The sequence below is a fragment of the Janthinobacterium sp. J1-1 genome (assembly GCF_030944405.1).
Taxonomy (GTDB): domain Bacteria; phylum Pseudomonadota; class Gammaproteobacteria; order Burkholderiales; family Burkholderiaceae_D; genus Janthinobacterium.
Window position 1 is genome coordinate 1,598,791 of sequence record NZ_CP132339.1, and the last position, 54,956, is coordinate 1,653,746.

Here is a 54,956-nt window from a genome sequence, read left to right on the forward strand (position 1 = left end):
GTTGATGATGTCCGGAAAGCTCAGATGCAGGTAATGCAGCGGCCGGCCAAACACGCGCAGCACGCTGCAGGCAAACGAACACACGCTGACACCCGAAAACACGCGGATGGTCAGCTTGTCACCCTCGTCGAGCACGATGGCCTTGCCGTTTTCCTGCGGTGTCTTGACGATCAGGTATTCATCGCGCAGATAGCCGATCAAGGTGGAAAAATGCCGCACCGGCTTGATGCCGCGATGCGTGATGAACTGGATGCGGCCACCGACCTGCAGGTTCATCGCATCGAATTCGAATTGTTCGAGCTTGGCTTCCATCGCGGTCTCCTTGTCTGTCATGCGCGCGCTTTCCTCATGATGATGTGATCGCAGTATGCATGAAGCTTGCGGAAAAAGCATAGCTGTCAAAAAACGCCGGCGACCTGGCACTCATGTTTTACAATCGCGTCATCTTGTTTATCATGAAAGACATCATGGCGCGCAGCTATTTCTGGACCATGTTATGCCTGATCCTGCATCAGATCGACGCCGCCTACTGGCGTGAATGGGAAATGTTTTATTTGCCGGGCGGCGTGCAGGGCTTCCTGGCATTCAACCTGGCGGCCATCGCCGTGGTGCTGGCCGGCTACCGGCAGGTGCTGCTGGCCTTGCCGCGTGCGCGCCTGTACGCCGGCATCTGTGGCGCGCTGGGAGTGGCTACCTTTTTGATCCACGCCGGCTTTGCGCTGGCGGGGCGGGAACAGTTTCATTTGCCGCTGTCGGTGGCGGTCATCGCGCTGTGCCTGGGGTGTGGTGCGTGGCTGCTCAATGAGCTGCGTTTACAAAGCGGCCGTCCAGTCGCCTGACTTGCCGCCATGCTTTTCCAGCACCCTTACATTGGTCATCACCATGCCGCGGTCGACCGCCTTGCACATGTCGTAGATGGTCAGCAAACCGATCTGTACTGATGTGAGGGCTTCCATTTCCACACCGGTTTTTCCTGTCGTGTCGACCTGGGCGCGGCAGTGGACGCTGCTGGCGGCTTCGTCAATTTCGAAGTCGACCGTCACGCGCGTGATCGCCAAAGGGTGGCATAGCGGAATCAGGTCGCTGGTGCGCTTGGCGCCCATGATGGCGGCGATGCGGGCGATGCCCAGCACGTCGCCCTTCTTGGCGTTGCCTTTGACAATGATGGTCAGGGTGGCTGGCTGCATGCGGATGGTGCCGGCCGCCACGGCGCTGCGGCGCGTGTCCCCCTTGTTTCCCACGTCGACCATATGGGCTTGGCCGGTGGCGTCGAAGTGGGTCAGTGCGCCGGCGGGCGCGTCTTGCTCTGGTGTGGTCATGGTGTCTGGTCGATTTCTGGCGGTTGTTCTTGCCATCATTATAGGGCGGGGCGCACGCGTGGAAAATGACGCCGCTTACAGGTTATGATAGCAGCCGTGAAATCCAAACTTATTTCCCCCATGATCTCCTTGCGCGCCAGTGCGCTGGCGTTGCTGCTGGCCGCGCCATGGACGCTGGCGCAGGAGCCCAAGCCTGGCGTGTATGGCGCCGCCGCCGCCACGCCAAACAAGCCCGAGAGCAAGTGGACGCCGCTGCCGGTGGCGCCCGCGCCGAATTTGCCCAATCTGGGCGACGCGTCGCGCCAGGATTTGTCGCCGGCGATGGAGCGCAAGGTTGGCGAAGAGATCATTCGCAGCATCCGCGGCGACCGCGATTATCTCGATGATGCGCCCTTGCTGGAATACATGAATACCTTCGGCAATGCGCTGGTGGCGGCGCGGCCCAGCGTGCGCGGCGAAACCAGCTACGACTATTTCTTTTTTGTCGTGCGCGATCCGCAACTCAATGCGTTTGCCTTGCCGGGCGGCTTTATCGGCGTGCATTCGGCCTTGTTGCTGGCGGCGCAGACCGAGGCGGAACTCGCTTCCGTGCTGTCGCACGAGATCGGCCATGTGGCGCAGCGCCATATCGCGCGCATGCTGGGCCAGCAGCGCCAGGACGCCTTGATGCCGCTGGCGGCGATTCTGCTGGCTGCGCTGGCGTCGCGCGCCGGGGGCGACGTGGCGATGGGCGTGTTTGCCGCCGGCCAGGGCCTGGCGATCCAGCGCCAGCTCAATTTTGGCCGCGACGCCGAGCGCGAGGCCGACCGCATCGGTTTCCAGATCATGGGCGAAGCCGGTTTCGACACCACCGGCATGGTGGCCTTCTTTGGCCGCATGCAGGCGGCCAGCCGTTCGTACAGCGATCTGATGCCGGCCTATCTGCAAACCCACCCTTTGACCACCGACCGCATCGCCGACATCCAGGCGCGCATCCGCGAGCAGCCGTACAAACAGCGGGCCGACAGCCTGAACTTCCACCTGGCGCGCGCGCGTGCCCGCGTGCTGCAGGATGAAAGCATGCAGGGTTTGCTGAACGCCAAAGCAACCTTCAGGACCCAGCTGGAACAGCAAAGCCGTTTCCAGGTGACGGCGGCCCACTATGGCCTGGCGTTTGTCGCCATCAAGCAGGGCAAGACGCTTGAGGCGCAGGCCGAACTCGATGCGGCCAACGCGGCCTTGCACAAGCCGGCCGGGCCGAACGTGCTGACGTCGGGCGGCACGCAGGGCCCCAATTCGCTGCTGGCGGCACTGGCGCTGGAAGTGCTGCTGATGCCGGCGCAAAAGCCGGAAGTGGCGCCCCTGGCGGTGAAGGCGGCCGATGCGGCGCGCCACCAGTTTCCGCTGTCGCGCGGGATTGCCTATCAGTATGCGGAAGCGCTGATCGCCGACAAGCAGCTCGACCAGGCGACCATCTACCTGCGCGACCAGGTGCAGCTCTACAAGGAAGAGCCGGAACTGTACGACTTGCTGGCCAAAGCTTATTCGACCCAGGGCAAGATGGCCTTGCAGCATATCGCGCTGGCCGAATCGTATGTGCTGCAGGGCGCCACCATGGCCGCGCTGGACCAGCTGACGATCGCCCGCAAGTCGACCGACGCCACCTTTTATGACCAGGCCGTGATCGACGCGCGCGAACGCGAGCTGCAGAAGAAGCGGCGCGAACAGCTGGAAGCGGAGAAGTCCTGATCAGGCCGGCTGCGGTACTCTCTGGTAACCGAAGTGCTGTGGCACTTCGGCGTACGCCAGCGGCCGCACCGGGATCGCCTGGCCGCCATGCAGCAAGGTCAAGGCGCCGGCGCCACTGTCCAGCCATGCCAGCAAGGCTTCGTCGCTGACTGCCTTGCCGTCGAGGCGCAACTGTCCCACCACCTGCGCCATGTCGCGGTCGTCGAGTTGCGCGACGATCTCGCCGTGTTGCAGGATCAGCGTACCGTTGTCGCATAGAAACGCCGCATCGATGGCCGGCAAGGGTGCGCCCGTCTGCAGCACAAAGCCGTGCTGCGGGTCGCTGCGCGCGATAAACGGCGTCGCTTCCAGGTTCAGGTAGACGCGCTGCGGGCCGTTCTGGAAAAACCAGCAGCCGCGTTCATCGTGATCATAGTTACGGTTGATAAAGCCGATCAGGGCCGCATGGGCCAGTTTGTCGCCGGGCAGCTGCAATTGCTGCGCGCGCTCGTCGCGCATGCGCCAGTGGCCGCGCGCGTCCAGCCCCAGCCAGCCGTAGCAATGCGGTACGTTCGGCCATTTGGCCAGCGCCTGTTTGACGAGTTCATCCATGTTCAGCAACTTCCTTGAGAGCGGTGATGGCGCCAGCCTGACAGCTTTGCGCCAACGGTGGCGCCGCGCTGCCCTGTTCGAAGAACTGCAGCAAGCGTCGCGGCAGCCAGTCCAGGCTGCTATTGCTGAAGCCGACATGGCCGCCGTGGCGCGGATAATCCAGGGTCACGGCCGGCGAGGCCAGGCGCGGCAGATATTGCCCCGGTAAAAACGGATCATTCTGCGCGTTCAGCACCAAAGTCGGCACGGTGATGTCCTGCAACACATGCCTGGCGCTGGCGCGGTGCCAGTAGTCGTCGGCGTCGCGGTAGCCGTGCAGCGGGGCCGTCACCACATTGTCGAAGGCGTGCAGGTCGCGCGCGGCCAGCATGGCTTCGCGCTCGAACAGGCCGGGAAACTGCTCCAGCTTGGCCAGGCACTTCGGTTTCAGGGTGTTCAGGAACATGCGGGTATACAAACGGTTGGCGCCCGAGGACAGGGCCTTGCCGCCTTGCGCCAGGTCCAGCGGCGCCGAGACGGCGGCGGCCGCGTCGACGAAATCGGCGCCATGCTGCGACTGCCCCAGCCAGCACAGCAGGGCGTTGCCGCCCAGCGAGACGCCGGCCGCGTAAAATTTGCCTGTCGCGCGGGCATGCAAACGGCGCAGCACCCAGTCCACTTCCTCGGCGTCGCCCGAATGATAGAAGCGGGGCGCCTGGTTGGCCTCGCCCGAGCAGCCGCGAAAATGCGGCACCGCGCCCGACCAGCCGCGCGCCGCCACTTGCGCCATCAGGGCGCGCGCGTAATGGCTGTTCGATGAACCCTCCAGCCCGTGGAACAGCACCACGAAGGGCAGGCCCGGCTGGCCGTCGACCAGGTCGACATCGACGAAATCGCCGTCGGGCGCCTGCCAGCGTTCACGCCGGAACGCCACCGCCGGCTTGGCCAGGCAGGTGGCCGGCACGATGGTTTGCAGATGGCCGCCAGGCAACCAGAAAGGCGCGCGGTAGTTCATCGACGGTTAATGCAGGATCTGCGCTCCGGCCGCGTCCGATGGTGCGCCGCCGGGGGCGATCGAGACATGGTGCAGCACGATGCGCCAGCCACGCGGGGTTTTCACGTAGACATTGGTGGCCAGCAAATGCGCGGGCGTGCCTTCGCTGGCGGTGCCGCCCTCGACCACCGTGTGGACCGAGCTCATCAGGTTATGCGTTTCATGCAGCTGGGTCGGCCGGATATGCAGGCCGCCCCCGGCAAGCACGGCTTCCCACGAGGCGCGGATGGCGGCATGGCCGATCAGGCGCGCGCCGCCCGGGTGGATGCAGACGATTTCCTCATCGTCGGCCCACAGCGCCATCAGCGCATCGAGGTCGGCGCGGTTGAGGGCATCATAGAAAGCCGCTTCGACTTCGGCGGCGCTGCCATTCAATTCCTTCACACTTTTCATGACGACTCCGGTCTGGGCGGCTGGGCGGATTAGTGGTGGCCGGCGCTGGCGCCTGGCTTCAGGGTGTAGGCGGTGCCGCAGTAGGGGCACTTGGCCACGCCGTGGCTATCAAACTCCAGGAACACGCGCGGATGCGACGACCACAGCGGCATGGCCGGGTTAGGGCAGTGGGCTGGCAGGTCTTTACCGTCGAGTTCGACCGCTGGCTGGGTGGTGTTTGTCATCTTGTCATGCTCCGTGAGGCTAAGGTATAAGTTATGGTGAAAATGAAGGTGCGATACAACTGCGGCGAAAGCACGATTTTAACGGATTCGCGCAGGCAGTAAAATTCATCCGTAGAATGGCGGCTTGATCCGCTAGGGCAAGCCGCCGTTTTCACCCGAAAAGCGCGCGTGCATGCCGCCACCATGAACCCTGATACCGTCTTTTCATCGCCGCGCGCGATGCCCTTGGCCTGCACCATCGTTGTGCGAATACTACACTTTGCCGGCCGGAGCGCCGTTTGAGCACCACCGTGCAACGCCAGTCGTTCCGCGAAGGCCTGCTGCTGGGCGCACCCACCTTGATCGGCATCGCCGCCTGGGGCATGGTGGTCGGCATCGCCATGGTGAAAAGCGGCCTGACGGTCACGCAGGCCAGCGTGATGACCCTGCTGGTGTTTGCCGGTTCTGCCCAGCTGGCGTCCTTGCCGCTGCTGGCCGCGCACGCGCCGATCTGGGTGATTTTTGCCACCGCGCTGGTGGTCAACCTGCGTTTCGTGATCTTTTCGGCCCTGCTGGCGCCCCATTTTGCCCACCTGCCGTGGCGCCAGCGTCTTGCGCTCGGCTATATTTCGGGCGATATCGCGGTCGGCCTGTTCCTGCAGCGCTACCCGCTGGAAACGCCCGATCCGGGCAAGGTGCCGTTTTTGAAAGGCCTGATCTACCCGAACTGGACGGCCTGGCAGGTGGGCTCGCTGGCCGGCATTTTCCTCGGCGCCGCGGTGCCGGCCGAATGGGGCCTGGGCTTTGCCGGGACCCTGGCCATCATCTGCGTGACAGTGCCGCTGGTGCCGGGCCGCGCGGCCCTGTGCGGCGTGCTGGTGTCGGGCGCGGTGGCGGTGGCTGCCTTCCGCCTGCCGTACAAGCTGGGCTTGCTGGTAGCGGTGCTGGCCGGCATGGTCACCGCCATGGCGGTGGAAGAACTGACGGAAAAATGGACGAAAAAACATGGCTGACGCAATCAACCTGGACAGTTTTGACGTATGGGCCACCATCGTGGTGCTGGTGCTGGCCACGGCCGCCACCCGCAGCACCTTCTGGCTGGTGGGCCATCACATCACGATTCCGCGCCGCGTGAACGAGATGCTGCGCTTTGCGCCGGCCTGCGCGCTGGCGGCGATTATCGCGCCCGACCTGCTGATGGATGGCGCCCAGGTACAGCTCGACCTGTTCAATTTGAAACTGCTGTCCGGTATTGCCGCGACGATTTTTTATTTGATACGGCGCAATATGCTGCAAACCATCGTGTTCGGCATGCTGGTTTTCACCGGATTGCGCTTGTTGCATGTTTTTCAGTAAAGCGGGACAAATCAGCGAATTGCGCTGGTGCTTGCGGTAAAATAGCGCACTTCCTTCCACTCGTCATCTGGATCGCCATGTCAGCTGTTCTCAACTTCATCCGTCTGCAAGATTTGATCGACCAAAACGCCCTGCAAGGCAAGCGCGTATTCATCCGCGCCGACCTGAACGTGCCGCAAGATGACAGTGGCAAGATCACTGAAGACACCCGCATCCGCGCCTCGGTGCCGGCGATCCGCGCCGCACTGGCCGCTGGCGCCGCCGTCATGGTGACCTCGCACCTGGGCCGTCCGACCGAAGGCGAATTCAAGCCGGCCGACAGCCTGGCGCCGGTCGCGGTCCGTTTGTCGGAACTGCTGGGCCAGGCAGTGGAATTGAAACAGGACTGGATCGACGGCGCCGGCCTGGAATCCCTGGCCGCCGGCCAGGTGGTGCTGCTGGAAAACGTGCGCGTCAACAAGGGCGAAAAGAAAAACAGCGATGAACTGGCGCAAAAAATGGCCAAGCTGTGCGATATCTATGTCAACGACGCCTTCGGCACCGCCCACCGCGCCGAAGCCTCCACCCACGGCATCGCCAAGTTCGCCCCGGTCGCCTGCGCCGGCCCGCTGCTGGCCGCCGAACTGGACGCGCTGGGCAAGGCGCTGCATGCGCCGGCCAGGCCGCTGCTGGCCATCGTTGCCGGTTCCAAAGTGTCGAGCAAGCTGACCATCCTCAAGGCCTTGTCCGACAAGGTCGATAACCTGATCGTCGGGGGCGGCATCGCCAACACCTTCATGAAGGCGGTCGGCTTGAATGTAGGCAAGTCGCTGGTGGAAGCGGAACTGGTCGATGAAGCCAAGGCCATCATCGAGATCATGGCCCAGCGCGGCGCGCAAGTGCCGATTCCGGTCGACGTGGTATGCGCCAAGGAATTCTCGCCAACCGCGACGGCCACCGTCAAGGACGTGGCCGATGTGGCGGACGACGACATGATTCTCGATATCGGCCCGAAAACAGCGGCCCTGCTGGCCGAACAGATTGGCGCTGCCGGCACCATCGTCTGGAACGGTCCGGTCGGTGTATTCGAATTCGATCAGTTCGGCCATGGCACGAAAACGCTGGCGCTGGCCATTGCCGAGTCGAAAGCGTTCTCGATCGCCGGTGGTGGCGACACCCTGGCGGCGATTGCAAAATATGACATTACCGATAAAATCAGCTATATCTCGACCGGCGGCGGCGCCTTCCTGGAATTCCTGGAAGGCAAGACTTTGCCAGCAGTCGAAGTATTGGTCCAGCGCGCCGGCTAAGACAGGGCCGCTGTAAAGTAAGTACGCACCAAGCGCAGCCTGACCGCTGCGCTTTTACCTTGCCGGGGCGCAGTTTTTTAGCCTCGATATGTTCCAACCTCTTGCTCACGCACAAGGAATCCTATGCCACGCGGTACAAAAATCGTAGCAACCATCGGCCCCGCCTCCACCGACCTGGCCATTCTGGTCAAGATGATACGGGCGGGCGTCGACGTGGTGCGTTTGAATTTTTCCCATGGCAAGGCACAAGACCATATCGACCGCGCGGCGCTGGTGCGCCAGGCGGCGGCAGAATGCGGCCGCGAAGTGGCCATCATGGCCGACATGCAGGGTCCGAAGATCCGCGTCGGCAAGTTTGAAAACAGCCGTATCCAGCTGGAACCGGGCGACAAGTTCATCCTGGATGCCAAGTGGGGCGAGAATGGCGAGCTGGGCAATCAGGAACGGGTCGGCCTCGACTACAAGGCCCTGCCGCGCGACCTGAACAAGGATGACGTCTTGCTGCTGAACGACGGCCTGATCGTGCTGATCGTCGAGCGCATCGTCGTCAACGAAATCCACACGGTGGTCAAGATCGGTGGCGAACTGTCGAACAACAAGGGCATCAATCGCCAGGGCGGCGGCCTGACGGCGCCGGCGCTGACGGCCAAGGACATGGAAGACATCAAGACGGCGATGAGCTTCCAGGCCGACTACCTGGCCATTTCGTTTCCGAAAAACGCGACCGACATGGAAATGGCGCGCACCCTGGCCAATATCGCCGGCGAGCCCTACCACCACAAGCCGATGATGATCGCCAAGATCGAGCGCGCCGAAGCGATACCGGTGCTGCAGGAAATCCTCGACGCCTCCGACGGCATCATGGTGGCGCGCGGCGACCTGGCCGTGGAGGTGGGCAATGCGGCCGTGCCGGCCCTGCAAAAGCGCATGATCAAGATGGCGCGCGCCTCGAACAAGCTGGCGATCACGGCCACGCAGATGATGGAATCGATGATCGTCAACGCCGTGCCGACCCGCGCCGAAGTGTCCGACGTGGCCAATGCCGTGTTGGACGGCACCGACGCCGTGATGACCTCGGCCGAGACCGCTTCGGGCAAGTACCCGATCGAGACGGTGGAAATGATGGCCGCCATCTGCGTCGAAGCGGAGCAGTCCGAATACAACAAGCTCGATGCGGACTTCCTGAACGTCACGTTTACCCGCATCGACCAGTCGATCGCCTACGGCGCGCTGTTCACGGCCCACCACCTGCGCGTGAAAGCCATCGTGGCGATGACGGAGTCCGGTTCGACCCCGCTGTGGATGAGCCGCCACAGCATCGACACCCCGATTTTTGCCCTGACGCCCAGCGTGACCACGCAGCGCAAGGCCGCCCTGTACCGCAATGTGCGCGCCTACCACCTGCTGCAGAACGGCAGCAGCGCACAAGTGCTGAAACAGGCCGAAGATTTGCTGGTCGCCAATGGCATCGTCAAAAAGGGCGACATGATCGTCGTCACCTGGGGCTCGCCGATGGGGCAGGCCGGCGGCACCAATGCTCTGAAGATCGTACGCGTGGGCGAATACGACTGAAAACGCCTGACATAACCTACTGCGCGTCGCGATTTGCAGCCTGCGATGCTCACTGTACTAAAGTACAGCTGCGCTTCTCGGCCGCAACTCGCTGCCGCTCGCTACGGTTCTGTCAGACGTTTGTGAAAATTAGCAGACGCCGGCGCGGCTCACCCTGCCGCGAAGCGTCGCCACAGTTTCTATTGTTATCTGGAGTATTACCATGTCTCTCGTATCCATGCGTCAATTGCTGGACCACGCCGCCGAAAACGGCTATGGCATCCCGGCCTTCAACGTCAACAACCTGGAGCAAGTGCAGGCCATCATGGCTGCCGCCGACGCGCTGAACTCGCCGGTGATCATGCAGGCGTCCGCTGGCGCGCGCAAGTACGCCGGTGAAGCCTTCCTGCGTCACCTGATCGACGCCGCCATCGAAGCCTATCCGCATATTCCGGTCGTGATGCACCAGGATCACGGCCAGTCGCCGGCGATCTGCATGGCCGCCATCCGTTCCGGCTTCTCGTCGGTGATGATGGACGGTTCGCTCGAAGCGGACGGCAAGTCGGTCGCCTCGTACGAATACAACGTCGAAGTGTCGCGCGAAGTGGTGAAGTTCTCGCACGCCATCGGCGTCACCGTCGAAGCCGAACTGGGCGTGTTGGGTTCGCTGGAAACCATGAAGGGCGACAAGGAAGACGGCCACGGCGCCGAAGGCACGATGACCCGCGAGCAATTGCTGACGGACGTGGCGCAAGCGGCCGACTTCGTGCAGCGCACCCAGTGCGATGCACTGGCGATCGCCATCGGCACCTCGCACGGCGCCTACAAGTTTACCCGCAAGCCGACCGGCGAAATCCTGGCCATCGACCGCATCAAGGAAATCCACGCACGCATCCCGAACACCCACCTGGTGATGCACGGTTCCTCGTCGGTGCCGCAGGAATTGCTTGCCATCATCCGTGAATTCGGCGGCGACATGAAGGAAACCTATGGCGTGCCGGTCGAAGAGATCCAGGAAGGCATCCGTCACGGCGTGCGCAAGATCAATATCGATACCGATATCCGTCTGGCGATGACGGCCGCGATTCGCCAGTTCATGTTCCAGAACCCGTCCAAATTCGACCCGCGCGACTATCTGAAACCAGCCCGCCTGGCTGCCGAGCAGATCGTGCGCGCCCGCTTCCAGCAGTTTGGCTGCGAAGGCCAGGCGTCGAAAATCAAACAGATTCCGCTGGAAAAAATGGCCGAGCGCTACAAGGCCGGCGAACTGTCGCAGATTGTGAAGTAAAATCTTGTCTGGAACGGGCCCGGACACTGATCCTGGCCCGTTGTTCTCGACCGGCGGGCGACTGTCCTGCGCGCCGGTTTCGCTTCATGTTTCGTTTCATCCAACCACTCCCTCCGCTATGAACAGCCTCTATCAGACCTCCATCCATTCCCTGCCACTGCTCGGCCACGGCAAGGTGCGCGACAACTACGCCGTCGGCGACGACAAGATCCTGATCGTCACCACCGACCGCCTGTCGGCCTTCGACGTCGTCATGAACGAGCCGATTCCCGGCAAGGGCAAGGTCCTCAATCAGATGAGCGACTTCTGGTTCGAAAAGCTGGGCCATATCGTGCCGAACCACCTGACGGGCGTGGCGCCTGAATCGGTGGTGGCGCCTGAGGAAGTGGAGCAGGTACAAGGCCGCGCGGTGGTGGCCAAGCGCCTCAAACCGATCATGGTCGAGGCGGTGGTGCGCGGCTATATCATCGGTTCGGGCTGGAAAGATTACCAGGACACGGGCAGCATCTGCGGCATCGAGCTGCCGGCCGGCCTGCAACAGGCTGAAAAACTGCCGGAACCGCTGTTCACGCCGGCCGCCAAGGCCGAGCTGGGCGAGCACGACGAAAACATCAGCTTTGCTGAAATGGAACAGCGCATCGGCGCGGAACTGGCCGCCAAAATGCGCGACGTCAGCATCCAGTTGTACAAGGCGGCCGCCGACTACGCCGCCACGCGCGGCATCATCATTGCCGACACCAAATTTGAATTCGGCCTGGACGACGATGGCGTGATGCATCTGATGGACGAAGTGCTGACGGCCGATTCCTCGCGCTTCTGGCCGGCCGACTCTTACCAGCCCGGCATGTCGCCGCCATCGTTCGACAAGCAGTTCGTGCGCGACTATCTGGAAACATTGAGCTGGGGCAAGACGGCGCCGGCGCCGGCACTCCCGGCCGACGTGATCGACAAGACCCAGGCCAAGTACTTCGAAGCCATCGAGCGCCTGACCGGCGAGAAGCTGAAGGCCTGAGATGACTGATCAACCAACACCACTGGTCGGCGTGATCATGGGCTCGTCCTCGGACTGGGACGTGATGCAGAACGCCGTCGCCATCCTGAAACAGTTCGGCGTGCCGTTCGAGGCGCAGGTCATTTCCGCGCACCGCATGCCCGACGAAATGTATGCGTATGCGAAAAGCGCGCGTGCGCGTGGCTTGCGCGCGATTATCGCCGGCGCCGGCGGCGCGGCCCACCTGCCTGGCATGGTGGCCGCGATGACCATCGTGCCGGTGCTGGGCGTGCCCGTGCCCTCGAAATACCTGCGCGGCGAAGACTCGATGCTGTCGATCCTGCAGATGCCCAAGGGCGTGCCGGTGGCCACCTTCGCCATCGGCGAAGCGGGCGCCGCGAATGCCGCGCTGACGGCGGTGGCGATGATCGCCGCCAATGACGACGCACTGGCCGCGCAGCTGGAAGCCTTCCGTGTCACGCAAACCGACGCCGCCAAGGCGATGACTTTACCGCTGGAATAAATGAGCAATTCTTTCGATCCGCAGTCCTCTCCCTTCCTGCCCACCGCCAACCCGCCCGCCTGGCTGGGCGTGATGGGCGGCGGCCAGCTGGGCCGCATGTTCGCCCAGGCGGCCCAGGGCATGGGCTACCAGGTGGCAGTCCTTGAGCCATCGGACGCCTGTCCTGCGGGCCAGGTCGCGCAGCGCCTGGTCAACGCCGGCTACAGCGATGCCGCCGGCCTGGATGCCTTGGCCGCGCAATGCCTGGCGGTGACCACCGAATTTGAAAACGTGCCGGCCGACAGCCTGTCGCGCCTGGCCGGCAGCGTGTTTGTCGCGCCGAACGCGCATGGCGTGTCGGTGGCGCAGGACCGCATCGCCGAAAAACGTTTCTTTGTCGATTGCGCCGGGAAATCCGGCGTGCTGCCGGCGCCGCACCAGGTGATCGCCAGCGAGGACGATATCGCCGCGATTCCTGACGACTTGCTGCCCGGTATCTTGAAAACCGTGCGCATGGGCTATGACGGCAAGGGGCAAGTCCGCGTGAAGTCGCGCGACGAGGTGCGCGCCGCGTTTGCCGAGATGGGTCAGGTCACCTGCCTGCTGGAAAAAATGCTGCCGCTGGCCTATGAGGTGTCGGTGCTGACGGCGCGCGGCGTCGATGGTGACTCGGTGGTGTATCCGATCGCCGAAAACGTGCACCGCGACGGCATCCTGTTTACCACCACCGTGCCGGGTCCGAACGTCTCAATCGACTGCGCCGCGAAAGCTCAGCGGGCGGCGCAGGCCATGGTGGCCGAGCTCGGTTATGTGGGCGTGCTGTGCATCGAATTTTTCGTGCTGGCCGACGGTTCGCTGGTGGTCAACGAAATGGCGCCACGGCCGCACAATAGCGGCCATTACACGATGGACGCCTGCGTCACCAGCCAGTTCGCGCAGCAGGTGCGGGCGATGGCGCGCTTGCCGCTGGGCGACACACGCCAGCACTCGCCGGCGGTGATGCTCAATATTCTGGGCGACGCCTGGTTCGCAGACGACAGCGATGCCATCCGTGAACCTGCCTGGGACCAGGTGCTGGCGCTGCCGGGCGCCTGCCTGCATCTGTACGGCAAGGACGATCCGCGCCGTGGCCGCAAGATGGGCCATCTGACGCTGGTCGCTGCGACCTTGCCGGAAGCGCAAGCACGCTTGCGCGATGCCTGCCTGATCCTGGGAATTGCGCCGTGAGCGAGCAGCAGTCGATCATGGCCGCCGCTGCCTTGCTGGAAGCGGGCGCGCTGGTGGCCTTTCCCACCGAGACCGTGTATGGCCTGGGCGCGGACGCGGAAAATCCGGCCGCCGTGGCGCGCATCTATCAGGCCAAGGGCCGCCCGTCGGACCACCCGGTGATCGTGCACGTGGCGCCGGGCGCCGACCTGGCGCACTGGTGCGACGACTTGCCGGTGGAAGCGACGCAACTGGTGGCCGCATTCTGGCCGGGGCCCCTGACCCTGATCGTCAAGCGCGCCGCGCAGATTCCCGATGCGGTGTCCGGCGGCCAGGATACGGTCGGTTTGCGCTGTCCTTCGCACCCGGTGGCTATCGCCTTGCTAGCCGCTTTCAAGGGCGGCAACGGTGGTGTGGCGGCGCCGTCGGCGAACAAATTCGGCAATGTCAGCCCAACCACCGCGCAGCATGTGCGCGATGAGTTCGAGGCGGAGCTGACCAGCGGCTTGCTGGGCGCGGTGCTCGACGGCGGCCAGAGCGAAGTGGGCATCGAGTCGACCATCGTCGACCTGTCGCGCCTGGCCACGCATGGTCCGGTGCTGCTGCGTCCCGGCCATATCAGCGGCGAGCAGATCGCGGCGGTGATCGGCCAGCTGCCGGCCCTGCCCGACGCGGCCGCGCCGCGCGCCTCCGGCACGCTCGATTCGCACTATGCGCCACATACTCCTGTTGCGATGCAGCACGGCGACCTGCTGGGCGAAACCCTGAACCAACTGCTCAATGCCGGGCGTCGGGTGGCGCTGATTCATTACTCGGACTTGCCGCCGGCGTCGGCCAGCGTGCGCCTGGAGGCGGACCCCGCTTCCTACGCACACGCGCTGTACGCCTCGCTGCGCACGATGGACCAGGTCGGCGCCGAGCTGATCCTGGTGGAAGCACCGCCCACCGGCCCCGCCTGGCTGGGCGTCAATGACCGCCTGCGCCGCGCCGCATTCGGCTCAACCGGCATCCTGCAGCAATTTCTCAGCGTCTGAAACCAGCCCCGTCAGGGGCTTTTTCTTGATGCAACGCAATACAAATCATTGCCACGAATCAGTACTCTTGCGCCATAATTGGTCGTATCGCCCAGTCTTGCCGGTAGGGAAAGAGGTGTTGTAATTTGGCTGTTTTTTCAAGCGTAATTTCTATACAAGCGTACGGAACGATGGCATATTAGTTGGGTAGCGAATAGCACGCCCGTTCGTTTGTAAACCAAAAAAAGACCATTAGGAGACAAAATGCAATACACCAAATTCGCGCTTGCCGCGCTGACAGCGGCTGTCCTGGCCGGTTGCGGCGGCTCCGGCGGCGGCGACCAGACCCTGAAAGTCAAATACACGGCACAAGTCTCGTTCGGCGACAGCCTGTCCGACGTCGGCTCGTATGCGGTCGGCACGGTCGCTGCCCTGAAAGGCGGCAAATTCACCATCAACGGCGACAATACCGCCATCAATCCCGAACTGACCGGCAAGAACTGGACCGAGCACCTGGCCGCGCAATTCGGCCTGCCGGCACCGTGCGCCGCGCAAACCGGCCTGGACGGCAATGTGGCCCAGGGCTTTTTCGTGCCATCGGTCAAGAAAGCCGGCTGCTTCGGTTATGCCATGGGCGGCTCGCGCGTGACCAACCCGGTCGGCCCGAACAACAAATTGACGGGCAGCGCGCTGGGCGCCCTGACCGTGCCGGTGACCACCCAGATCGCCAACCACCTGGCGGCATCGGGCGGCAAGTTCAGCGGCACCGAAGTGGTGTTCGTGATGGCGGGCGGCAATGACTTGCTGTTCCAGCTGGGCTCCCTGCAAGCGGCCGCCACGGCCGCCGGCACCGCCGCCGGCAGCGCCACGTTTGCCAGCACCCTGATTCCGCTGCTGGCCGCCGGCGCCACCAATCCTGCCACCGCCGGCGCCGCGATTACCGCGGCCGTCCGCACGGCCAGCGCGGCGCCAGGCGCCACCTCGACCACCATCGTGACGGCCGCCGTTGGCGCCGCTGCTGTGCAGCCAGGCAATTCGGCGGTCGCTTCGGCCGCCGTGTATGGCCCGATGGTTGCCACTGCGCAAACCGCCGCCACCGCCGCCGGTGCCAAGGCCGGCGCCGACTACGCCGCCGCCAACGGCCCGGCACTGGTGACCGCCATGGGCACGGCCGGCACGGAACTGGTGGCGCTGGTGAAAGACCAGATCATTGCCAAGGGCGCGACCCACGTGGTCGTCAACAACCTGCCGGACGTGGCCAATACGCCTTCGGGCCTGAGCAAGGATGCCAATACCAAGGCCTTGATCAATGCCATGGTGAGCGCCTTCAATACCCAGATCAGCACCGGCCTGGCCGCCAATGACAAGGTCCTGCTGGTCGACGTGTTTGCCGTCAGCCACGACCAGGCCAGCAACCCTGGTCCGTATGGTTTGACCAACGTCAAGGAGCCTGCCTGCGACCTGACCGCTGCCAAAAATCCGCTGGGCAGCTCGCTGGTGTGTAACGGCAGCAACCTGATCGCCGGCGACGTCAGCCATTACTCCTATGCCGACGATGTGCATCCTTCGCCGTTCAACAACCTGTTGCTGGCGCGTTATGTGGCCAAAGACATGGTAACGCGCGGCTGGCTGTAATCGGGCAGCGCCCCGGCCATGCCGGGGCGCCTGAAGGAATGACTGGATAGTCCACTATCCGCACATGATGAATCAGGAGACAACATGAACAAACGTTTCAATAGCGCGGCGCAGTTGCTGGCGGCCATCGCGGCCATGACGCTGGCGTCGGCGGCCTCCGCGCAAAGCGCCGGTACTTTTACCGCCAAGGTCGGCCTCAACAAGATCACCCCGCATGTCACCAGCGGCGACATGACGGCGCCGGCCTTGCCGAACACCAAGGCCGACGTCGAGTCCGACACCAAGCCGATCCTGACCCTGGCCTATATGGTCACCGACAATATTTCGGCCGAGCTGCACCTGGGCGTGCCGTACAAGCATGACCTGATGGGTGATGGCGCGATCAAGGGCACCGGCAAGCTGGGCACCTCGGAAGTGCTGCCGCCGACCTTTCTGATGCAGTACCGCTTCTTCGAGGCCAACACCATGATCCGTCCTTATGTGGGCGCCGGTCTGACGTATGCCTACTTCCAGAAGGAACGCGGTTCGGGCGCGATGACGGCCCTGCTCGATCCGGGTGGACCTGCATCGACCTACCGCCTGAAAAACAAGCTGGCCGGCAGCATCCAGCTGGGCGCCACCCTGGCGTTTAACGAGCGCTGGTTCGCCGACGTGGGCATCATCAAGACGTATCTGAAAACCACGGCCAAGTTCTCGACCGGCCAGACGCAGAATATCAAGCTGGACCCGACCGCCGTCAGCGTCGGCATCGGCTACAAGTTTTTCTAAGCTAGCTGCAGTCGAAAAAAATCCGCCAGCTGGCGGATTTTTTTTGCGCCTTACTCGGGCAGGGTACTGAACTTGCCGTGATGGAAAATCAGCGGCGGCTGGGCCGTATACGCGCATTGCTCGACTTCGCCGACAAAGATGACATGGTCGCCTTCCGGGTAGCGGCTGCGGTTATGGCATTCGAACCAGGCGGAGGCGCCTTTCAGGATGGGCTGGCCGGTGCGCGACAGTTCGTATTCCACGTCGTCGAAGGGATTCGGCGTACGGCGCGAAAAACGTTGCGCCAGTTCGGCCTGGCCGGCACCGAGCACATTGATCACATAATGCGAGTTGCCGCTGAAGATGGGCATGCTGTTGGCCGCCTCGCCCAGGCTCCACAGCACCAGCGGCGGCGACAGCGACACGGAATTGAAGGAACTGGCCGTCAGTCCGCGAAATGTGCCGTCGGCCAGGCGCGTGGTGATCACCGTCACGCCGGTGGCAAATTGCGACAATGCCTGTCGGAAATGAGGTGTATCGAATGCTTGCGCCGGCGCGCGGGGAGAAAGTGTGTTCATGGGAGACCTGTCTGTTTGCCGACATTATGCCAAAAAATCACCGATACGGCGCAAGCATGGCTGGAAAGGCAAGTTGCACGCTGGCGGCAGGCGGCGCGGGTTTGCGCTACAGTGGTGGAACAAGCAAGATTGTCATGGCGAATAATGAACGACCTGGGAGTACGAGATGAGCGAACAGATGGAGGTGGCGGTACTCGGTGGCGGGTGTTTCTGGTGCCTGGACGCGGTCTACCGCCAGGTGCGCGGCGTGACGGCGGTGGCGTGCGGCTATGCCGGCGGGCACTTGCCGCAGCCCACGCACGAGCAGGTGGCCACGGGCGACACGGGGCACGCGCAGGTGGTGAGGCTGGCATTCGATCCGGCCATCGTCAGCTACCACGACGTGCTGGAAGTGTTTTTCACCAGCCACGATCCGACCACCGTCGACCGGCAGGGCAATGACGTCGGACCGCAGTACCGCTCCGTGATCTTTGCCCAGTCGGCACGGCAGGAAGCGGTGGCGCGCCAGGTGATCGCCGAGATGGCCGGCGTATGGGATGCGCCCATCGTCACGCAAGTACTGCCGGCCGCGCCCTGGTATCAGGCCGAGGACGCGCAGCAGGATTATGTGGCGCGCCACCCATTGCTCAGTTATTGCGCACTGGTGGCGGTGCCCAAGGTCGACCAGTTTCGCGCCATCTACGCCAGCCTGGCCAAATCAGGTTAATGGGCCAGCACGGGCGCCTGTGGCGGCAGCGCGATCGCTTGCGCGTCGTACATGTAGTTGCGCGACCACGGCAGGGTAGTGGAACGCCGGCCCGCCTTGACGCAGACGATCTGGTACAGGCTGATCAAATCTTGCTCGAAAGCATAGCTGCAGCCGGCCAGGTAGACGTGCCAGATGCGAAAACGGCGCTCGCCCGCCAGCGGCCGGATCTGCTCGGCATGCGCTTCGAAGTTTTCCGTCCATAGCGCACACGTGCGCGCATAGTGGCGGCGCAGGTTTTCCACGTCCAGCACTTCCAGCCCGCCTTGCTGCATGGTTTTCAGCACATTGCCGATATGCGCCAGTTCGCCATGCGGAAACACGTATTTTTCGATGAACTCGCCGCCGCCGTACGGCGTTTCGCCATTGTCCGGATCGGTGGAAGTGATGCCATGGTTCATCGCCATGCCTTCCGGCGCCAGCAGTTTGTTAATGATGGAGAAATAATCGGGCAAGTGCTTCAGGCCCACGTGTTCGAACATGCCGACGCTGGTAATGCGGTCGAACTGGCCCGTGACGTCGCGGTAGTCCTGCAGGCGGATTTCGACCAGGTGTTCCAGGCCGGCCTGTGCCACACGCGCGCGCGCCAATTGGTACTGGTTTTCCGACAGGGTCACGCCGACGCAGCGGGCGCCATATTGCTGCGCGGCGCGGATCACCAGCGCACCCCAGCCGCAGCCGATATCGAGCAGGCTCTGGCCCGGCTGCAACTGGATTTTCTTCAGGATATGGTCGATCTTCTTGACTTGCGCCTGCGCCAGGGTTTCATCGCCGTGTTCGAAGTAGGCGCAGGAATACACCAGGGCCGGATCGAGGAACTGCTGGTAGAAGTCGTTCGACACATCGTAGTGATAGCGGATCGCTTCGGCGTCCTTGCTCTTGTCGTGCGTAAAGCTGCGCACGATGCGGGCCAGCTTGCCCTCCGGCTTGAGGGTGTTGCGCGCCAGCGCATTGCAGATGGAAATCATGTCCTGGGCCGTGCCCTTGACCTCGATATTGCCTTCCACATAAGCCGACCCCAGGTTCGCCAGCGAAGGGTTGAGCAGGTAGCGGGCCGAGGCGACCGTGGGCAGGCGGATGGTGACGCGCGGCGCTTCGCTGGACAGGTCGACGTGCTGGCCGTTCCACAGCTCTATGCGCAGCGGCAAGGCAGCCTTGCTGCGCATGCCGTCTATCCAGGACTTGAGTTGGTTTTGAACAAACAAGATAGCCTCCAATGAAGCGGCCGCGTCGGCGGCCGTTAATTGAACAACAATATTATTCAGATCCTACCCCTCATAGCCTACACCCATATTGATGGGTTTGCTCTGCGCCTGCACTACGGTTGCAGACGCTCCATGCTCCAGGCCCCGTCGGTGCCACGGGTAAATACGATGCGGTCGTGGAAGCGCGAGCGGCGGCCCTGCCAGAATTCGATGCGTTCCGGCCGCAGGCGGTAGCCGCCCCAGTGCGCGGGACGCGCCGGCGTGTCACCGGCGACGGCCGCCACGGCGTCAAAATTGGCTTCGAGTTCGGCGCGGCTGCCGATAGTCGCGCTTTGCCGCGAGGCGATGGCCGACAGGCGGCTTTGCAAGGGCCGCACATTGAAGTATTCGTCGCTCTCGGCGGCCGAGGTCTTTACCACCGTGCCTTCGATACGCACTTGCCGTTCCAGTTCGCGCCAGAAAAACAGCAGCGATGCCTGCGGGTTGTGCTCCAGTTGCTGGCCTTTTTCGCTGTTGTAATTCGTGTACCAGGTAAAACCGCGTGCGTCGAATTGCTTGATCAGCACGATGCGCGAGCTGGGCTTGCCTTCAGGGCTGACGGTGGACAAGGTCATGGCGTTCGGTTCACCGACCTGTGCCTTGAGCGCTTCATCGAACCATTTCTGGAATTGCGCCACCGGGTCGGCCAGCACATCGGCTTCGGACAGGCTGGAATGCAGGTAATCGGTGCGCATGGCGGCCAGGGCGGCGGCAGGGTCGGCCGCTGCCGGTGCCTCTTCCGGCGCAATCCCGCGCCGGCGCTGCATGGCCGTACCCAATTGCTCCATCTGCTGCGCGCTGAACAGGCGCTTGGCCATCGGCGCCAGCTGGCTTTCTTCCTTGCTCATGTGCGCGTGATAGGCGTCCACATAGGCGTTTACGCCATCGGTCGACAGCTCGGTGCTGGCGCCGGCGGCAATCGCATCGAGCTGCGGGCGCAGGGTGGACCATGCCTGGTCCATGCGCTGATGGTCGGCCAGGATTTCCGGCACCAGGGTGGCCAGCAGGGCGGCGTCCGCGCCGCTGGCGGTCGCTTGCAGCATCGGCATCAGGTCCTGCTCTTCATCATCGTGATGCAGATGGGCGGCCTTGTTGAAGTATTGCAGCACCGCCTTGGCCGCCTGCTGCGCCGCGATCGTATTGCCTTGCTGGGGCAGGTAGGCCAGCAGGTTTTGCAGGGTCGTCAGTTGCTTGCGGATCTTGTCGTGGCAATGCTTGAGCACGGCAATCGGCTGGTCAAAGCCGGGAACGGAGTCGAACAGCGGGACGGTCATGGTGTGCTTTCCTGTTAATCGATGTTGTGCAGTGTTGGGGCGCGGCGACAGTCGCTGCCTGCCGAACGCTAGTGTCGGTCATTTTAGAATATCCGTCAGCGCCGTGTCCGTTAAAATGGCGCCATGCATACCTCCACCCATGAACTTATTTCCCCGGACTTGACCGAGATCGATTTTGAACGGCGCTTCGGCGGCATCGCCCGCCTGTATGGCGCGCCGGCACTGGCGCGCTTTCGCGCCGCCCATGTGTGTGTGATCGGCGTGGGCGGCGTCGGTTCCTGGATCGTCGAAGCCTTGGCCCGCAGCGCCGTCGGACATTTGACCCTGATCGACCTCGATAACGTGGCCGAGTCGAATATCAACCGCCAGATCCAGGCCATGAGCGACACCATCGGCAAGGCCAAGATCACGGCCCTGGCCGAACGCATCAGCCTGATCAACCCGTTTTGCCAGGTCACGCAAGTCGAAGATTTCATTGCCCCCGATAACCTGGAGCAATTGCTGGGCGGCCAGCATTTCGATTACCTGGTCGACGCCATCGACAATGCCCGCTCGAAGGCGGCGCTGATCGCGTATTGCCGCGGCCGCAACCTGCCGATGCTGACCATCGGCAGCGCCGGCGGGCAGACGGACCCGACCCTGATCGCCGTGCGCGACCTGGCGAAAACGGAACAGGAACCGCTGCTCAAGCGCGTGCGCAAGCATTTGCGCACCGATTACGGTTTTCCCCGCGGCGTGAAAAACAAGTTCAATGTCGACGCCGTGTTTTCGATGGAGCCATTAACGACGCCCGAGACTGGCGACGCCTGCGAGATCAGTGGCGATGGCGCGGCCGCCGGCGTCACCGGCCTGAACTGCGCCGGCTTCGGTTCCAGCGTAGTGGTCACGGCCAGCTTCGGCATGGTGGCCGCCGCGCATGCGCTGAAAAGCCTGCGCCAGCCACAGGCCGACATCTTAGCCCAGCCGCCGGCTGGCCAGGATATGGTAGTCGCCGCTGCTCTTGATTGACTCGACCAGCACCAGTTCGCCGGCCTGCCAGGTGATGGGAGAAAACGGCGCCGATGGGGGCGGGCCCGCCTTGCGCGCCAGGGTCACGTGCGGCGTAAAACGGTCGTGCTCGAAGGCGGGCGCCAGGCCGGCGCAAGCGAGCTCTTGCATCAGCGCGGCGCGCAGCGCCAGCAGTGCCGGCGGCGTCTCGCGCAGCGCGGCCCAGCTCAGCTCGGCTTTGGGAAAATAACTGTAATGGTCGAAACACAAGGTCATGGCGCTGGCCGGTACCTCGTCGAGGATGCTTTGCAGCACCGGTAAATCGTGCGCTTCGCGCTGGCCCAGGAACGCCATGGTCAGGTGCAGCTTGTCGGCGTGCGAGGGCGTGCCGCCGGCGGCCGGCTGCAGCGCGGCGAAGGCGCCACGCGTGGCCGCATCGGGCCACAGGCCATAAAACAGGCGTGGCTGTGGTGACAAGTTTTTCATATCGCTCCCATGGTTTGCTATTATTGTCGCGCATCCTGCCCATCAGCCATGGCAGGGTCTGACTGAAATCTCATTGAAACTCAAGGAAAGTAACCATCATGACGCGTAGCTCCGTATTGTTTGCCCTGATCTGCTCCGTCGCCGCGTCGCTGGCGCAGGCGCAAGTCCCCGCTCCCGTACCGGCGTCGGCCGTATCGATGAGCCCAGGCCCTGCGGCCGACAAGCTGATCATTATCGACAACAAGGTTGGCGCCGGCAAGGAAGCAACGGCCGGCAATACCGTCAGCGTGCATTACACGGGCTGGCTCTACCGTCCGCTGGCGAAAAACTCGCGCGGCAAGCAGTTCGACAGCTCGGTCGGCCGTGGCCCGTTTGACTTCCCGCTGGGCAAGGGCATGGTCATCAAGGGCTGGGACCAGGGCGTGGCCGGCATGAAAGTGGGCGGCAAGCGCACCCTGATCATTCCTGGCGAGTTGGCTTACGGCCCGCGCGGCGCCGGCAATGGCGACATTCCACCGAACTCGGCATTGATCTTCGATGTCGAATTGCTTGATATTAAGTAATTGATTATTTGACAGCAACGCCCTCGCGCGTTGCTGTCAAAGGCGGTAGACTGGGGCTTCCTGCAACCGTGGAGACTCCCCCATGAAGATCGCCAACGACGTCACCGAACTGATCGGCAATACACCGCTGGTGCGCATCAACCGCATCGCCGCCGGCAGTGTGGCCACCATCCTGGCCAAACTCGAATTCTACAATCCCGCCCACAGCGTCAAGGACCGTATCGGCCTGGCCATGGTCGCGGCCGCCGAAAGCGCCGGCCTGATCCATCCCGACACCGTCATCGTCGAGCCCACCAGCGGCAATACCGGCATCGCGCTGGCGATGGTCTGCGCCGCGCGCGGCTACCGCTGCACCCTGGTCATGCCCGACACCATGAGCCGCGAACGGCGCATCCTGCTGCGTGCCTACGGCGCCGAACTGGTATTGACGCCAGGTAGCGAAGGCATGCTGGGCGCCATCCGCAAGGCCGAAGAACTGGTGGCCGCCGATCCGCGCTATCTGATGCTGCAGCAATTCAATAACCCCGCCAATCCCGCCATCCACCGCCAGACCACGGCCGAGGAAATCTGGCGCGATACCGATGGCCAGGTCGATATCGTCATCGCCGGCGTCGGCACCGGCGGCACGATTACCGGCATTGGTGAAGTGCTGAAGGAACGCAAGCCTGGCGTGCAGATCATCGCGGTGGAGCCGGAAGCGTCACCGATGCTGTCGAAAGGCACCAAGGGACCGCACCCGATCCAGGGCATCGGCGCCGGCTTTGTGCCGCAGATACTGAATACCGCCATCTATGACGAAGTCATCTGCGTCAAGAACGACGATGCGTTCGCCACCGCGCGCCTGGCCGCCAGCGATGAAGGCTTGCTGGTCGGTATCTCGTCGGGCGCCGCCCTGTGGGCCGCCTTGCAGGTTGCGCAGCGCCCGGAAAACGCCGACAAGACCATCGTCACCATCATCCCGTCGTTCGGCGAGCGCTATCTGAGCACGGCACTGTATGCGGGGCTGGGCGACTAAGGCTCAGCTATCAACACGCGCAGGTCGACCGCCTCGGCCAGCGCGCGGTTGCCGGCGTCGCCCGGGTGCAGATGGTCGCCCGAGTCGTACACCGGCAGCAGCCGACGCGGATGCGCCGGGTCGCGCAGCAGCGCGTCGCCATCGAGCACGGCGTCAAAGCTGGCGTTGCCGCGTATCCACGCATTGAGCCGCTGGCGCAGCGCTTCTTTTTCTGGTTGGTAATAATCGGCCAGCGGCGTGCCGGGCAGGGCGCCTTCGAAGGGCGTCAAGGTCGCGACGATCACGCGCACGCCACGGCTGCGCGCCTGCGCGGTCAACTGGCGGTAGCCTGCCGTCAATGCTTCCAGCGTCGGCCGCCGGCCATGCGGATCGAAGGCCGTGCCGGGCCAGCTGATGTCATTGATACCCAGAGCAACAATCACCGTGCGCACGCCGGGCTGGCCCAGCACATCGCGTTCAAGCCGCGCCAGCGCATTGCTGCCCATGCCGTCGGCCAGCAGGCGCGCACCGGAGATACCGGCATTGATGACCGCTACGCCATGCGGCGCCAGCCGTTCGGCCAGCACGTCGGGCCAGCGCGTATCGCGCCCCAGGCTGGCGCCGGCGCCATCGGTGATCGAGTCGCCGAGCACCGCCACCGCCTGCGTGGCCGCAGTGGCCTCCACCTGTATGCTGCTCAGCAACAGGCGCGCCGTGGTGGTGATGGACCGTGTTACATCGATCTTGCCGGCGCCACTTTGGTCGCCCGGCGCGATCCAGGCCGTCTCGCGGCCATCCCAGTGAAAGGTGGTGATCGCCGTGTCCTGCGGCAGATGGATGCTGACCGCCAGGCGCGCCAGGTCGGGCACGCCGAGCGTGACCGGGTCGCTGAGCAGCGGCGCACCGGGGGCGATGGTGGCGCCACTGTGCCCGCCAAAGGTGACGGCGCGCAAGCTGCCCGGCACGATGGCGTATCCTTCCGCCGCCAGCGCCAGGGTGGCCGCGCCTATCGTCAACGGCGTGGCGCCATAGGCGTTCGACAGCACGATGCGTACGCGCTGGCCGCCCACGCTGACGCGCGCCACCTGGCGCACGGTCTGGTCGTGCAGGCGGGCCGGTACATTGGCAGGCAGGATGAAGTCGTTGCTCCAGACGGCTTGCGGGCTGGCGCTCCAGCTGGCCAGCCAGGCGGTGTCGGCGCCGGCAGCGGGGGCGGTGGCCAGCAGCAGGGCGGAAAGGGCGGCGTACAGTGTCATGGTGGAAGGCTACCTTGATGGAAAGACTCGATGATGGCCTCACTTCCATTCATGCACTAGACTATGTGAACGAAGAACATTTATGAGTTGAATTCACATGGGAAGACTCGATGTCAACCGTTCGGGCGAGCTGGAAGTATTCGTGCGCGTGATCGAACTGGGCGGTTTCTCGGCGGCCGCGCGCGCCTGCGGCATGACGCCGTCGGCCGTCAGCAAACTGGTGTCGCGCCTGGAGCAGCGCCTGGGCGCGCGCTTGCTGAACCGTTCCACGCGCCAGCTGCAGCTGACGGCCGAAGGCTGCGGCCTGTATGAGCGGGGCGTGCGGGTGCTGGCGGCGCTGGACGAGGCCGAGCGCTGCGCCGGCGTGCAGGACACGCCGCGCGGCCGCGTGCGCATCAATGCCAATGTGCCGTTCGGCCACCATTTTTTGCTGCCGCTGGCGCCGGCGTTTCTGGCGCGCTATCCTGGCGTGACGCTCGACATCGTGCTGACCGATGCCGTGGTCGATATCCTCGAGCAACGCACCGACGTGGCCGTGCGCGCCGGCCCCCTGAAAAGCTCGAACCTGATGGCGCGCAAGCTGGGCCAGACGCCGATGGTGATCGTCGCCTCGCCCGCCTACCTGGCGCGCTGCGGCATGCCGGCCACGCCAGGCGAGCTGGCCGGTCATAACCTGCTCGACGCCAATTACGCGCGCACCAATACCGGCTGGCCGTTGCGCCACGACGGCGGCGAATTCATCGTGCCGGTGCTGGGCAATGTGCAGGCCAGCGATGGCGAGGCCTTGCGCCAGCTGGCGCTGGCCGGCGTCGGCCTGGCGCGCCTGGCGGCCTTCCAGGTGCGCGACGACCTGGCCGCCGGCCGCCTGCGGGCGGTGCTGGAAGCGTGCAATCCCGGTGACAGCGAAGAAGTGCACGCCGTGTATGTGGGGCAAGGCGGCCATGTGCCGCTGCGCGTGCGCGCCGTGCTTGATTTCCTGGCCGAGAATGTCAGCTTGTCGCCCAGATAGCCGCCAGTTGCGTGTTGCTGCGCAGTACAATACGGCACAGGCCGCATTGGTGCGGCCCGTCACCTGTCTTGAATGGAAATATGTTCCTGGTAAAACCTGAACGCCGCCGCCTGTTGCAGCTTGCTGCCACCGTGGTGGTCATTGCGCTGGGCCTGGCCTCGCGCGCCTTTCCCCAATCGCTGCCCGACGCGCTCGGCAAGTATCCGGGCGACGCCCTGTGGGCCATGATGATCGTGTTTGGTCTGGGCATCGTTGCCACCCGCATACGTACCTGGCAGCTGGCGCTGTGGGCCTTGCTGGTCTGCTTTGCGGTCGAGTTCAGCCAGCTCTACCAGGCGCCATGGATCGTCGAGCTGCGCAGCCACACCCTGGGCCACCTGGTGCTCGGTTCCTTCTTCGGCTGGGCTGACCTGATCGCCTACACGGCCGGGGTGGCCGTGGCGGCGATCGTCGATAACGTCGCTTTGTTCAAGCGACGCTAAGCCTTATTTGACGTTCCCTTCCGCGTCGCGCACTTCCACCGGCGCCAGTTTCAGCTTGGACAGTTGCGGCGCTATTTTTGTTTGGTCGCCCACGCCGATCACGATCAGCTTTTCAGGCTGCAGGTATTTCCTTGCCACCTGCTGCACCTGCTTGTCCGTCACGCTGGCAAAGCGCTGCGGCAGCAGGGTGTAGTAGTCCAGTCCCAGGTTGTAGACATAGGTGTTGGCCATGCTGGCGCTGACGCTGGCGTTGGTGTCGAACTGGCCCGGCAGGGACAGCACCTGCGAATTGCGCGCGTTCGACAGCTCCTTGGCGGACAAGGGCTTGGCGATCATGGCGCGCAATTCCTTCACCGTCTCCGACACGGCCGCGCCCGTCACGTCGGTGCGCACGCTGGCGGCGATCGCGAACGGGCCGGGCAGGCTGCGGTACTGGAACTGTGAGCGCACGCCGTAGGTGTATCCCTTTTCTTCACGCAAGTTCGTGTTCAGGCGGCTGGTGAACAAGCCGCCCAGGGCCGCGTTCATCACTTGCAGCGGTGCGTAGTCGGGCGTCTTGCGGTCGACCGCGATGTTCGACAGGCGCAGCGCCGTCTGCGGCGCGCCCGGCTTGTCGACCAGGATCAGCCTGGCCTTGCTGGTGACAGGCTGGGCCGCCACCGATGGCGCCACTTCGCCGGCTTTCCAGGCGCCGAACCTGGCTTCGGCCAGCGCTTTCAGTTCGCTTTCCGTGATATCGCCCGAGACGATCAGCGCCGCATTGTTCGGTACATAATGCTGCTGCCAGAAACGCTGCAGGTCGGCGCGGGTGGTGGCTTTCAGGGCCGCTTCCGTGCCCAGCTGGATATAGCCGTACGGGTGCTTCGGACCGTACAGGGCGGCCGCCTCCACGCGGGCGGCGACAAAGCCGGCGTTTTCGCGCTGCTGCGCCAGGTTGCCGATGCGGCTGGCGCGCTGGCGTTCCACTTCCTCTTGCGGGAACTGCGGGTGCTGCACCACGTCGGCCAGCAGGTCCAGCGCCTGCGGGAAGGTGCTTTTCAAGGACGTCATCTGCGCGAACGAACTGTCGGCGCCGGAACCGGTGCCGAGGAAGGCGCCCAGTTGCGCCACTTCATCGGCGATCTGCGGCGCGCTGCGGGTGGCCGTGCCTTCCTGCAGCAACTGCGCCGTAAAGCTCGACAGGCCGGGCTGGGCCAGCGGATTGGCGCCCGAGCCGCTTTTCACCACCAGCTGGCTGGCGACCAGCGGCACCGCCGGGTTGTAGTTGTGGATCACGGTCAGGCCGTTGGCCAGGGTGAACGATTTGCCTTGCGGCAGCTTGATCGCCGGTGCCGGACCGGCGCCCGGTACCTTGTTGCGCCATGGCTCGTCGGCATTGATGGCCGTGCCGGGCTGGGCCTTGACCTTGCCCGCTGCGGGTGTCGCCACTTCCGGTCCCAGGTCGGGCTTGCCGGGCACGCCATACACCACCACGCGCGCCTGGGTTTTCAGGTAGGTGTCGACCGCGCGCTGCACGCCGGCCACCGTCACTTGCCGGTAGCGTTCGATATCTTTCGCCAGGTAGCCGGGGTCGCCCGTGTACTGGTTGTATTCGTTGAGCAGGTTGGCCACGCCGCGGCCGCCCACTTTTTCCACCTGGCTCAGCATGATGGTCTCGATGCCGTTGCGGGCGCGCTCGATTTCCTTCTCGGTCGGACCTTCCGCGCGCAGCTTTTCCAGTTCCGCGTTCAGCGCCTGCTCGATTTCCTCCGGCTTGTGGCCGGGGCGGGCGGTGGCGTCGATGGTAAACATCGAGGTCAACGCGGCCGAACCCTGGTCGGCGCCCACGTCCTGGGCGATCTGCTTGTCATATACCAGCGATTTATACAGGCGGCTCGATTTGCCGCCGGCCAGGATCTGCGCGGCAATCTTCAGTTCCGCATCGTCTTTCGTGTAAGCCGAAGGCGTCAGCCAGCCGAAATAGACGCGTGGCAATTCGACCCGGTCCTGCACCACCACCCGGCGCTCTTCTGTAATCGCCGGCGTGACCACGTTCGGTTTTTCCACCGCCGGGCCGCTCTTGAAGCTGCCGAAGTATTTGTTGACCAGCTCCTTCGTTTTCGCCTTGTCGATATCGCCGGCGATCACCAGGCTGGCGTTGTTCGGGCCATAGTATTTGGTAAAGAATTCCTTGATGTCGTCCAGCTTGGCGTTCTGGATGTCGGCGTGCGAGCCGATCACGCTGGCGTAGTACGGGTGGTTCTTTGGAAACAGCTGGTGGAACAGCGCTTCCTGCACGATGCCGTACGGGGCGTTTTCCACGCTCTGGCGGCGCTCGTTGCGCACTACGTCCTGCTGGTTGGTCAGCGCCGTCTGGTCCAGCACGTCGAGCAGGTAGCCCATGCGGTCGGAATGGGTCCACAGCGCCAGTTCCAGCTGGTTCGACGGTACCGTGTCGAAATAATTGGTGCGGTCGAAATCGGTGCTGCCGTTCGAATCGGTGGCGCCCGCGCCTTCGAGCAGCTGGTCGGCCAGGCCGCGCGGCACGTGCTTGGTGGCGGCGAACATCATGTGTTCGAACAAATGGGCAAAACCGGTCAGGCCCGGCGCTTCATTGGCCGGTCCCACGTGGTACCAGATATTGACGGCGGTGACGGGCAATTTATGGTCTTCGACCAGGATCACTTCCAGGCCGTTGGGCAGCGTGTATTTTTCGTAGGCAATGTTCGGCACGGCGGTGGCGCCGGTGGGCGCGGCCACGGCGGCTTCGGCCGCGTGGCCGAGCGATAGCGGGGCGCCGTACAGCGACAGCATCAGGGCGGGTATGGCCAGCAGTTTGATCGGTTTCATGCGTGCTTCCAGTTGAGGGTTGTAAGGAATTGTCGGGTCAGCGCCACAGCAGCGCGGCACCACCGAGCACCAGCAGCGACGAGGCCAGCGAGACGATGGCGGCCGCGCCCAGCAGGCGCCATTCGCGCGGCGTCCATCCGCTGGCATGGGGCGCCGGCGCCGGCGCCGGTGCTGCTGGTATCGCAGGCTTGACCAGCGGCGGCAGGCCGCCCGCCGCACAGGCCTGCGCCGCCAGCGCGTCGGTGGCGGCATTGAGTATCGCCAGCTGGCGTTCGATGGTCTCGGCCAGCACCGCTTCGTTCAGTGCGACCAGGGCGAAAATCGGGTCGTCGGTATCGATCTTGATGCCGGTCTTGTCGAACACATGGCTGCGCAGTTTGTGTTGGTCCACTACCATTGCACCTTGTCGAGTTGTTCGAAAATATCGCGGTAGACCACCTTGATGCGCTGTTTTTCCATGATGTTGAACTTGTCGTTCTGCAGCACTTCCTGCATCGTCAGGCGCGCCGTGTTCATCTTTTTCACGTCGGCGCCAAAGGTGTCCGGATTGCGTTGCGACAAGGTGATACTGCCTTTGACACGCGCGCGATGGTCGGCATACGACTGCGATTCCATGAACTGCTTGCCCGACGCCGATTGCAGCAGGCCGAAGTGTTCGTTCTGCCACAGCACCAGCGGCACCTTGGTCGACTGGGCCGTGGCGACAAAGCCGGTGGCCGTGTCGTGCAGGGTGTCGCCGCCGCCGACGATGGTGTGGATATACACCTTGCGGCCCGACTCTTCCAGCAGTGCGAAGCAGTCGTTTTCCAGCAGGTAGCCCATCAGCGGCGAAAAGGTATTGGCGCCGTTGTCGACCACGCAGTTGCCGTCGGCTTCCAGGATGTCGATCATCAGCGCGTCAAAACGCTTCGGATCGATCATGCGTCCTTCCGTCATCACCGGCACATGCTTGACGTTCATCGCCTTGTAGCGCGAAAAGGTGGCGTTTTCCTGGTCGGTGTCATAGCAGCGCAGCGGGGTGTCGTCCTTGCCGCCCATCCATTGCGCCAGCAGGGTCGACACCAGCGTCTTGCCGATGCCGCCTTTGCCCTGCAGGATGAAATGTACCGTGTTTTGCATTGCGACTACTCCAGGTGATTTGGGTCTGTAATAAGTGAAAAGATCAATGGCAGGGCGCCGCGCCGCTGTCGGGCGCCGGCCGGGCGACTGTGCCGTCGTCCGGCACGGCCAGGTATTGCCAGCTGTAGCCGGCCTCGTGCAGGCGCAGCCTGAGCACGCCATGGCTGCTGTTGTCGCGCACTTCGCTGTGCGGCATGAAATAAAAGAAGGGCGTCAGAAAGGCGCCGCCGGTGCCGATCACGAACTGGCGCAGGCCGCGTGCCTGGTCGACGTTGCCGCTGGCGTCCTGCGGCGCGAAGCGCTCGTAATCGTGGTCGTGGCCCGACAGCACCAGTTCGGCGCCCGCCTCGTGCAGCGCCTGCCAGGCCGGTTGCATGGTCTTGGGCGCGCGGTGGCCGCCCGAGCTGTACAAAGGCGCATGCCAGTAGGCCAGGGTGCAGCGCGTGGGGTGGCGGGCCAAGTCGTCCTTCAGCCAGGCCAGCTGCTCGTCCAGCCGCGCGGCCGGCAAATGGCTGTTGAGCGAGATCACATGCCAGCTGCCCAATTGAAAACTGTAATAGTCGGGCCGGCCGAAATAGTCGAAGTAGCCGCTGGCCGCCTTCGAGCCATAGTACTCATGGTTGCCCGGCGTGGGGTAGGTACGTTCCTTGAAGCGGCCCCAGGTAGGGGCATAGCAATCGCGAAATTCCGCCGCCAGGCCCACCGGATAGGTATGGTCGCCCAGGCTCAGCACGGCTGCTTCCGGCTTGCCGGCCAGTTCACCGGCGATCAGTTCGGCCGTCAGCGCCGCGCCCGTGTATTGCCAGCCGCGCTGGCGGCAATCGGCGATATCGCCTGCCGCATAGACGGTGTAGGCCGGGCCGGCCAGGTAGGCGGGCGCCGTGGCGGGGGCGGACGGCGCGCCGGCACAGCCCCATAACAGCAGCAAGGGCAGGCAGGCGGTAAACGGGCAGGACAGCGGGGAAGACAGGGTCATGGACGGAGTGGCGGCTGGCGATTGTTGAGAATAGTTGTTTTTTGTTCCGCAGGCAACCACCCCCGGGCCATGCCGGCAAGCAGCGCGCACTGGCGTTTTTACCACAACCCTTTGCAAAGATACCATGTGCACCAGGAAATCTGGTTATGATAAAGGGGAAGAATACCATTGATACAAAGCAATTTTTGTATGAAAAATCCACCCCAGAGTGTGAAAAGGTTGCCGTGCCGCTATCCAGCCTCGATAAAACCGATATTGACCGTCTCAATTTGCAGGGCCTGTCTTGCGTGGTGGGCAACCGCCGCCAGGCCAGGCGCCTGACGCAACTGGCGCTGGCCGCCGCCGAGCGCCAGCAGTATCCGCGCGGCCATGCGTATGCGGAACTGAATCAGTGCTGGCTGGCCTATTACGGCAGTGAAGCCGAACCGTCCAGCGCCGCGCTGCAGCAGTATTTTCACCAGTGCTATGACCTCGAAGGCAGCATGGAAGTGGCCGCGCTGCAGGGCGCCTACGCCAGCCGGCGCGGGGAATTTGCAGAAGCGGAACAGTTTTTCTTTCTGGCACGCAAGCTCGCCGCGCAGATTCCCGATTCCCTGCATAAATTCATGCTGTATGCGCGCCTGGGCGTCGACGCCCTGAACCGTGGCGACACGCAGGAGGGGCCGCGCAACTTTTTGCTGGCGCTCGATATCGCCGAGCGCTTCGGCACGCCCGCGCACCGCGTTAACAGCCTGTCGAACCTGGCCTCGTCGCAACATGACCTGGGCAATGACGAAGATGCGATTCCCTTGCTGTACGAGGCGCTCGACATCATCGGCACGCAAAAGCTCAAATACCAGCACACCATCGTCTCGGCCAACCTGGCCATGTGTTTGCTGGCCACCGGCAAGCCGGCCGAGGCGCTGGCCCTGGTCGAACCGTTTTATGAGTGGCCCGAAGACGACCTGGCGATCCGCGCCTTTTTGTTTTGCATCGCCGCCCATGCCGCCATTTCGCTGCAGCAACCGGAAACGGCGCTGGAATTATTGCAGCGCGCCGAGCAATACGCGAAGCAGGCGCAGGACCTGGAGGAGCAGATGCATGTGTGGCTGGTGCGCGGCAAGCTCGACTTGCACGCGGGCGACCCGGCCACCGCGCTGGTGTCATTGACGCAGGCACACAGCCTGCTCAGCTGGACACGCAATCCGTTTCACCAGCAGCAGATCCTGCGCGGCCTGTCCGACATCAATGCCCGGCTTGGCAACTGGCAGGACGCGTATGGTTTCCTGCAGCAGTATCACGCCGCCTTCGAAGCGAGCAGCCGTTCCGCGCGGGCCTCGCGCGTGCTGATGCGCAACCTGGAAAAAGAGATGCGCAACCTGAAGGCCGAGCGTGACAAGGCGCTGGAACTGCAGGCCGCGCGCGAATCGGAAAACGTCAAGCTCGAGCATCTGAACCGCGAACTGGCGCACCAGATCATGCATGTCAACTCGCTGCAGGACAGCCTGAAGGAACAGGCCATGCGCGACCACCTGACGGGCTTGTACAACCGGCGCCATTTCGAAAGCTGCCTGAACGCCATCCTGCACGAGGCCAATGGCGATGAACCGGTAGCCATCATCATCATCGACCTCGATTTCTTCAAGCGCATCAACGATACCTACGGCCACAACTTCGGCGACGAAGTGCTGATCCAGTTTGCGCGCCTGGTCGAAGGCCAGTTGCGCGGCAGCGACATGGTGTGCCGCTACGGCGGCGAGGAATTCTGTTTGCTGCTGCGCCAGGCCGACAGCCTGGTGGCGGCGCACAAGGTCGACGATATTGCCGCGCGCTACCGCCAGTTGCTGATCAAGCAGGCGCCGCATAGCTTGTCCGGCTGCACTTTTTCGGCCGGCATCGCCGAATACCCGCTGCACGGCGCCGGCCGCCACGAGTTGCTGCTGCGCGCCGACAGCGCCCTGTACGCGGCCAAGCAGGCCGGCCGCGACCGTTCCATGATCGCCAGGACTACGCCGTAAATTTCAGCAAGCCCCGCAAGGCATGCGCCACCGCCTGCTCGCGCACGGCCTGGCGGTCGCCGGCAAATGCCTGGCGTTCCGTCTGCACGGCGCCGGCGCTGGCCCAGCCGAAACACACCGTGCCCACCGGCTTGCCCGGTACGGCGCCGCCGGGGCCGGCAATGCCGGTGGTGGCCACGGCGACGTGCGCGCCGCTGTGGGCCAGCGCGCCGCGCGCCATGGCGGCGGCGACTTCCTCGCTGACGGCGCCGTGGCCGGCGATCAACTGCGCGGGCACGCCCAGCATCTCGGTCTTGGACAGATTGGTATAGGTGACGAAGCCGCGCTCGAACCAGGCGCTGGAGCCGGCGATGTCAGTGACCGCCTGGGCCACGCCGCCGCCGGTGCACGATTCGGCCGTGGCCAGCAGTTGCCCCTTGGCATGCAGGGCCTGGCCGACGTCGCGGGCCAAGTCAAAAAGATCGTTGTTCATGGGTGTGAAATAAGGTGGGCAGGTGCCGACTGTAGCACAGCGCACTGTGCCGAAAAAGGCGCACGCGCGATATGAAAGTTTCCCCTTTGACAGCGGATATGCGTACACTCATGATCAGGGATGCCGGTCGGCGACTGGCGCGCGATTTACCGCAACCATCTTTTTCTTGGCTGTCATCAACATGATCAGGCTGCGTTCGATTCGTCACAAACTGATGTCGATGGTGCTGCTCGGCACGCTGGTGGCGCTGTTCATTTCCCTCGCGGCCATCCTTGCTTATGAGGTGCACAGCGCACAGCGCAAGCTGTTCGCCGACTACCTGGCCATCGCGCTGGGCGTGACGGTGCTGGCGCTGCTGATGGCCTGGCTGCTGCTGGCCGAGGTCGAGCAGCGCACGCAGGCGCTGGAACGCTCGAATGGCGAACTGGCGCGCGAGGCGGAACAGCGCGCGCAGGCACAGCAGGAGGTAATGCGCCTGAACCAGGAACTCGAGGCGCGCGTGCATGAACGCACGCTGCAGCTGGAGCTGAAGAATGGCGAACTGGCGCTGGCGATGCACGAGGCGCGCAGCGCCAACCAGGCCAAGTCGGCGTTTGTGTCGTCGATGAGCCATGAATTGCGCACGCCGCTCAACGCCATCCTCGGCTTCGCGCAAATCCTCGGTTCCGACCGCCTGCCGTCGACCCTGGAGCAAAAGAAGGAGTTTGCCGGCCATATCCTGAAAGCGGGCCGCCACCTGCTGACACTGATCAATGAAATCCTCGACCTGGCCAAGGTGGAATCGGGCACGCTCAGCCTGTCGCTCGAACCGGTGGCCCTGCGGCCGCTGCTCGAAGAGTGCCGCCACATGACGGCGCCGCTGGCGGCCGGGCGCGGCATCACCATGGCGTTCGCCGACGATTGCCGCCTCAGCGTGCAGGCCGACCGCACGCGCCTGAGACAGATCCTGCTGAACCTGCTGTCGAACGCCATCAAGTACAACCGCGACCAGGGTAGCGTGAGCGTCGATTGCGCGCTGCAGGTGGACGGGCGGGTGCGCATCAGCGTGCGCGATACGGGCATGGGCCTCGACAGCGCCCAGCAGGCGCTGCTGTTCCAGCCGTTCAACCGCCTGGGGCAGGAGGGCGGCGCGCAGGAGGGCAGCGGCATCGGCCTGGTGGTCACCAAGCGCCTGGTGGAACTGATGGACGGCGGCATCGGCGTGGCCAGCCTTCCGGGCGCCGGCAGCACTTTCTGGATCGCGCTGCGCGCCGCCGACGCCGTGCCAGCGCCGGCCGTTGCCGGCCAGCCGTTGAACGAGGTGACCTTGCTGTACGTGGAAGACAACAAGCCGCTCGATGTCGACGCATTCAATCACGCCGTCCACGGCGCGCCGGACCATGTTGCGAGGCAACGCCAGCCGGGAGCGGGCGCATGATCAGCCAGGCCGATATCCATGGCGCGCGCATCCTGATCGTCGACGACCAGGAAGTCAATCTGCGCCTGCTGGAACACCTGCTGGAAAGCGGCGGCTACACCTCGCTCACCAGCACGGCCGATGCGCATGCCGTGGCCGCCTTGCACCAGCGCCACCAGTACGACCTGATCATTCTCGACCTGGTGATGCCGGCCATGAGCGGCTATGCGGTGATGGAGGCGCTGCGCCCGCTGGAACGCGAAGGCTACCTGCCGGTGCTGGTGATCACGGCCGACCCCGGCGCCAGGCTGGCGGCGCTGGAGGCGGGCGCGCGCGACTTCATCAGCACGCCCTTCGATGCGCTCGAAGTGCTGACGCGCATCCGCAACCTGCTTGAAGTACGGTTGCTGCACCGCGCCGCGCGCCATCATGGCGCCCGGCTGGAAAACCTGGCCAGCCAGCGCACGGCCGAGCTGCGGCGTTTTCGCGGCGCGATGGATGCGGCCAGCGACGCCATCTTCCTGGTCGACGTGTTCAGCATGGCGCTGGTCGATGTCAACGATGGCGCCTGCCGCCTGCTGGGCTTTGCGCGCGAAGAACTGCTGGCGCTGGCGCCCGGCGTGCTGCTGCCGGCGCCGCCCTTGCCGCTGTCCGGTTCGCCTGATGCGCCCGCCCAACTGGCGCTGGAGGCCGGCGAATGCGAGCTGCAACGGCGCGATCTGAGCCTGGTGCCAGTCGAATTGAAATGGTACTGGCATGCACAGGCCAGCGACGATGGCGGCGCCGGCGGCGGGCCGCTGCTGATCGCCGTGGCGCGCGATATCAGCGAGCGGCGCCAGGTGCAGGAGCGCCTGAAGCACCTGGCCCATTACGACAGCCTGACGGGCCTGCCGAACCGCGGCCTGTTCTACCAGACCCTGGCGCAGGCGGTCGAGCTGGCGCAGGAAAAATCGTGGCGCATCGTGGTGCTGTTCATCGCGCTGGACCGTTTTAAAAGCATCAACGACACCCTCGGTGCGGCCCTGGGCGACGAATTGCTGCGCCAGTTCAGCAACCGCCTGGTGGCCTGCGTGCGCCTGCGCGACACGGTCGGGCGCCTGGGCAACGATGAGTTCGCGCTGATTCTCACCATGAGCCGCAACCAGCAGGACGCGGTGGCGGTGGCCAACCAGGTGCGCGACACCCTGCGCGCGCCGTTCGACCTGCGCGGCCACGCGGCGACCCTGACGGCCAGCATCGGCATCGCCATGTATCCCGACGACGCGCAGGACCCGGAAACCCTGATCAAATATGCCAACACGGCGATGGGCGGCGCCAAGCAGGCCGGGCGCGATGGCTACCGTTTTTTCACGGCCGGCATGAACGTGCAGGTACTGGCGCGGCTGGACCTGGAACTGGCGCTGCGCCATGCGCTCGAGCACGAGCAGTTCATCCTGCACTACCAGCCCAAGGTCGACCTGCGCACCGGCCGCATCAGCGGCGTGGAAGCCCTGCTGCGCTGGCGCCGTCCCGGCTACGGCCTGGTGGCGCCGGCCGAATTCGTGCCGGTGCTGGAAGACACCGGCCTGATCGGGCGCGTGGGCGCCTGGGTGATCCAGGCCGCCTGCCGCCAGATCGCGCAGTGGCGCGACGAGGGCGTGGGGCCGGTGCGGGTGGCCGTCAATGTGTCGAGCCGCCAGTTTGCCGAAGGCGACCTGGAAGCCGAAGTGACGCGCGCGCTGGCGCGCTACCTGGTGCCGGCCGAGCTGCTGGAACTGGAACTGACGGAAACGGCGCTGATGTCGAATGCCGAACGCACCATCGTCGTGCTGGGCAAGCTCAAGAAGATCGGCGTGAAGGTGGCCATCGACGACTTCGGCACCGGTTATTCCAGCCTGGCCTACCTGCAGCGCTTTCCGATCGACAAGCTGAAAATCGATATCGCGTTTGTGCGCAACATTACCAGCAGCCCCAACGACGCCGCCATCGCGCTGGCCATCATCAGCATGGCGCACAGCCTCAAACTGAGCGTGGTGGCCGAGGGCGTCGAATCGCGCCCGCAACTGGAATACCTGCGGCGCAACCGCTGCGACGAAATCCAGGGCTTTTATTTCAGCCGCGCCCTGCCGGCGCTGGAACTGGGCCAGATCATCGTCGCCGGCGCCGGCCTGCCGCCCGGCCACGACCCGGCCGCGCAACCGGCGCAAACCCTGTTGATCGTCGACCAGGACGTCAATGTGCTGTCGTCGCTGCATCGCCTGTTCCGCCCCGACGGCTATCAGATCCTGACGGCCAGCACCCCTGCCGAAGGCTTTGAGCTGCTGGCCCTGCACCGCGTGCACGTGATCGTCTGCGACCAGCGCATGCCGGGCCTGAGCGGCACCGAATTCCTCAGCAAGGTCAAGGAACTGTATCCGGAAACCATACGCATCATCCTGTCCGGCTACACGGGACTCGAAGCCGTGCTCGACTCCATCAACCGCGGCGCCATCTACCGCTTCTATACCAAGCCGTGGGACGACACCGAGCTGCGCGACAACATCCGGCTGGCGTTCCAGCATTACTGGATGGTCAACCAGCCGGGGGTGGGGCGTTCGCAACTGAGATAAACCAAGTGTGGCCCAGCAGTCGGACTGTTAAAATTGCTGTTTGCTTCCCTCAGTCTATCTGGACGCATAGCCCGGTAAGCCAAGCCTATATGACACTTGTAAAACAACGTAGAAATGCCCAGCAACAGCTATCCCTGTCTGGTTTCGGTGATGCGACGGCGGTATTCCATGATGCTGCCGCACCCCGTAATGCTGATGAACGCGGCGCTATTTTTACGCGGCGGGTGGTCGTCGATTTTATTCTCGATCTGGTCGGTTATACCGCGGATATCGATCTGCACGAAGCTTCGCTGCTGGAGCCATCTTTTGGCGATGGCGATTTTCTTCTGCCGGCGATTGAGCGACTGCTGGCCGCACGTTTGCGAGCCCAACAGTCAGGCGTTCAAATTGGCTCGATTGATCATTGTATCCAGGCGGTCGAGCTGCATGCGGACAGCTATATGCTCACGCGAGACAAGGTGGTCGCCTTGCTGATACGCTCCCATTTTCCATTGGACGAAGCACAGCGTATTGCTCGGGTTTGGCTGGTACAGGGAGATTATTTACTGGCAGATATACCATCAGAGTTTGATTTTATCGTTGGCAACCCACCCTATGTACGGCAGGAGCTTATTCCTGCCCCTTTGCTGGAAGAATACCGCCGCCGCTACACGACACTGTACGACAGGGCTGACTTGTATGTGCCATTCATCGAACGCTCGCTTCACCTGTTGAAAGATCGAGGGCAATTGAGTTTTATCTGCTCGGATCGATGGATGAAGAACAAGTATGGCGGGCCATTGCGAGACCTGGTATCGCAGCAATTCCACCTGGGCGCGTATATCGATATGGTCGATGCCGATGCATTTCATTCAGAGGTGAGTGCCTATCCAGCTATTACAGTCATCTCAAGGAACCGTCCCGGTCCCACTCGTGTCGCCGATCGGCCCCAACTTGATCACGATTATTTGCGAACATTGGCGCTCGCTTTTCATTCTCCAGTACTGGCGGACACACTGATCCGTGAGATTACAGGCATCGTGTCGGGAAGCTCGCCTTGGATACTTGATTTGTCGGCTAAAACTCTTCTCATCAAGCGACTGGAAGCTGACTATCCGATACTTGAAGAGGTTGGTTGCAAGGTAGGAATCGGCGTTGCTACTGGCGCAGACAAGGCATTTATCGGTCAATTTTCTGAATTGGATGTTGAAGAGGATAGAAAGTTGCCTTTGGCAATGGCGAAGGACTTGGCAAGCGGTCATGTGGTCTGGCGCGGCTATGGTGTCATTAATCCGTTTACCGATGAAGGGCCTCTGGTCGACCTCGCCAAGTACCCCAAACTTCGCCGTTATCTTGAAGGCCATCGGCAACAGATCATGGGCAGGCATGTGGCGAAAAAGAATCCCGAAAACTGGTACAGGACCATTGATCGCATCACACCATCGCTGTCTTCGCGCCCCAAACTGTTGATTCCAGATATCCGTGGCGAAGCCCAGGTCGCATTTGAAAGCGGCAATCTTTATCCACATCATAATTTGTACTTTATTGTGTCGGATACCTGGGACCTGAGAGCATTGCAAGCGGTGCTGCTCTCCAGCATCACGCGTCTGTTCATCTCTACTTACTCAACGAAAATGAGGGGTGGGTATCTGCGATTCCAGGCGCAGTATTTGCGCAGGATACGTCTGCCAATATGGGACAGTATCTCGCCTGCCATGAGAGAACGCCTGATCAACGCGGCCTCTGCCTTGGACATAGACGAATGCAATGAAGCGACAGCGGATCTGTACTCTTTAACCCAACAGGAGCGACACGCTCTTGCACATTAATCGAAAGAACCATGGCTCTTGACCTTGCAAATTACCAACAAAAGGCGGCTGAATCCATTATGGCGTTTTGGGGCAATCGGGAGAAGGCCAGGCAAAAGCAAATCGAGGCCGGTATAAAAGATCAGGGCGAACGGGCTGGGGTTACCGGTGGCAAAAATCTTGATGGCTTCGTGTCATTGATCCTGGATTTGGTTGCGGCCAACGGTTTGTCCGATGCGCAAGTTCATCAGCGATCTTCCCTGGTCACGCTCCCCGGCTATTTTCGGCCTACCAAGAAGTGGGATTTGCTGGTTATCCACCATGATCGGCTTGTCGCCGCGATTGAATTAAAGAGTCAAGTCGGCCCTTCATTTGGCAATAATTTTAACAATCGGACTGAAGAAGCGATAGGGACGGCACATGATATCTGGACTGCTTATCGGGAAAATGCGTTTGGCAAGCATCCCAAGCCTTTTGTCGGTTGGCTGATGGTGGTTGAGGATGCGCCCAAATCACGTTCGCCAGTAAGTGACAAATCTCGGCATTTTTCGGTTTTTCCAGAGTTTCTGGGAGCATCATATTTGAAGCGATACGATATCCTGTGCCAACGTCTGGTTCAGGAGCAGCTATACACTGCAGCCTCAGTTATTGCCACTCCAAAAGAGGCGATCAATACAGGTGCGTATGTGGATCTCTCGCAACTGACGAGTTTAAAGAATTTCATTACCTCTTTTGCCGGTCATATTGCAATGGAAGCGGCATCGGCAGCACCATAGAGGGATCCCCGGCATACGATTTCAATCGCTGAAATGATCAAACGAACTGAGCTTCAGATCCAGCGCCGCGCCGCTGGCGTCCACCAGGCGCAAGCCGGGCCCGGCCTCGATGTGGCCCACGCGCGTGGCTGGCGTGCCGCAGGCGATGGCCAGCGCGGCGATGGCGGCGCGCGATGCAATGGGCGCCGTGAAGCACAGCTCGTAATCGTCGCCGCCGGCGGCCGTGTAGCGGCGGCGCAAACCGGTTTCCTGCAGCGCCAGGATGGGGCCGGCGGGCAGGGCGTCGACATCCAGCGTGGCGCCCACCTGCGACGCTTTCAGGATATGGCCAAGATCGCCCACCAGGCCGTCCGAGATATCGATGGCGGCGTGCGCCAGCTGGCCTTCGGCCAGGGCGCGGCCCAGCGCCACGCGCGGCGTGGGCGTGTGCATGCGCACCGCCGCGCTGGCCAGCTGGTCGGCGGACAAGGATTGTTCCATGCGGTAGCCGGCCAGCGCCAGGCGCGCGTCGCCGACGCTGCCGCTGATCCAGATATCGTCGCCAGCCACGGCGCGGCTGCGGCGCAGCGCCTGGCCGGGCGCCAGTTCGCCAAACACGGTGATGCAGATGTTCAAGGGCCCCTTGGTGGTGTCGCCGCCGATCAGTTCGCAATCATGGGCGTCGGCCAGCGCAAACAGGCCTTCGGCAAAGCCGGCCAGCCAGGCGCGGCTCGCTTGCGGCAAGGCCAGCGCCAGGGTAAATGCCACCGGGCGCGCGCCCATGGCGGCCAGGTCCGACAGATTCACCGCCAGGCTTTTATGGCCGAGTTTACGCGGGTCGGCGCCGGCAAAAAAATGCCGGTCTTCCACCAGCATGTCCGAGGAAATCGCGATCTGCTTGCCTGGCGAGGGCGTCAGCAGGGCGCAGTCGTCGCCGATGCCCAAGGTGGCGCGGCCAGGGCGCTGGCGCACGAAATACTGTTTGATCAGGTCGAATTCGGAAAGGTTGTCGGGCTGGGCCATGGTCGATTGCAATAGTGTGCCGGGACTCGATTATAGGCTGGCCTACAATGCCCATCGTTTCCATTTTTTCTGGCGCCAGGATGACCACTCCCGATATCCATGCCGTGTTGCTGTCGTATGTGCGCGATGGCGTGCTGCGCGACCCCGCCGTGATGGGCTTGCGCAGTTTTGCGCGCGAGGAACTCGAAGCGCGCGGTTTTGACGCCTGCGGCAATCCGGCACAGATCTGCCTGTACGAAGAGCAGCGCCGTTTCCGGCGCGCGGGCAGGGCGGTGCAGCTTGCATGCAAGGTGTTTCTCGCGCAGGGCCGCTGGTGCGCGAATGGCCTGGAACTGGGCTATCAGGTCAGGCTGGCGGGCGTGCTGCGCGCCGTGGGCAAGCCAGCCATGCCGGCGTTCAGGGTGCTGCTGCGGCGCGACGCGCACTGTGGCGCGCTGCTGTTCGACAACGGCCTGGTGCTGCGGTTCGCGGCCAATCTGCGCGGCGCGCCACGCCATTATTTCCTGACCCATGTCGAAGGGCATGTGCTGGCGCCGGCCGGCGGCGAATTCGATCTGCGTGCGGCCAGCCAGGCGCCGCTCGACGCCCTGTACCGCACCTGTACACCGGAGCAACTGCGGCGCCTGGCGCACCGCGATCATGCGCCACTGCAAGAGCTGATCCGCCTGCTGTCCTAGGCTTTTGCCTGCACCATTCCCTGCAGCAGCTTGTCCAGCAACTGGCCCAGCTGGGTTTGTTCGCGCGTGGTCAATGCCGCCAGCATGCGCTGCTCGTTGGCCACATGCAGCAGCACCAGCTTGTCGATCAGTTCCTTGCCCTCGCTGGTGAGCGCCACCAGCACGCCGCGCCGGTCGGTCGGGTGTTTCTGCCGTTCGATCAGGCCGGCCGTTTCCAGCCGGTCGATGCGATTCGTCATGCCGCCCGACGACAGCATCGCCGCTTCGTACAGCGCCGTCGGCGTCAACGCATACGGCGCGCCAGAGCGGCGCAGGGTCGCCAGCACATCGAATTCGCCGGGCTGCAGGCCGTGTTCGGCAAACAGGGGATTGAGCCAGTCGCGCGCCATCAGCTGCGCCACCGTGCCCAGTTGCCCCACCACTTGCATGGCGCGGGTATCGAGCTGCGGCAGTTCGCGCTGCCATTGTTCGGCCGCAAATCGGGCGCGCTGGTGTTCCTGCGGAGTGTCCGTCATGCCACCGCCTTTATCTTGACGTCGAGACTGTTTTTAATATTCATGTTAAGATACTTTTCATCGAGTTAGTTTTCTTCAAATATTAAACCATGTGCCTCCCAGCGAGGCAAGGACTATCCATGTCATCGACACGCTACACGCCGCAGCCACCTTCCACGGCTATATTAGTGGCCGCCATCATTTTGCTCGGACTCAATCTGCGCCCCATCCTGGCCGCCATCGGTCCCTTGCTCGGTGTCATCCAGGCCAGCACCGGCATCAGCAGTGCCGATGCCGGCCTGCTGACCACCGTACCCGTGTTTGCGATGGGCGTGTGCGCGCTGGCGGGCGCGCAATTGCAGCGCCGGCTGGGCGTGGTGCGCGGCGTGGGGTTGGGCATCGCCATCATTGCGCTCGCCTGCGCCCTGCGCTGGCCCTTGCACGGCAGCGCCGGCCTGATCGCCACCGCCGCGCTCGGCGGCCTTGGCATCGCGCTGGTGCAAGCCCTGCTGCCAGCCTTTATCAAGCGCCACTTTCCCGAACGCGCCGGCCAGCTGATGGGGTTTTATACCACCGGCATCATGGGCGGCGCGGCGCTGGCCGCCGCCTCGGCCTCGCCGCTGGGGCAAACTCTGGGCTGGCAAATGCTGCTGGCATTGTGGGCGCTGCCGGCGCTGGCCGCGCTGCTGCTGTGGCGCCGCGCGGCGGGCCGCCGCCATGAAGTGCAAGCTGGCGCAGGCGCCAGCTTGCCGGTGGGCAGTGGGCGTGCCTGGCTGCTGATGCTGTTCTTTGGCATCGGCACCGGCGCCTACACCCTGGTGCTGGCCTGGCTGCCGCCGTTTTATACCGAGCTGGGCTGGAGTGCGTCGCACAGCGGCCTGCTGCTGGGCGCCCTGACCCTGGTGGAAGTGCTGGCCGGCCTGGTGGTCTCCAGCATCATCAACCGTTTTACGGACCGCCGTCCGCTGCTGCTGGCGGTGCTGCTGTCCGTGCTGCTGGGCCTGGCTTGCCTGATCGTGGCGCCCACGCTGCTGGCGATCCCCGCCGTGATACTGCTGGGCTGCGGCATCGGCGCGCTGTTTCCGCTGTCCCTGATCGTCAGCATGGACCATGTGACGGAGCCGGCCGGCGCCGGCGCGCTGCTGGGCTTCGTGCAGGGGGGCGGCTATATCGTCGCCAGCGGCATGCCGTTTATTGCCGGCCTGATCCGCCAGCATAGCGCCAGCCTGGCCCAGGCGTGGATGGTGATGGCCGGTGGCGTGGTATTGCTGCTGCTGATCGCGCTGCGCTTTGCGCCGGGTGGCAGGCTGCGCTAAGGTGCGCTAGTGTGCGCAGGCGAGCCCACCTGAGCTGCTATATTTTGCAGCCTGGCCATACCGGGAGTCCATCGCAGATGAATATCGTCGACCATTATCTTGCCGGGCTGCGCCAGGCGCTGCCGCCGATGCCACTGGCGCGGCTGGCCGGGGCGCGCGGTGCCAGCGCGGCGCAGCTGCAAAGCCTGCTGCAGGCGTTTCCGGACTGCCCCGCCAGCTTGCTGGCCTTATTGAGCCAGATCAACGGCACCCACTGGGACGATGATGACGATGGCGGCACGGCCGTGCTGGTGCTGGGCGCCGACGCCGCCATGGGCAGTTACCCTTATTTCCTGCGCTCGGTCGAACAGATACTGGAAGACCGGCAGATGTATCCCGACAGCATTGTCGAGATCCATGGCGACCCGCCGGGCGATGATGATGTCGTGCTCGACAGCCGCATCGATGTGCAGGCCAGCGGCAGAGAACGGCTGTGCTTTGCCCACTGCATGAACAATGGCGGCACCTCGATGCTGTATCTCGATTTTGCTCCTGCAGCCGGTGGCGTGATCGGGCAGCTCATCCGCTTCCTGCACGACCCCGATGAATACCGCGTGATTGCCGCCGGTTTTGATGATTACCTGCAATTGCAGATCCAACAGGAGTATGTCTTTGTCGACCCCGATCAATAAATCCGCCATCCTTGAACGTTATCTGGCTGGCGTGCGCGACGCCTTGCCGCAGGAAAGCCTGGACGAACTGGCGCTGGCCAGTGGCGCCAGCGCACAGCAGCTCGAACAGTTGCGCCAGGCCTACCCGCCATGCCCGGATACCTTGTTGCAGCTGCTGAGTATCTACAACGGCACCTATCATGAGAAATATGCTGGCGGCACGGTGTCGGTGTATCTGCTGGGCTCGGATGCGTACGAGTATCCGTACTATCTGAGCTCGGTCGAGCAGATCCTCGAAGACCAGCAATCGCGCCAGCGCAGTATCGCCGATATCTATGGCCATTACCTCGAGGAAGATCCCTGCATAGTCGACGCGCGCATCGACGTGACCATCAAGCAGGGCCAGCGGCTCTGTTTTTCGCACTGCATGAACAACGGCGGCAGTTCCCTGCTGTATATCGATTTCAACCCGTCTGCTTCAGGCAAAGTGGGGCAGGTGGTGCGCTTCATGCACGACCCCGACAACTACCAGGTCATCGCCGACAGTTTTGACGACTACCTGCAGCTGCTGATTGATGAGGACTATGGTTTTTTGAGCGAAGACAATTTCGAGTAAGGTGATTTTTCATCGTCAAAAATTATCGATATTCAAAAATCGATAGTTTTTGACGCCAATCCGGTTTGCGCCGACCGTGACCTTTACAATGGCGGGTTATGCGCTTTCGTGATATCAGACTATGCTTGCGGAAAATACCTAGCTAATTGAAAGTATCGGTCTGATAAAATCGCGAACACCCCGATCGACCAAACAGGAAGGCAGCACAGCATGGATTCGTCATCTGATAAAAAAGAAGAATTGCGTCAACAATTGCGCCTCGCCGCACTCGAGTATCACGAGTGCCCGCGACCAGGCAAGATCAGCGTGACGCCTACCAAGACACTGACCAACCAGCGCGACCTGGCGCTGGCCTATTCGCCCGGCGTGGCCGCCCCCTGCGAAGAAATCGTCATCGATCCGGCCAACGCCTACAAATACACGGCGCGCGGCAATCTGGTGGCCGTGATCACCAACGGCACGGCCGTGCTGGGCCTGGGCAATATCGGTCCGCTGGCCGCCAAGCCGGTGATGGAAGGCAAGGGCGTGCTGTTCAAGAAGTTCGCCGGCATCGACGTGTTCGACATCGAAATCAACGAGCTGGACCCTGATAAACTGGTCGACATCATCGCGTCGCTGGAACCGACCTTCGGCGGCATCAACCTGGAAGACATCAAGGCGCCCGAGTGCTTCTATATCGAGCGCCAGCTGCGCGAGCGCATGAAGATTCCCGTCTTCCATGACGACCAGCACGGCACCGCCATCATCGTCGGCGCGGCCATCCTGAACGGCATCCAGTATGTCGGCAAGGACATCAAACACTGCAAACTGGTGGTCTCGGGCGCTGGCGCCGCGGCCCTGGCCTGCCTGGACCTGATCGTCGACCTGGGCTTCCCGCTCGAAAACATTTTCGTCACCGACCTGGCCGGCGTGGTCTACAAGGGCCGCACCGAGCTGATGGATCCGGACAAGGAACGTTTCGCGCGCGACACTCCGGCCCGTACCCTGGCCGAAGTGATCCCCGATGCCGACATCTTCCTCGGCCTGTCGGCCGGTGGCGTGCTGAAACAGGACATGGTCAAGACCATGGCCAAGAACCCGCTGATCCTGGCGCTGGCCAACCCGAATCCGGAAATCCTGCCCGACGACGTGAAAGCTGTGCGCGGCGACGCCATCATCTGCACCGGCCGTTCGGATTACCCGAACCAGGTCAACAACGTGCTGTGCTTCCCCTACATTTTCCGTGGCGCCCTCGATTGCGGCGCGACCACCATCACGCGCGAAATGGAAATTGCCGTGGTGCACGCGATCGCCGAACTGGCGCATGCCGAGCAGTCCGACATCGTCGCCACCACCTATGGTTTCACCAGCCTGTCGTTCGGCCCGGAATACCTGATCCCGATGCCGTTCGATCCGCGTTTGCTGATCAAGATCGCGCCGGCGGTGGCCAAGGCGGCCGAAGATTCGGGCGTGGCGACGCGTCCGATCAAGGACCTGCAAGCGTACGCCGACAGCCTGCAGCAATTCGTGTATCGCAGCGGCACCTTCATGAAGCCGCTGTTCCAGGTGGCCAAGAAAACCGCGAACGAACTCAAACGCATCGTCTACGCCGAAGGCGAAGAAGAGCGCGTGTTGCGCGCGGTGCAAGTGGTGGTCGACGAGAAACTGGCGCGTCCGATCCTGGTGGGCCGTCCTGCCGTGCTGGAAACGCGGATCCAGAAGTTCGGCCTGCGGCTGAAGCAAGGCGTCGACTTCGACATCATCAACCCGGACTTCGACGAGCGCTACCGCGATTACTGGACCACGTATTACGAAATGACCAGCCGCAAGGGCGTCACCGAGGAATACGCCAAGCTGGAAATGCGCCGCCGCCATAGCCTGATCGGCTCGATGATGATACACAAGGGTCACGCCGACGGCATGATCTGCGGCACCTTCGGCACCACCCAATTGCACCTGAAATATATCGACCAGGTGCTGGGCAAGCGCGCCGGCAGCAATGTCTACGCCGCCATGAACGTGCTGATCATGCCCGAGCGCCAGCTGGTGATGGTCGACACCCACGTCAATGAAAACCCGGACGCGGATCAGCTGGCCGAGATCACCATCATGGCGGCCGAAGAGATGACGCGTTTCGGCCTGTCGCCGCGCGCGGCCCTGCTGTCGCACTCGAACTTCGGTTCTTCCGACAGCGCCTCGGCGCAGAAGATGCGCGCCGCGCTGGCGATCATCAAGGAACGCGCGCCGGACCTGGAAATCGACGGCGAAATGCACGGCGACACGGCTTTGGACAGCAAGCTGCGTCACAAGCTGATGCCGAACTCGGACCTGAAGCACGACGCCAACCTGCTGGTGATGCCGAATATCGAGTCGGCCAACATCGCCTACAACCTGGTGAAAACCGCCGCCGGCAACGGCATCGCGGTCGGCCCTATCCTGCTCGGCTGCGCCAAGCCGGTGCACATCCTGACGCCATCGGCCACCGTGCGCCGCATCGTCAACATGACGGCGCTGTGCGTGGTCGATGCGGTAGCGCAACGCCTGTAATGTCCTGAGCGGTCCTGCCGCCTGAAAGCCGCCCCATCCGCAAGGAGGGGCGGCTTTTTTACATCGGCGGCATGGTCATGGGCATCGCCGTGGCGGGCGGATAACGGCGCAGGTAATAGTGGCGGTACAGCATGATTTCGCCCCATACCAGCAGCAGCGCCAGCAGCAGGAACAGGCCGATCGTGAGCTTGAGCGAATTGAAATAGGCACTGGCCTGGCGCCCGATGGCGTCGACAAAGACCAGTGGCAGGGATTTGTCGAGCTTGCTTAAGTCACGCAGGTCGGAACCCTTCAACGTTTCGCCCAGTACGCCGACCCTGCTCACCAGTTGCGCCTGCAGTACCTCGGTCAGCAACACGCTGCCACGGCGCAAGGTGAATTCATTGATCCAGCGTGCCTTGCTGCGTTCCCAGTAACCATCCGACACCGGTTTGTAGTACATGCTCTGCACCAGGGGTTCGATCAGGCTGCGCATGCTGACCGGCTGGTCCGGGGCGATCAGCCTGACCCGCTGTTCGAGATAGAGGCGCAGCATCGGCGCATGGGCTTCGAACACCGGCTGCAGATCGCGCACCAGGGCCTGGTTGACCAGGCGATGCACGCTGTGCACGGCGCCAAACGCGCCGCCGAGCAGCGGCAGCGCCACCAGGATCAGCACATAGCTGAGTTTGGCCGCCACATGCCAGGCGGGCGGACGGCGCACCAGCAGGCATTTTTTGGCCAGCTGGTAGCAGATGATCACGGCCACTACAAAGCCGAGCACGCCATACAGCAGCATCCACGGCAGCGCGGTCCACAGCAGTTCGCTACCGAACGGCAACAGGCGGCTGCCCCAGTTGGCCAGTTGTGCATTCATGTGCTTTGCCTTGATGATGAATAATCAGGCAAGTATATCTTTTTCGTAATGCAACATCTGCACGCTTGAAACGCGTGCTGGACGATCAATTAAAGGGGGACAGATCGAGCCAGACGGCATACGACAAACGCTTGCCATTCCACAGGCCGCCGCCGCGGATCACGGCGTCGCACGAGGTCAGCTGGCCGGCCAGGTCCTGGTGGCCCAGGTTGCGGTGCAACTTCAACGCATCGTTGTGCGCCAGGTAGCCCACCAGCAAGCCATCGATGAAGACGGCGATGGCCTTGTCCTGGAACGGGTTGGCGTCGTCGCACACCAGCAGCGCCAGGCATTTTTCATCGGCATTGCCGGGGCCGTGCTCACCGGCCAGCCTGGCGATGGCCGGCTGGTACATCGCATCGTTGTCCACTTCGGAAGCAAAACGGCCGCCATCGGTCCAGTGGTGCGCCGGCGCACCGGACGGTATTGCCGGCACGTACTCGCGGATCGACAGCAGCGCCTTGTTCAGCGGCTTGACGGGCGTGCGGTCGCTGAAGACGTAGTACAGCAGGGCGATGACAGCCGCAATGGCGAGCAGGTAAAGCATGGTATCTCTCTGAATTCTAGGGTGGGGGTGCTGGCGGTGGCACTGCGTTGCCGACACTATAGCAAGCCGACCCCTCGGCCGCCATGCCTGATGTTGCTAGCGCTTGATCGCCATGCCGACCGACTTCGGTGCCGTGTGCCTGAAACCGAACTGCGCGTACAGTTCCTGCGCCTGGCCGTCCGCGATCAGACTGACATAGGCGCTGGCCGGCACCTGCTGCTCGATATAGCGCATGATCTCGCGCATGATCAGCTTGCCCAGGCCACGGCCCTGGTGCGTGGGCAGCACGGCGATATCGACCACCTGGTAAAAACAGCCACCGTCGCCGATGATGCGGCCCATGCCGACGATCTCGTCGCCGTGCAGCACCTGTACTGCAAATAAAGAGTTGGGCAGTCCCCTGGCCGCCGCTTCCGCTGTCTTCGGGCTGAGGCCGGAAACACTGCGCAGATGGCAATAGGTGGCGACATCGGGAATCGCAAGGCGGGTAGTGTAGGGCGTGGACAAGGCAAACTCCTGCAATGAGTAGGGAGAGGCAATTATAAATGCGCCTGTTCGGCAATCGCCAATTGCGCTATGGTGGCGCCATTCCCTTGATGAAAGCACGCCATGTCCGCAGGATTTACCGCCACCGAATTGTCCGTCCTCGAACAGGACGACGCCCTGATCACCACCCTGGCCGCACCGACGGCCAAGGGTGAACCCGTGTACCTGATGTTCCAGCGCGCCGATGAGTACGATGAACAGGACGTGTCGCTCGGCATGGACGAGCCGTATATCGAATACTGCGGCCAGGAATTTTCCTGGTACGGCCATATGCACGCCGTGATCCTGCACGCCAACCGCCTGTCGGTGCAGATGGACGCCGAGGCCGCCATGCAGATGGACGACGACGGCCAGATCGACGTGCGTTTCAATTTGTCTGCCGAGAAATATGCGCGCCTGCAGCAGGCGCTGCGCACCACCTTCGACGGCTGCGAATATTATCGCGAAGAAGCCTGACGCTTCAGTTGCGCACCACTTCGAGCGAACGGAACAAGCGGTGCAGCGGCCCCTGCCGCGCGTTGGACGTTTCCTGCACCGTGGCCATCAGGGCCGCGATAAAGTCGCCGATGCTGCCGTTGACCGGCGTGTTCTTGCGCGTCAGATAGCTGGTGATATTGTCCGGAATCGACTCGCGCAGGGCCAGCGGCACGATGGCGTGCCGTTCGCGCAGCGCTTCGATCAGCGGCCACGGCAGGATAGACAGGATGTCGCTGTCTTCCACCAGGCTGAGCGCCATCATGGCCGAACGCGCGTAATGAATGCGGCCGGCCGGCAGTTGCCCGTCCGCCGCCCGGTAATGCTCGATGAAAAACTCGCGCAGCGGCGCCTTGTACTGATCGATGTCGTGGCTCAGTATCCACGATTGTCCGGCCAGCACCGCCAGTGAACGGGCGCTCTGGCACGGGTGGCCGGCGCGGCACACCACCGCCTGGCCGTAGGCAAACAGGGGACGGCTGGCCAGCTCGCCGGCGCCATCGTCGGCCGGCGCCAGGCCGATCGCCAGGTCGATGCTGCCCTCCCGCAATGCCGCATAGGTGGTGCCCACGGTTTCGTGGAAATGCAGGCTGACGTCGGGCCGCTTCTGCACGAAGCGGCGCATGGTCGGCGCCAGCAGCGTATTGGCGAACCACGGCGTGACACCCACCGATAGCCGGGTTTCCGTATGGCTTTGCAGGCGGTTCAGTTCGCGCATCGCCAGCTCCATTTCACCGACGATCAATCGCGCCCGTACCAGCAGCGCGCGCCCGCCTTCGGTCAGCGCCAGCCCCTGCGATTGGCGCTCGCACAGCCGCATGCCGGCCGTGTTTTCCAGCTCCTGCAAGCCCTTGCTGACGGCCGCCGCCGACACCCCCAGCGCCAGGCCGGCCAGGCGCAGGCTGCCCTGTTCCGCAATCGCGATCAGGTACTGCAGTTGTTGTAGTTTGAAGTCGGATGAACGGGTCATGGTCAGCTCGGTTGTGTATCGATAGTGCGGGTCGCGTGGAACAGCATGGCCGGCCTGCACCAGAAAAGTGCACGGTGGCCGTGGTTCAAACCATAGGCCGTCATGTCAAGATTTGCTTGACCCCCCTCCCGGCAAGGCCATGTTTGTGCCGTGTGTCGTGTTTCCTCCTGTGGCGCGCCGTGCTGGCGGCGCCGCCAACGCCTGCTGGCGACCGCCTGCCGGCCACTGCACCATGTTGGATGGGCCCCAGTGGCATGCATGCTGCAACGCTCTCTCCAACAACGCGGCGCACCGCCGCGATGCAGACCGATGACTTTTTGGAGACACGCATGACAGAGCGCACGATCGATACCCTGACACAGCAGGCACTGGTGCCCGGCATTGTAGAACACCTGGCGGACAGCGTTGCACTGCGCCACCAGATCCACGCCCATCCCGAACTGGCCTACCAGGAATTCGCCACCAGCGACCTGGTCGCACGGAAACTGGAAGAGTATGGCTACCAGCTGCACCGCGGGCTGGCCGGCACCGGCATCGTGGCGACCCTGAAAAAGGGCAGCAGTTCCCGCATCATCGGCCTGCGCGCCGACATGGATGCGCTGCCCATCCTCGAGCAGACCGGCTTGCCCTACGCCAGCCGCACGGCCGGCGCCATGCATGCCTGCGGCCATGACGGCCATACCGCCACCCTGCTGGCGGCGGCGCGCCACCTGGCGACCGAAGCCGATTTCGACGGCACCTTGCGGCTGATCTTCCAGCCGGCCGAAGAGGGCCTGGGCGGCGCGCGGCGCATGGTCGAGGAGGGCCTGTTCCAGCTATTTCCCTGCGACGCCATCTTTGCCTTCCACAATATGCCGGGCTTTCCGGCCGGCCGTTTCGGCATGTTGCCAAACGGCTTCATGGCCTCGTCGGATACCGTGCTGATCAAGGTGCTGGGCAACGGCGGCCATGGTTCCATGCCGCACCTGACGGTCGACGCGACCCTGGTGGCCGCGCACATCGTGGTGGCGCTGCAAACGGTGGTGTCGCGCCATATCGATCCGCGCCAGATGGCGGTGGTGACGGTGGGCTCTTTGCACGCGGGTAATGCGCCGAATGTGATCGCCGAAACGGCCGACCTGCAACTGTCGGTGCGCGCCTATGCGCCGGAGGTACGCCAGCGCCTGCGCGAACGCATCTGCGAACTGGCCGAAGCGCAGGCCAGGGTGTTCGGCGCGCGCGTCGAGATCGATTACCAGTGGCGCTATCCGGCGCTGCGGAACGACGTGGCGATGACCGAACTGGCGCGCGCCGCCGTCGTCGAATGGCTGGGTGAAGAGGCCCTGATTGCCGATCTGCAGCCCTTGACCGGCAGCGAAGATTTCTCGTTCATGTTGCAGGCCTGCCCTGGCTGCTACCTGATCATCGGCAATGGCGAAGGCGAGCAGGGCGGCTGCATGGTGCACAACCCGCGCTACGACTTCAATGACGCCATCCTGCCGATTGCCGCCAGCTACTGGGTCAAGCTGGTGGAAAAATTCCTGTCCTGATCGCGGCTATGGCAGTTGCGTCACCACCGTTCACACTTTGTTAAACTGGAAGCCAGCATGAGCACACACGTCAGCACCCTGAGCGCCCCGGCCGCCGTCAAGCCGCCCTCGAAGGCGAAAAAAATCGCCGCCATCACGATCGGCAACGGCCTTGAATTTTTTGATTTTTCGATCTACACATTCTTTGCCGCGATTATCGGCCGCCAGTTCTTTCCGTCCACCTCCGAACTGAGTTCGCTGATGCTGTCGCTGGCCACCTTTGGCGTCGGCTTCCTGATGCGCCCGCTGGGCGGCATCATCATCGGCGGCATCGCCGACCGCAAGGGCCGAAAATATGCGATGACGCTGACCTTGTGGCTGATGGCGGCCGGTTCGGCGCTGTTCATCGTCACGCCCACCTATGCCCAGATCGGCGTGGCCGCGCCGCTGCTGGTGGTGCTGGGCCGCCTGATCCAGGGCTTCGCCGTCGGCGGCGAAGTGGGCGCCTCGACCTCGATGCTGATGGAATATGCGAACGACAAGAACCGCGCCTTCTACAGCAGCTGGCAATTGTTCAGCCAGGCGCTCAGCACCCTGGTGGGCGCCGGCGTGGGCCTGAGCCTGACCTATCTCCTGACCACCGAGCAGCTGGAAAGTTGGGGCTGGCGTTTGCCCTTCGTATTCGGCATGCTGCTGGTGCCGCTCGGCTATTACATCCGCCGCGTGCTCGATGAAACCGCCGATCCTGCCGCGCTGGCGGCCGACGAGGCGGGCGGCAAGCATGCGCCGTCGGCCCTGGCCGAGATCTGGCGCGACCACCGGCGCGCGCTGGTGCTGGGCACGGCCATCATTATCGGTGGCACCTCGGCCAACTACATCGTCCTGCACTACATCACCACCTATGCCAAGGCGGTGCTGCACATGCCGTTCGAGCTTGCCCTGTGGGCCTCGTGGATAGGTGGCCTGGCGCAGCTGCTGTTGTGTGGCCTGGCCGGCATCATCACCGACCGCATCGGTCGCAAGCCTGTCGCCACCTGGTCGCGCGTGGCGCTGATGCTGCTGGTGTTCCCCGCCTTTATGCTGATGGACTACAGCCGCAACGCGCTGGGCCTGTTTTCCGCCGTCATCATCATGGTGATTCCGCTGGTCTTCACCTCGGTGTCGACCATCGTGCTGATGACCGAACAGTTTCCGCGCCGCGTGCGCGCCACCGGCCTGTCGCTGTGCTACGGCATCGGCGTATCGATCTTCGGCGGCTTTTCGCAACTGATCGCCACCTGGCTGGTGAAAGTCACCGGCTCCAACCTGGGGCCGGCCTGGTACGTCATCGGCACCGGCCTGGTATCGCTGGTGGCCGTCGCACTGTGCCGCGAAAAAGCCGGCCAGCAACTCGACTAGTTTCCTCCTTCTTCGTCCGTTTGCCCTACCGCGCGCAGCCTGCCAGCTGCGCGCGTGGACTCCCTTTACCTATTGAATGCCGATCATGAAAAAAATCCTGTGCGTGGCCATGTTTTCCCCCGTTGTGTGCGCCGGCCATGCCGCTGCGGCCGACCTGTCCGGCGTACGCCTGTTCGGCGTGGCCGACGCCGCCGTGTCCTACAGCAATGGCGGCGACCATACGGTCAAGCTCAACAGCGGCATGGGCTCGACCTCGCGCTTCGGCCTGGCCGGCACCGAAGACCTGGGTGGCGGCTACACCTTGAGCTTCTTGCTGGAAAGCGCCGTGGGGCTGGACACGGGCGCCGCCGGCGGCACCACCTTGCAGCGCGACAGCAGCCTGTTCAATCGTGAAGCCAACATCACGCTTGGCTCGCCCCGCACCGGCTACCTCAAGCTCGGGCGCCAGTACCCGGCCATGATGTCGCTGGCGCTCGACCCTTTCGTCGGCGTGTCCGGCTTTTCGCCGTTCACCTCCATCGTCGGCGGCAACAGCGACCTCGGCAATGGCGCCTCGATGGGCGACTCGCGCATCAGCAACGCCATCTCCTACACCAGCATGAACCTGGGCGGCGTCACCAGCCAGGTGCTGTATGCGCCGCGCGAGCGCAATGACGCCGGTTATCACCGGACGGCCGACTACGGCATCGAGGCGTACTTTACCCGTGGCCCACTGCTGTATCTGGGCGGGCAATACAATGTGGTGTACACCGACCCCACGGCGCTGGTGCCGGCCGTCAAGAATATCTGGAGCGGCGTCGGCGTGCAGTACCAGCTGGGCGCCTCCACGCTCGGCTATTCGCTCAATGTGATCGCCCCCGAAACGGCCGGCTCGCGGGTCGCGCAAAACCACATGCTCAGCCTGGTGTACCAGCCACAGCCCCGCCACACGGTG

Annotated in this window: 55 protein-coding genes (2 of these 55 only partly in view); 33 read left to right on the plus strand and 22 right to left on the minus strand. The window is 63.4% G+C overall.

Translation table 11 applies throughout. The features are described from left to right. Positions 1 to 333 carry the 5' portion of a flagellar brake protein gene (locus Q8L25_RS07210; RefSeq protein ID WP_308924208.1) on the minus strand. The gene continues 390 nt to the left of window position 1, outside the view, so only the first 333 of its 723 coding nucleotides appear in the window; it begins with the start codon at positions 331 to 333; its stop codon lies off the left edge, out of view. Between the two features lie 92 nt (positions 334 to 425). Here Q8L25_RS07210 and Q8L25_RS07215 point away from each other — a divergent pair, with 92 nt between their 5' ends. Then, entirely contained in the window at positions 426 to 839 is a 414-nt protein-coding gene (locus Q8L25_RS07215) for a DUF6713 family protein (RefSeq protein WP_308924209.1), read from the plus strand. Here Q8L25_RS07215 and moaC read toward each other — a convergent pair. After that, entirely contained in the window at positions 813 to 1,319 is a 507-nt protein-coding gene (gene moaC / locus Q8L25_RS07220) for a cyclic pyranopterin monophosphate synthase MoaC (protein WP_308924210.1), read from the minus strand. The two genes, Q8L25_RS07215 and moaC, sit on opposite strands and share 27 nt — an antisense overlap. Positions 1,320 to 1,439: 120 nt before the next feature. On the opposite strand from moaC, the gene Q8L25_RS07225 reads away from it, so the two are divergent. Beyond that, positions 1,440 to 3,047 (plus strand): M48 family metalloprotease, encoded by a 1,608-nt coding sequence (locus Q8L25_RS07225; protein WP_308925677.1) that lies wholly within the window; start codon positions 1,440 to 1,442, stop codon positions 3,045 to 3,047. On the opposite strand, the gene Q8L25_RS07230 is transcribed toward Q8L25_RS07225, so the two are convergent. Genes Q8L25_RS07230 through Q8L25_RS07245 form a run of 4 tightly spaced genes read right to left on the minus strand, consistent with a single transcriptional unit; the run spans position 3,048 to position 5,288 of the window. Next, positions 3,048 to 3,638, minus strand: a complete 591-nt coding sequence (locus Q8L25_RS07230; RefSeq protein WP_308924211.1) for a DUF2946 family protein — start codon at positions 3,636 to 3,638, stop codon at positions 3,048 to 3,050. It lies immediately after the preceding gene. Further along, a complete protein-coding gene (locus tag Q8L25_RS07235) occupies positions 3,631 to 4,632 on the minus strand; it encodes an alpha/beta fold hydrolase (RefSeq protein WP_308924212.1) in 1,002 nt (333 codons plus the stop codon). The genes Q8L25_RS07230 and Q8L25_RS07235 overlap by 8 nt, the downstream gene beginning before the upstream one ends. A 6-nt stretch (positions 4,633 to 4,638) precedes the next feature. After that, positions 4,639 to 5,064 carry a nuclear transport factor 2 family protein gene (locus Q8L25_RS07240; RefSeq protein WP_308924213.1) on the minus strand — a complete coding sequence of 142 codons (426 nt, stop codon included), beginning with the start codon at positions 5,062 to 5,064 and terminating at the stop codon, positions 4,639 to 4,641. A 29-nt stretch (positions 5,065 to 5,093) separates the two neighbouring features. Then, entirely contained in the window at positions 5,094 to 5,288 is a 195-nt protein-coding gene (locus Q8L25_RS07245) for a zinc-finger domain-containing protein (RefSeq protein WP_308924214.1), read from the minus strand. A gap of 278 nt (positions 5,289 to 5,566) precedes the next feature. Here Q8L25_RS07245 and Q8L25_RS07250 point away from each other — a divergent pair, with 278 nt between their 5' ends. From Q8L25_RS07250 to Q8L25_RS07300, 11 genes are all read left to right on the plus strand, one after another. Further along, complete coding sequence (locus Q8L25_RS07250; protein WP_308924215.1) at positions 5,567 to 6,280, plus strand: AzlC family ABC transporter permease; 714 nt, start codon at positions 5,567 to 5,569, stop codon at positions 6,278 to 6,280. Then, the gene (locus tag Q8L25_RS07255; protein ID WP_374694242.1) at positions 6,273 to 6,623 is read left to right on the plus strand and encodes an AzlD domain-containing protein; all 351 of its coding nucleotides are present in this window, start codon (positions 6,273 to 6,275) and stop codon (positions 6,621 to 6,623) included. The genes Q8L25_RS07250 and Q8L25_RS07255 overlap by 8 nt, the downstream gene beginning before the upstream one ends. Before the next feature lie 77 nt (positions 6,624 to 6,700). Next, positions 6,701 to 7,912: a phosphoglycerate kinase gene (locus tag Q8L25_RS07260; RefSeq protein ID WP_308924216.1), complete on the plus strand. Its 1,212-nt coding sequence runs from the start codon at positions 6,701 to 6,703 to the stop codon at positions 7,910 to 7,912. A gap of 123 nt (positions 7,913 to 8,035) precedes the next feature. Continuing rightward, the gene (gene pyk / locus Q8L25_RS07265) at positions 8,036 to 9,484 is read left to right on the plus strand and encodes a pyruvate kinase (protein ID WP_308924217.1); all 1,449 of its coding nucleotides are present in this window, start codon (positions 8,036 to 8,038) and stop codon (positions 9,482 to 9,484) included. A gap of 202 nt (positions 9,485 to 9,686) precedes the next feature. Further along, a complete protein-coding gene (gene fba / locus Q8L25_RS07270) occupies positions 9,687 to 10,751 on the plus strand; it encodes a class II fructose-bisphosphate aldolase (protein ID WP_308924218.1) in 1,065 nt (354 codons plus the stop codon). 118 nt (positions 10,752 to 10,869) lie between these two features. Continuing rightward, entirely contained in the window at positions 10,870 to 11,763 is an 894-nt protein-coding gene (locus tag Q8L25_RS07275) for a phosphoribosylaminoimidazolesuccinocarboxamide synthase (RefSeq protein WP_308924219.1), read from the plus strand. 1 nt (position 11,764) lies between these two features. Continuing rightward, positions 11,765 to 12,265: a 5-(carboxyamino)imidazole ribonucleotide mutase gene (gene purE / locus Q8L25_RS07280; RefSeq protein ID WP_308924220.1), complete on the plus strand. Its 501-nt coding sequence runs from the start codon at positions 11,765 to 11,767 to the stop codon at positions 12,263 to 12,265. Next, positions 12,266 to 13,471, plus strand: coding sequence for a 5-(carboxyamino)imidazole ribonucleotide synthase (locus Q8L25_RS07285; RefSeq protein ID WP_308924221.1), 1,206 nt, complete (start codon positions 12,266 to 12,268; stop codon positions 13,469 to 13,471). Between the two features lie 17 nt (positions 13,472 to 13,488). Next, entirely contained in the window at positions 13,489 to 14,484 is a 996-nt protein-coding gene (locus Q8L25_RS07290; RefSeq protein WP_308925679.1) for an L-threonylcarbamoyladenylate synthase, read from the plus strand. A gap of 243 nt (positions 14,485 to 14,727) precedes the next feature. After that, the gene (locus tag Q8L25_RS07295; protein WP_308924222.1) at positions 14,728 to 16,098 is read left to right on the plus strand and encodes an SGNH/GDSL hydrolase family protein; all 1,371 of its coding nucleotides are present in this window, start codon (positions 14,728 to 14,730) and stop codon (positions 16,096 to 16,098) included. A gap of 84 nt (positions 16,099 to 16,182) precedes the next feature. Beyond that, positions 16,183 to 16,866 (plus strand): OmpW family outer membrane protein, encoded by a 684-nt coding sequence (locus Q8L25_RS07300; RefSeq protein WP_308924223.1) that lies wholly within the window; start codon positions 16,183 to 16,185, stop codon positions 16,864 to 16,866. A 50-nt stretch (positions 16,867 to 16,916) separates the two neighbouring features. On the opposite strand, the gene Q8L25_RS07305 is transcribed toward Q8L25_RS07300, so the two are convergent. Next, complete coding sequence (locus Q8L25_RS07305) at positions 16,917 to 17,423, minus strand: flavin reductase family protein (RefSeq protein WP_308924224.1); 507 nt, start codon at positions 17,421 to 17,423, stop codon at positions 16,917 to 16,919. Positions 17,424 to 17,589: 166 nt separating this feature from the next. On the opposite strand from Q8L25_RS07305, the gene msrA reads away from it, so the two are divergent. Further along, a complete protein-coding gene (gene msrA / locus Q8L25_RS07310; RefSeq protein WP_308924225.1) occupies positions 17,590 to 18,129 on the plus strand; it encodes a peptide-methionine (S)-S-oxide reductase MsrA in 540 nt (179 codons plus the stop codon). On the opposite strand, the gene Q8L25_RS07315 is transcribed toward msrA, so the two are convergent. Together Q8L25_RS07315 and pdxH are read right to left on the minus strand one after the other, a co-directional pair. After that, positions 18,126 to 19,373: a cyclopropane-fatty-acyl-phospholipid synthase family protein gene (locus Q8L25_RS07315; RefSeq protein ID WP_308924226.1), complete on the minus strand. Its 1,248-nt coding sequence runs from the start codon at positions 19,371 to 19,373 to the stop codon at positions 18,126 to 18,128. The genes msrA and Q8L25_RS07315 overlap by 4 nt on opposite strands. A 113-nt stretch (positions 19,374 to 19,486) precedes the next feature. Next, positions 19,487 to 20,686, minus strand: coding sequence for a pyridoxamine 5'-phosphate oxidase (gene pdxH / locus Q8L25_RS07320; RefSeq protein ID WP_308924227.1), 1,200 nt, complete (start codon positions 20,684 to 20,686; stop codon positions 19,487 to 19,489). Between the two features lie 123 nt (positions 20,687 to 20,809). On the opposite strand from pdxH, the gene tcdA reads away from it, so the two are divergent. After that, positions 20,810 to 21,694 (plus strand): tRNA cyclic N6-threonylcarbamoyladenosine(37) synthase TcdA, encoded by an 885-nt coding sequence (tcdA, locus tag Q8L25_RS07325; protein ID WP_308924228.1) that lies wholly within the window; start codon positions 20,810 to 20,812, stop codon positions 21,692 to 21,694. Here tcdA and Q8L25_RS07330 read toward each other — a convergent pair. After that, positions 21,641 to 22,159, minus strand: coding sequence for a 2'-5' RNA ligase family protein (locus Q8L25_RS07330; protein ID WP_308924229.1), 519 nt, complete (start codon positions 22,157 to 22,159; stop codon positions 21,641 to 21,643). The genes tcdA and Q8L25_RS07330 overlap by 54 nt on opposite strands. Before the next feature lie 98 nt (positions 22,160 to 22,257). On the opposite strand from Q8L25_RS07330, the gene Q8L25_RS07335 reads away from it, so the two are divergent. After that, positions 22,258 to 22,722 carry an FKBP-type peptidyl-prolyl cis-trans isomerase gene (locus tag Q8L25_RS07335; RefSeq protein WP_308924230.1) on the plus strand — a complete coding sequence of 155 codons (465 nt, stop codon included), beginning with the start codon at positions 22,258 to 22,260 and terminating at the stop codon, positions 22,720 to 22,722. Between the two features lie 82 nt (positions 22,723 to 22,804). Next, positions 22,805 to 23,737 carry a cysteine synthase A gene (gene cysK / locus Q8L25_RS07340; protein ID WP_308924231.1) on the plus strand — a complete coding sequence of 311 codons (933 nt, stop codon included), beginning with the start codon at positions 22,805 to 22,807 and terminating at the stop codon, positions 23,735 to 23,737. Here cysK and Q8L25_RS07345 read toward each other — a convergent pair. Further along, entirely contained in the window at positions 23,734 to 24,972 is a 1,239-nt protein-coding gene (locus Q8L25_RS07345; RefSeq protein ID WP_308924232.1) for an SGNH/GDSL hydrolase family protein, read from the minus strand. The two genes, cysK and Q8L25_RS07345, sit on opposite strands and share 4 nt — an antisense overlap. Before the next feature lie 97 nt (positions 24,973 to 25,069). On the opposite strand from Q8L25_RS07345, the gene Q8L25_RS07350 reads away from it, so the two are divergent. After that, positions 25,070 to 25,981: a LysR family transcriptional regulator gene (locus Q8L25_RS07350; RefSeq protein WP_308924233.1), complete on the plus strand. Its 912-nt coding sequence runs from the start codon at positions 25,070 to 25,072 to the stop codon at positions 25,979 to 25,981. Positions 25,982 to 26,061: 80 nt separating this feature from the next. Next, positions 26,062 to 26,463, plus strand: a complete 402-nt coding sequence (locus Q8L25_RS07355) for a DUF2809 domain-containing protein (RefSeq protein WP_308924234.1) — start codon at positions 26,062 to 26,064, stop codon at positions 26,461 to 26,463. Between the two features lie 3 nt (positions 26,464 to 26,466). Here Q8L25_RS07355 and Q8L25_RS07360 read toward each other — a convergent pair whose 3' ends face one another. Genes Q8L25_RS07360 through Q8L25_RS07375 form a run of 4 tightly spaced genes read right to left on the minus strand, consistent with a single transcriptional unit; the run spans position 26,467 to position 31,387 of the window. After that, positions 26,467 to 29,292, minus strand: coding sequence for a pitrilysin family protein (locus tag Q8L25_RS07360; RefSeq protein ID WP_308924235.1), 2,826 nt, complete (start codon positions 29,290 to 29,292; stop codon positions 26,467 to 26,469). Positions 29,293 to 29,329: 37 nt separating this feature from the next. Further along, positions 29,330 to 29,683, minus strand: coding sequence for a hypothetical protein (locus Q8L25_RS07365; protein WP_308924236.1), 354 nt, complete (start codon positions 29,681 to 29,683; stop codon positions 29,330 to 29,332). Further along, positions 29,683 to 30,411 (minus strand): hypothetical protein, encoded by a 729-nt coding sequence (locus Q8L25_RS07370; RefSeq protein WP_308924237.1) that lies wholly within the window; start codon positions 30,409 to 30,411, stop codon positions 29,683 to 29,685. The genes Q8L25_RS07365 and Q8L25_RS07370 overlap by 1 nt, the downstream gene beginning before the upstream one ends. 43 nt (positions 30,412 to 30,454) lie before the next feature. Then, complete coding sequence (locus tag Q8L25_RS07375; RefSeq protein WP_308924238.1) at positions 30,455 to 31,387, minus strand: metallophosphoesterase; 933 nt, start codon at positions 31,385 to 31,387, stop codon at positions 30,455 to 30,457. 224 nt (positions 31,388 to 31,611) lie between these two features. On the opposite strand from Q8L25_RS07375, the gene Q8L25_RS07380 reads away from it, so the two are divergent. Continuing rightward, on the plus strand, positions 31,612 to 33,384 hold the full coding sequence (locus tag Q8L25_RS07380; protein ID WP_308924239.1) for a diguanylate cyclase: 1,773 nt from the start codon (positions 31,612 to 31,614) through the stop codon (positions 33,382 to 33,384). On the opposite strand, the gene Q8L25_RS07385 is transcribed toward Q8L25_RS07380, so the two are convergent. Further along, positions 33,374 to 33,856: a CinA family protein gene (locus Q8L25_RS07385; RefSeq protein ID WP_308924240.1), complete on the minus strand. Its 483-nt coding sequence runs from the start codon at positions 33,854 to 33,856 to the stop codon at positions 33,374 to 33,376. The genes Q8L25_RS07380 and Q8L25_RS07385 overlap by 11 nt on opposite strands. A gap of 181 nt (positions 33,857 to 34,037) precedes the next feature. Here Q8L25_RS07385 and Q8L25_RS07390 point away from each other — a divergent pair, with 181 nt between their 5' ends. The 4 genes from Q8L25_RS07390 (at position 34,038) to Q8L25_RS07405 (ending at position 40,403) form a co-directional block, all read left to right on the plus strand. Continuing rightward, the gene (locus tag Q8L25_RS07390) at positions 34,038 to 35,273 is read left to right on the plus strand and encodes an ATP-binding protein (protein WP_308924241.1); all 1,236 of its coding nucleotides are present in this window, start codon (positions 34,038 to 34,040) and stop codon (positions 35,271 to 35,273) included. Continuing rightward, positions 35,270 to 37,840, plus strand: coding sequence for an EAL domain-containing protein (locus Q8L25_RS07395; protein ID WP_308924242.1), 2,571 nt, complete (start codon positions 35,270 to 35,272; stop codon positions 37,838 to 37,840). The genes Q8L25_RS07390 and Q8L25_RS07395 overlap by 4 nt, the downstream gene beginning before the upstream one ends. Positions 37,841 to 37,929: 89 nt before the next feature. After that, entirely contained in the window at positions 37,930 to 39,648 is a 1,719-nt protein-coding gene (locus tag Q8L25_RS07400) for an Eco57I restriction-modification methylase domain-containing protein (RefSeq protein ID WP_308924243.1), read from the plus strand. 11 nt (positions 39,649 to 39,659) lie between these two features. Continuing rightward, positions 39,660 to 40,403 (plus strand): PaeR7I family type II restriction endonuclease, encoded by a 744-nt coding sequence (locus Q8L25_RS07405; RefSeq protein WP_308924244.1) that lies wholly within the window; start codon positions 39,660 to 39,662, stop codon positions 40,401 to 40,403. Positions 40,404 to 40,424: 21 nt separating this feature from the next. Here Q8L25_RS07405 and thiL read toward each other — a convergent pair whose 3' ends face one another. Continuing rightward, complete coding sequence (thiL, locus tag Q8L25_RS07410) at positions 40,425 to 41,405, minus strand: thiamine-phosphate kinase (protein WP_308924245.1); 981 nt, start codon at positions 41,403 to 41,405, stop codon at positions 40,425 to 40,427. Between the two features lie 80 nt (positions 41,406 to 41,485). Here thiL and Q8L25_RS07415 point away from each other — a divergent pair, with 80 nt between their 5' ends. After that, positions 41,486 to 42,082, plus strand: coding sequence for a hypothetical protein (locus Q8L25_RS07415; RefSeq protein WP_308924246.1), 597 nt, complete (start codon positions 41,486 to 41,488; stop codon positions 42,080 to 42,082). Here Q8L25_RS07415 and Q8L25_RS07420 read toward each other — a convergent pair. Next, positions 42,079 to 42,597, minus strand: coding sequence for a MarR family transcriptional regulator (locus tag Q8L25_RS07420; protein WP_308924247.1), 519 nt, complete (start codon positions 42,595 to 42,597; stop codon positions 42,079 to 42,081). The two genes, Q8L25_RS07415 and Q8L25_RS07420, sit on opposite strands and share 4 nt — an antisense overlap. Positions 42,598 to 42,716: 119 nt before the next feature. Between Q8L25_RS07420 and Q8L25_RS07425 the strand changes: the two genes are divergently transcribed. The 4 genes from Q8L25_RS07425 to Q8L25_RS07440 all read left to right on the plus strand — a co-directional run bounded on the left by Q8L25_RS07425 (position 42,717) and on the right by Q8L25_RS07440 (position 47,684). Further along, on the plus strand, positions 42,717 to 43,892 hold the full coding sequence (locus tag Q8L25_RS07425; RefSeq protein WP_308924248.1) for an MFS transporter: 1,176 nt from the start codon (positions 42,717 to 42,719) through the stop codon (positions 43,890 to 43,892). A gap of 77 nt (positions 43,893 to 43,969) precedes the next feature. Then, a complete protein-coding gene (locus Q8L25_RS07430; RefSeq protein WP_308924249.1) occupies positions 43,970 to 44,563 on the plus strand; it encodes an SMI1/KNR4 family protein in 594 nt (197 codons plus the stop codon). Further along, entirely contained in the window at positions 44,544 to 45,158 is a 615-nt protein-coding gene (locus Q8L25_RS07435) for an SMI1/KNR4 family protein (protein WP_308924250.1), read from the plus strand. The genes Q8L25_RS07430 and Q8L25_RS07435 overlap by 20 nt, the downstream gene beginning before the upstream one ends. 210 nt (positions 45,159 to 45,368) lie before the next feature. Next, positions 45,369 to 47,684 (plus strand): NADP-dependent malic enzyme, encoded by a 2,316-nt coding sequence (locus tag Q8L25_RS07440; protein ID WP_308924251.1) that lies wholly within the window; start codon positions 45,369 to 45,371, stop codon positions 47,682 to 47,684. Between the two features lie 58 nt (positions 47,685 to 47,742). Here the strand turns inward: Q8L25_RS07440 and Q8L25_RS07445 are convergent, their stop codons facing one another. From Q8L25_RS07445 to Q8L25_RS07455, 3 genes are all read right to left on the minus strand, one after another. Beyond that, positions 47,743 to 48,540, minus strand: a complete 798-nt coding sequence (locus Q8L25_RS07445; protein WP_308924252.1) for a hypothetical protein — start codon at positions 48,538 to 48,540, stop codon at positions 47,743 to 47,745. 85 nt (positions 48,541 to 48,625) lie between these two features. Next, on the minus strand, positions 48,626 to 49,126 hold the full coding sequence (locus Q8L25_RS07450; protein ID WP_308924253.1) for a hypothetical protein: 501 nt from the start codon (positions 49,124 to 49,126) through the stop codon (positions 48,626 to 48,628). A 96-nt stretch (positions 49,127 to 49,222) separates the two neighbouring features. Continuing rightward, positions 49,223 to 49,633 (minus strand): GNAT family N-acetyltransferase, encoded by a 411-nt coding sequence (locus tag Q8L25_RS07455; RefSeq protein ID WP_308924254.1) that lies wholly within the window; start codon positions 49,631 to 49,633, stop codon positions 49,223 to 49,225. A 102-nt stretch (positions 49,634 to 49,735) separates the two neighbouring features. Between Q8L25_RS07455 and Q8L25_RS07460 the strand changes: the two genes are divergently transcribed. Continuing rightward, positions 49,736 to 50,128, plus strand: coding sequence for an Imm10 family immunity protein (locus tag Q8L25_RS07460; RefSeq protein WP_308924255.1), 393 nt, complete (start codon positions 49,736 to 49,738; stop codon positions 50,126 to 50,128). Between the two features lie 4 nt (positions 50,129 to 50,132). Here the strand turns inward: Q8L25_RS07460 and Q8L25_RS07465 are convergent, their stop codons facing one another. Beyond that, the gene (locus Q8L25_RS07465; protein WP_308924256.1) at positions 50,133 to 51,116 is read right to left on the minus strand and encodes a LysR family transcriptional regulator; all 984 of its coding nucleotides are present in this window, start codon (positions 51,114 to 51,116) and stop codon (positions 50,133 to 50,135) included. Between the two features lie 329 nt (positions 51,117 to 51,445). Here Q8L25_RS07465 and Q8L25_RS07470 point away from each other — a divergent pair, with 329 nt between their 5' ends. The 3 genes from Q8L25_RS07470 to Q8L25_RS07480 all read left to right on the plus strand — a co-directional run. Continuing rightward, the gene (locus tag Q8L25_RS07470; RefSeq protein WP_308924257.1) at positions 51,446 to 52,645 is read left to right on the plus strand and encodes a M20 aminoacylase family protein; all 1,200 of its coding nucleotides are present in this window, start codon (positions 51,446 to 51,448) and stop codon (positions 52,643 to 52,645) included. Between the two features lie 57 nt (positions 52,646 to 52,702). Further along, on the plus strand, positions 52,703 to 54,022 hold the full coding sequence (locus Q8L25_RS07475) for an MFS transporter (protein WP_308924258.1): 1,320 nt from the start codon (positions 52,703 to 52,705) through the stop codon (positions 54,020 to 54,022). An 85-nt stretch (positions 54,023 to 54,107) separates the two neighbouring features. Beyond that, positions 54,108 to 54,956, plus strand: the 5' portion of a protein-coding gene (locus Q8L25_RS07480; RefSeq protein WP_308924259.1) for a porin. It continues 225 nt past the right edge of the window; 849 of the gene's 1,074 nt are visible here — the first part of the coding sequence; its start codon is at positions 54,108 to 54,110; its stop codon lies beyond the right edge, outside the window.

What these genes read in the sequence shown, in the direction of transcription:
- Q8L25_RS07215 (WP_308924209.1), top strand. Translation starts at nt 426, where the DNA reads ATGTTTTACAATCGCGTCATCTTGTTTATCATGAAAGACATCATGGCG.
- moaC (WP_308924210.1), bottom strand. Translation starts at nt 1,319, where the DNA reads ATGACCACACCAGAGCAAGACGCGCCCGCCGGCGCACTGACCCACTTC.
- Q8L25_RS07225 (WP_308925677.1), top strand. Translation starts at nt 1,440, where the DNA reads ATGATCTCCTTGCGCGCCAGTGCGCTGGCGTTGCTGCTGGCCGCGCCA.
- Q8L25_RS07230 (WP_308924211.1), bottom strand. Translation starts at nt 3,638, where the DNA reads ATGGATGAACTCGTCAAACAGGCGCTGGCCAAATGGCCGAACGTACCG.
- Q8L25_RS07235 (WP_308924212.1), bottom strand. Translation starts at nt 4,632, where the DNA reads ATGAACTACCGCGCGCCTTTCTGGTTGCCTGGCGGCCATCTGCAAACC.
- Q8L25_RS07240 (WP_308924213.1), bottom strand. Translation starts at nt 5,064, where the DNA reads ATGAAAAGTGTGAAGGAATTGAATGGCAGCGCCGCCGAAGTCGAAGCG.
- Q8L25_RS07245 (WP_308924214.1), bottom strand. Translation starts at nt 5,288, where the DNA reads ATGACAAACACCACCCAGCCAGCGGTCGAACTCGACGGTAAAGACCTG.
- Q8L25_RS07255 (WP_374694242.1), top strand. Translation starts at nt 6,273, where the DNA reads ATGGCTGACGCAATCAACCTGGACAGTTTTGACGTATGGGCCACCATC.
- Q8L25_RS07260 (WP_308924216.1), top strand. Translation starts at nt 6,701, where the DNA reads ATGTCAGCTGTTCTCAACTTCATCCGTCTGCAAGATTTGATCGACCAA.
- pyk (WP_308924217.1), top strand. Translation starts at nt 8,036, where the DNA reads ATGCCACGCGGTACAAAAATCGTAGCAACCATCGGCCCCGCCTCCACC.
- fba (WP_308924218.1), top strand. Translation starts at nt 9,687, where the DNA reads ATGTCTCTCGTATCCATGCGTCAATTGCTGGACCACGCCGCCGAAAAC.
- Q8L25_RS07275 (WP_308924219.1), top strand. Translation starts at nt 10,870, where the DNA reads ATGAACAGCCTCTATCAGACCTCCATCCATTCCCTGCCACTGCTCGGC.
- purE (WP_308924220.1), top strand. Translation starts at nt 11,765, where the DNA reads ATGACTGATCAACCAACACCACTGGTCGGCGTGATCATGGGCTCGTCC.
- Q8L25_RS07285 (WP_308924221.1), top strand. Translation starts at nt 12,266, where the DNA reads ATGAGCAATTCTTTCGATCCGCAGTCCTCTCCCTTCCTGCCCACCGCC.
- Q8L25_RS07290 (WP_308925679.1), top strand. Translation starts at nt 13,489, where the DNA reads ATGGCCGCCGCTGCCTTGCTGGAAGCGGGCGCGCTGGTGGCCTTTCCC.
- Q8L25_RS07295 (WP_308924222.1), top strand. Translation starts at nt 14,728, where the DNA reads ATGCAATACACCAAATTCGCGCTTGCCGCGCTGACAGCGGCTGTCCTG.
- Q8L25_RS07300 (WP_308924223.1), top strand. Translation starts at nt 16,183, where the DNA reads ATGAACAAACGTTTCAATAGCGCGGCGCAGTTGCTGGCGGCCATCGCG.
- Q8L25_RS07305 (WP_308924224.1), bottom strand. Translation starts at nt 17,423, where the DNA reads ATGAACACACTTTCTCCCCGCGCGCCGGCGCAAGCATTCGATACACCT.
- msrA (WP_308924225.1), top strand. Translation starts at nt 17,590, where the DNA reads ATGAGCGAACAGATGGAGGTGGCGGTACTCGGTGGCGGGTGTTTCTGG.
- pdxH (WP_308924227.1), bottom strand. Translation starts at nt 20,686, where the DNA reads ATGACCGTCCCGCTGTTCGACTCCGTTCCCGGCTTTGACCAGCCGATT.
- tcdA (WP_308924228.1), top strand. Translation starts at nt 20,810, where the DNA reads ATGCATACCTCCACCCATGAACTTATTTCCCCGGACTTGACCGAGATC.
- Q8L25_RS07330 (WP_308924229.1), bottom strand. Translation starts at nt 22,159, where the DNA reads ATGAAAAACTTGTCACCACAGCCACGCCTGTTTTATGGCCTGTGGCCC.
- Q8L25_RS07335 (WP_308924230.1), top strand. Translation starts at nt 22,258, where the DNA reads ATGACGCGTAGCTCCGTATTGTTTGCCCTGATCTGCTCCGTCGCCGCG.
- cysK (WP_308924231.1), top strand. Translation starts at nt 22,805, where the DNA reads ATGAAGATCGCCAACGACGTCACCGAACTGATCGGCAATACACCGCTG.
- Q8L25_RS07345 (WP_308924232.1), bottom strand. Translation starts at nt 24,972, where the DNA reads ATGACACTGTACGCCGCCCTTTCCGCCCTGCTGCTGGCCACCGCCCCC.
- Q8L25_RS07350 (WP_308924233.1), top strand. Translation starts at nt 25,070, where the DNA reads ATGGGAAGACTCGATGTCAACCGTTCGGGCGAGCTGGAAGTATTCGTG.
- Q8L25_RS07355 (WP_308924234.1), top strand. Translation starts at nt 26,062, where the DNA reads ATGTTCCTGGTAAAACCTGAACGCCGCCGCCTGTTGCAGCTTGCTGCC.
- Q8L25_RS07360 (WP_308924235.1), bottom strand. Translation starts at nt 29,292, where the DNA reads ATGAAACCGATCAAACTGCTGGCCATACCCGCCCTGATGCTGTCGCTG.
- Q8L25_RS07370 (WP_308924237.1), bottom strand. Translation starts at nt 30,411, where the DNA reads ATGCAAAACACGGTACATTTCATCCTGCAGGGCAAAGGCGGCATCGGC.
- Q8L25_RS07375 (WP_308924238.1), bottom strand. Translation starts at nt 31,387, where the DNA reads ATGACCCTGTCTTCCCCGCTGTCCTGCCCGTTTACCGCCTGCCTGCCC.
- Q8L25_RS07385 (WP_308924240.1), bottom strand. Translation starts at nt 33,856, where the DNA reads ATGAACAACGATCTTTTTGACTTGGCCCGCGACGTCGGCCAGGCCCTG.
- Q8L25_RS07390 (WP_308924241.1), top strand. Translation starts at nt 34,038, where the DNA reads ATGATCAGGCTGCGTTCGATTCGTCACAAACTGATGTCGATGGTGCTG.
- Q8L25_RS07395 (WP_308924242.1), top strand. Translation starts at nt 35,270, where the DNA reads ATGATCAGCCAGGCCGATATCCATGGCGCGCGCATCCTGATCGTCGAC.
- Q8L25_RS07400 (WP_308924243.1), top strand. Translation starts at nt 37,930, where the DNA reads ATGACACTTGTAAAACAACGTAGAAATGCCCAGCAACAGCTATCCCTG.
- Q8L25_RS07405 (WP_308924244.1), top strand. Translation starts at nt 39,660, where the DNA reads ATGGCTCTTGACCTTGCAAATTACCAACAAAAGGCGGCTGAATCCATT.
- thiL (WP_308924245.1), bottom strand. Translation starts at nt 41,405, where the DNA reads ATGGCCCAGCCCGACAACCTTTCCGAATTCGACCTGATCAAACAGTAT.
- Q8L25_RS07415 (WP_308924246.1), top strand. Translation starts at nt 41,486, where the DNA reads ATGACCACTCCCGATATCCATGCCGTGTTGCTGTCGTATGTGCGCGAT.
- Q8L25_RS07420 (WP_308924247.1), bottom strand. Translation starts at nt 42,597, where the DNA reads ATGACGGACACTCCGCAGGAACACCAGCGCGCCCGATTTGCGGCCGAA.
- Q8L25_RS07425 (WP_308924248.1), top strand. Translation starts at nt 42,717, where the DNA reads ATGTCATCGACACGCTACACGCCGCAGCCACCTTCCACGGCTATATTA.
- Q8L25_RS07430 (WP_308924249.1), top strand. Translation starts at nt 43,970, where the DNA reads ATGAATATCGTCGACCATTATCTTGCCGGGCTGCGCCAGGCGCTGCCG.
- Q8L25_RS07440 (WP_308924251.1), top strand. Translation starts at nt 45,369, where the DNA reads ATGGATTCGTCATCTGATAAAAAAGAAGAATTGCGTCAACAATTGCGC.
- Q8L25_RS07445 (WP_308924252.1), bottom strand. Translation starts at nt 48,540, where the DNA reads ATGAATGCACAACTGGCCAACTGGGGCAGCCGCCTGTTGCCGTTCGGT.
- Q8L25_RS07450 (WP_308924253.1), bottom strand. Translation starts at nt 49,126, where the DNA reads ATGCTTTACCTGCTCGCCATTGCGGCTGTCATCGCCCTGCTGTACTAC.
- Q8L25_RS07460 (WP_308924255.1), top strand. Translation starts at nt 49,736, where the DNA reads ATGTCCGCAGGATTTACCGCCACCGAATTGTCCGTCCTCGAACAGGAC.
- Q8L25_RS07465 (WP_308924256.1), bottom strand. Translation starts at nt 51,116, where the DNA reads ATGACCCGTTCATCCGACTTCAAACTACAACAACTGCAGTACCTGATC.
- Q8L25_RS07470 (WP_308924257.1), top strand. Translation starts at nt 51,446, where the DNA reads ATGACAGAGCGCACGATCGATACCCTGACACAGCAGGCACTGGTGCCC.
- Q8L25_RS07475 (WP_308924258.1), top strand. Translation starts at nt 52,703, where the DNA reads ATGAGCACACACGTCAGCACCCTGAGCGCCCCGGCCGCCGTCAAGCCG.